The sequence below is a fragment of the Streptomyces sp. NPDC058145 genome (genome assembly GCF_042884245.1).
Taxonomy (GTDB): domain Bacteria; phylum Actinomycetota; class Actinomycetes; order Streptomycetales; family Streptomycetaceae; genus Streptomyces.
Map to the genome: position 1 here is coordinate 191745 of NZ_JBHVUH010000001.1, position 55397 is coordinate 247141.

Here is a 55397-nt window from a genome sequence, read left to right on the forward strand (position 1 = left end):
AGGAGAGGTGCCCGGAGTGGTTTATCGGGGACCGAGAGCATGTCTTGAGGTCGGGCCTTACGGGGTCCGCGCAGGTTCGAATCCTGCCCTCTCCGCCTGACGATCAATGGCATCGGCACGCGCGCGTGGACCTTTCGGGGCCGCGCGCGTGTTGTGGTGTGCGGGGTGTGTGGTGCGGGCCTGTCAGTGGGGTGTCAGGGTGCGGTCAGGGGGGCCTGGCACTGTTGTGCATGTGAACGGCGCGGGGGACCGGGTCGGGAGCGAGGAGAGGTGCCCGGAGTGGTTTATCGGGGACCGAGAGCATGTCTTGAGGTCGGGCCTTACGGGGTCCGCGCAGGTTCGAATCCTGCCCTCTCCGCTCGCAGGCAACGCCGGCGCCGCCGGGCCGCCGGCGCCGTCTCGTAGTCTTGGGCCCGTGCAGGAACTCCACGACGCCCCCCTCGCCCCGCTGACCACCTTCCGGCTGGGCGGCCCCGCGGCCCGGCTGGTCACCGCCACCACCGACGCGGAGGTGATCGACGCCGTCCGCCGGGCTGACGACACCGGGACACCGCTGCTGATCATCGGCGGCGGGTCGAACCTGGTCATCGGCGACAAGGGCTTCGACGGCACCGCCCTGCGCATCGCCACGCGCGGCGTCGAGCTGCGCGGCACCACGCTGGAGCTGGCGGCCGGCGAGGTCTGGACGGACGCCGTCGCCCGCAGCGTCGAGGCCGGGCTCGCCGGGATCGAGTGCCTGGCCGGGATCCCGGGCTCCGCGGGCGCCACCCCGATCCAGAACGTGGGCGCCTACGGCCAGGAGGTCTCCTCGACGGTCACAGAGGTGATCGCCTACGACCGCCGGGCCGGCGAGACGGTCACGCTGACGAACGAGGAGTGCGCCTTCTCCTACCGGCACAGCCGCTTCAAGGCCGACCCCGAGCGCTACGTCGTGCTGCGGGTCCGCTTCGAGCTGGAGAACGCGGGCGGCCTGTCGGCGCCCGTCAGGTACGCCGAGGCGGCCCGCGCGCTCGGTGCCGCGCCTGGCGACAGGGTGCCGCTCGCCACGGCCCGCGAGACCGTGCTGAAGCTGCGCGCCGGGAAGGGCATGGTGCTCGACCCCGAGGACCACGACACCTGGTCCGCCGGATCCTTCTTCACCAACCCGATCCTCACCGAGGAGCAGTTCGCCGCCTTCCACGCGCGCGTGCGGGAACGGCTCGGCGAGGGCGCCGAGCCGCCCGCGTACCCGGCCGGGGAGGGCCGCACCAAGACCTCGGCGGCGTGGCTGATCGACAAGGCCGGCTTCACCAAGGGCTACGGCACCGGTCCCGCCCGCATCTCCACCAAGCACACGCTCGCCCTCACCAACCGGGGCGGCGCCACCACCGAGGACCTGCTTGCCCTGGCCCGCGAGGTCGTCGCCGGAGTCCGCGAGGCCTTCGGGGTCACCCTGGTCAACGAGCCCGTGACCGTCGGTGTGAGCCTGTGACGGCGTGAGGTTGGCGCTGCGCGAGTTCCGGCCCGGACGGGCCCGTACGGGCGCCGCGGCGTCCAGCCCTGGCCGCCCTGCGGCACACCTCACTGCGCGCTCCGGAGCCGTGCGGCCTGCTCACCGGTGATCACGACGGGCTGAACCGGCTGGCCAGCCTGTTCGCCTTCGCCGCCCGAGCGCGCCACGCCATCGTCCACGTCCCGCCGCGCGACACCGCCACCGCCCACCACGGAGGCAGCGGCGAGCCGGTCGACCTGGTGCTCGTCCACCACAGTCACGAGCTGCGGCCCAGCGCCTGGCCCGAGCTGCGCCGCGGGCTCGTCCGGGGCGCCCCGCCGACCGTCCGGACCGACGAGGCGCGCGCACCGCGCGACGCGGCCGACCGGGAGCGGCGCAGGCACCGCGCCGACTGCCGCGAGGAACTGCGGCAGAGCTGCGGCACACCACCCACGCCCGGACGCTCTTCCTCACCGGCAGCCGGGGCGTCTTCGCCGACACGGCGATGTACTGCGCGTACGCGGCGGGCAGGGGCCCGCGGCAGAAGGGCGTCGTCAAAGGCGAATCCGCCCTCATGGACTGCGTCCGGGGCCTGGCGGGCGAGCCCCCGGCGACCAGCACGGCCCCGAGGCGTTGATCTGCTTCCAGGCTTGTCCGCCGTACGCGAATTTCAGGCGGCCGGGCGGGTCAGCCAGTCGTCCACGCCGGACAGCAGCCGGGCCCTGACGTCGTCCGGGGCGGCCGAACCGCGGATGGACTGGCGGGCCAGCTCGGCGAGTTCCGCGTCCGTGAAGCCGTGGTGCTCGCGGGCGATGCCGTACTGGGCCGCGAGGCGGGAACCGAAGAGCAGCGGGTCGTCGGCGCCCAGGGCCAGCGGGACGCCCGCCTCGAAGAGGGTCCGCAGGGGGACGTCCTCGGGCTTCTCGTAGACGCCGAGCGCGACGTTCGAGGCCGGGCACACCTCGCAGGTGATGCCCCGGTCCGCGAGCCGCTTCAGCAGCCGCGGGTCCTCCGCGGCGCGCACGCCGTGCCCGATCCGGGAGGCGTACAGATCGTCCAGGCAGTCGCGCACCGACGCCGGACCGGTCAGCTCGCCGCCGTGCGGGGCCGCCAGCAGGCCGCCCTCACGCGCGATGTGGAAGGCACGGTCGAAGTCCCGCGCCATCCCGCGCCGCTCGTCGTTCGACAGCCCGAAGCCGACCACGCCCCGGCCGGCGTACCGCACCGCGAGCCGGGCCAGCGTGCGGGCGTCCAAGGGGTGCTTCATGCGGTTCGCCGCCACCAGCACCCGCATACCGAGCCCGGTCTCCCGGGACGTCGTCTCGACCGCGTCCAGGATGATCTCCAGGGCCGGGATCAGACCGCCCAGCCGGGGCGCGTACGACGTGGGGTCCACCTGGATCTCCAGCCAGCCCGAACCGTCCCGCACGTCCTCCTCCGCGGCCTCCCGGACCAGCCGCCGGATGTCCTCCGGCTCTCTGAGGCAGGAGCGTGCCGCGTCGTACAGCCGCTGGAAGCGGAACCATCCCCGCTCGTCCGTCGCCCGTAGCCGCGGCGGTTCCCCGCTGGTCAGGGCGGCCGTCAGGGCCTCGGGCAGGCGTACGCCGTACTTGTCGGCCAGTTCCAGGACGGTCGTCGGCCGCATCGAACCGGTGAAGTGCAGGTGCAGGTGGGCCTTCGGCAGTTCGGAGAGATCACGTACATGCTCCATTCCCAGATCCTGCCGCACGTCACCGCCGTCCCGGTAGCCGTTTCCCCTGACGTGCTCTTGCTCGCACACAGAAGCGGGCCGTCTCCCCGGAGGGAAACGGCCCGCACGCGCGCGTGAAGCCAGGACGGGAACTAGTCCCGCGCCTCCGCCAGCAGCTTCTGGATCCGGCTCACGCCCTCGACGAGGTCCTCGTCCCCGAGCGCGTACGACAGCCGCAGATAGCCGGGCGTGCCGAAGGCCTCGCCCGGGACGACCGCGACCTCGGCCTCCTCCAGGATGAGAGCGGCCAGCTCGACGGTGTCCTGCGGGCGCTTGCCGCGGATCTCCTTGCCGAGCAGGGCCTTGACCGACGGGTAGGCGTAGAAGGCGCCCTCGGGCTCCGGGCAGAGCACGCCGTCGATCTCGTTGAGCATCCGCACGATCGTGCGGCGGCGGCGGTCGAAGGCCTCGCGCATCTTCGCCACGGCCTCCAGGCCACCGGAGACGGCGGCCAGGGCGGCCACCTGGGCCACGTTGGAGACGTTCGAGGTGGCGTGCGACTGCAGGTTCGTCGCGGCCTTGACCACGTCCTTCGGGCCGATCACCCAGCCCACCCGCCAGCCGGTCATGGCGTACGTCTTGGCGACACCGTTGACCACGACGCACTTGTCGCGCAGCTCGGGCAGCAGCGCCGGCAGGGACACGGCGGACGCGTCGCCGTAGACCAGGTGCTCGTAGATCTCGTCGGTCAGCACCCACAGGCCGTGCTCGACGGCCCAGCGGCCGATCGCCTCGGTCTCGGCCTCGGAGTACACCGCGCCGGTCGGGTTGGACGGGGAGACGAAGAGGACGACCTTGGTCTTCTCCGTGCGCGCCGCCTCGAGCTGCTCCACGGTGACGCGGTAGCCGGTGGTCTCGTCGGCGACGACGTCGACCGGGACACCGCCGGCCAGGCGGATCGACTCGGGGTACGTCGTCCAGTACGGCGCCGGGACGATGACCTCGTCGCCCGGGTCGAGGATCGCGGCGAACGCCTCGTAGATGGCCTGCTTGCCGCCGTTGGTGACCAGGATCTGTGAGACGTCGGGCTCCCAGCCGGAGTCGCGCAGCGTCTTCGCGGCGATCGCGGCCTTCAGCTCCGGCAGGCCACCGGCCGGCGTGTACCGGTGGTACTTCGGGTTCTTGCAGGCCTCGACGGCCGCCTCGACGATGTAGTCCGGAGTCGGGAAGTCGGGCTCACCGGCGCCGAAGCCGATCACCGGCCGCCCGGCGGCCTTCAGGGCCTTGGCCTTGGCGTCCACGGCGAGGGTGGCGGACTCGGAGATCGCGCCGACTCGGGCGGAGACCCGGCGCTCGGTGGGAGGGGTTGCAGCGCTCATGCGCCCATCGTTTCAGACCGGAAATGGCCCCGGCACGCGGGTTTCACGGATTGAACAGCAACGGGTCGAGGCGTGAACACGGGTCCGAATCCCGCCTCCGGCCTGGACGATCTTCGCTCCGACGGCCCCGGACCGGATCTTTCTGTTCGACGCCGGGCCCCGGACCACGTACACTCTTCCCTCGTTGGCCTTCAGCGGCCGCTGCACAGCCGGTGCACACCGAGCACCCGGCTGAATGCGGTACGTTGGGGGACACACAAAGGGTCGTAGCTCAATTGGTAGAGCACTGGTCTCCAAAACCAGCGGTTGGGGGTTCAAGTCCCTCCGGCCCTGCTACACACACCGCCAGGATGTGTGCGCATGTACGTACAGCATTGCACCGCCGTGCGGCTCAGAAACCGGGCGCGGCACGGCCACGACCCGGGATCAGGTGAGGACGAATGACGGACGCCGTGGGCTCCATCGACACGCCTGATGCTCAGGACCAGGTGCCCGAGTCCAAGAAGAACCGCAAGGGCGGCAAGCGCGCCAAGAAGGGCCCGCTGAAGCGCCTCGCCATCTTCTACCGCCAGATCATCGCGGAACTCCGCAAGGTCGTCTGGCCGACTCGCAACCAGCTGACGTCGTACACCACCGTGGTGATCTTCTTCGTCGCCATCATGATCGCCCTGGTGACCGTGATTGACTATGGGCTCAACCACGCGGCCAAGTACGTCTTCGGCTGAGCCGAAAGCGAAGGGCGCCGTGGTACCGGCGCCCGTTTTCGCATGTTCCACCCCTATGTATCCAGGAAGAAGCAGCCATCGTGTCTGACCCGAACCTGAACGACGCCATCGAGCCGGACGAGACGGTGAACGACGAGCTCGACATCGTCGAAGGCGCGGACGAGCGGGACGAGTTCGAGGCTGCCGAGGCCGAACTGGGGGAGCCGGCCGAGGAGGCCGCTCTGCACGTCGAGGACGAGGAGGGCGCGGACGTCACGGACGACGAGCCCGCCGTCCCGGTCGCGGAGGCCGAGGAGGAGCCGGCCGAGCCCGTCGACCCGGTCCAGGCCCTGCGCGAGGAGCTTCGCACCCTGCCCGGCGAGTGGTACGTCATCCACACCTACGCCGGCTACGAGAACCGCGTGAAGACCAACCTGGAGCAGCGCGCCGTCTCGCTGAACGTCGAGGACTTCATCTTCCAGGCCGAGGTGCCGCAGGAAGAGGTCGTCCAGATCAAGAACGGCGACCGCAAGACGATCAAGCAGAACAAGCTGCCGGGTTACGTCCTGGTCCGCATGGACCTGACGAACGAGTCCTGGGGCGTCGTCCGCAACACCCCGGGCGTCACCGGCTTCGTCGGCAACGCCTACGACCCCTACCCGCTGACCCTGGACGAGATCGTCAAGATGCTCGCCCCGGAGGCCGAGGAGAAGGCCGCCCGCGAGGCCGCCGAGGCCGAGGGCAAGCCCGCCCCGCAGCGCAAGGTCGAGGTCCAGGTGCTGGACTTCGAGGTGGGCGACTCGGTCACCGTCACCGACGGCCCGTTCGCCACGCTCCAGGCGACCATCAACGAGATCAACCCCGACTCGAAGAAGGTCAAGGGCCTGGTGGAGATCTTCGGCCGCGAGACGCCGGTCGAGCTCTCCTTCGACCAGATCCAGAAGAACTAGGTCAACGATCATCCGAAAGAGCCCCTGACCAGCGGTTTCCCGTTGGGCAGGGGCTCTCTCGTGTTCAGGGGGCCGTCACTGGGCCGTGGGCGGCCTCCGGGCCTTGCGGTAGACCGCATCCACGGCCTTCCGGGTCCGGGTCTCACTGGTCGGCATCAGGTGGGTGTACGTCCGCAGGGTGAACCCGGCGTCGCTGTGTCCCAGGTAGGTACTCACGGCCTTGACGCTCTCGCCCGAGTCCAGGAGGACCGAGGCGTAGAAGTGCCGAAGGGCATGCATGCCGTCTTCGCGGGATTCCTTGTACCGCTCGCCCACGCCAGGCACCGGGATGATGCCGGCGGAAGCCAGCGCAGGCTTCCAGGCGTGGGTGTTGAAGTCGTTCCGGCGGAGCGCTCCACCGTCTTGGGTGGAGAAGTACAGGAGCTTGGTCACCGGCGGTCCGTCCGAGCGCAGCCACGGCAAGGTCACCTCGACCGGCGGGAAGGCCGTCATGTGCTTCGCGAGGACGGACGCCACGGAATCGGGGAGAGGTACGTCACGGAGCTTGTTGTTCTTGGGCGGCGCGAAGATCAGATGACCGTTCACCAGCTTCACCTGTTGCGTGACATGCAACACTCCGGACAGCGGGTCCACGTCATCCACCGCTAGCCCGAAGATCTCACCCTGTCGGAGGCCGCAGCCCGCGCCCACGTCGACCATGGCCCGGAGCCGATCAGGCATCCCAGCCCGGACCGCGAAGACGCGATCAGGCGACCAGGGGGTGACTCGTCCGGGGGACGGCTTGGGCGGCCGGACCGAACCAGCCCGGCACGGGTTGCGCGCCAGGTAGCCGTCATCCACGGCGGCCGACAGCACGGCCGAGACGTTCCCGAAGATCACCCGCCGATACGAGCTTGCCGCCCCCGTGTCCTCCAGGAGCCGAGCCCACGAGCGGATGTGCGACGGCTGGAAGGACGCCAGCGGCCGACTACCCAGGTACGGGAAGGCGTGGAGCCGTAGCCGACTCTCGACCGCCACGCGGGTAGCCGGATCGGTCGTCTGTGACGCCAGCCAGTCTTCGGCGTACTTCCTGAACGTGATCTTCCCGGCGGTCGGGTCGATGTAGTGGCCGCGCGACATGTCGGCCTCGATGTTGGCCAACCAGCGCTCCGCCTCGCGCTTCTTGCGGTCAGGGAAGCTCTTGGACTTCTCGGTGCCGTCCGGAGCGACGTAGCGAGCCCGGTAGCGAAGACCCAGCCCATACCGGTCTGTCTTGATCCTGCGAGTCTTGCCGTCCGGCCCCGTCTCGGTCTTGTACCAGCGGTCTTGGACGTGTCCGGCCATCAGGCGGCCCCTTCCATCAGGGACTCGACCCAGACGCGTACGTCCTCGGGGTCGAAGCGGAGGTGACGGCCGACCCGGAAGCCACGGGGGCCGGTTCCCTTGCGGCGCCACTGGTAGACGGTGTCGACGCTGGGCAGGCGGAGCATGACGACGAGATCTTCCGGGGTCAGGTACTGCTCAGGCAGGCGCCTCACGCGCACACCTCCCAGTCGTCCGGCTCTGGCGTGTCGGTGAGCGCTTCGCGGGCTGTCTCTCGGTTGAGGCGGAGGTCTCGCGCGATGGAGGCGGCGAGCCAGGACTCTCCTGGGGTGTGGCCCTGCCCGGCGTAGGTCCAGTGGGCGAGCACCAGCGTGGAGCCCTCCGTGTCGTCGAGGTCTTCGGATAGCCCGCGTTCGCGGCGTTCCTGGCGGGCGCGGTAGTCGGCGCGGACCTGGCGGAGGGCGCCGAGGGTGGTGGAGTACTGGCGGGACTTGGTCGAGAAGTGCCCGCGGAAGCCGAGCATGTGAGCCCAGCGGGCCAGCAGCCGATCCGGGTAGGCCGCGTCGAGCGTCCAGCACGCTTCGATCAGGCGCCGGGTGTGGTCGGGTACCGGCAGCTTGTCGAGTTCGGAGAGCTCCCCGATCCGGCGGTCCACGGTGCCGGTCGTCTCGGCCGCTTTGGTGGCGTACTTGGCGACGTAGGAGGCGACGGCCTGCTCGGTCAGTTCCTCGTGTCCGAGGGCGCCGATGGGCTGCACGTCGACCTGAGATCCCCACCGCAACTCGCGTCCGGCGAAAGCGCCGGCGGAAGGCACCGGCACGGCGCCCCGACCGGCAGCGGCACGGATCGCACCGTCCAGGAGAGCGACCGTGGCCCAGGCCGGGGGCGCGGTGTCGGGACCGTCCGGGCCGTCGAGGCGCACGACGGCGTGGAAGTGCACGCTGCCGCGTTTCTGGAACTCGGCGACCTTGCCGAAGGAGACCCGGCACACCTCCCGCATGGCCGACTGCGTCAGGCCCGCGCGGGCGGCGATCTCACGGCGCAGGTAGATGGTGAAGCGCCGCCACAGGTCCCCGGCGTAGTTGTTGAACAGCACCGCGCCTGCGTAGTCGTAGCGCTCCGGGTCCAGGGCCGTGCCCAAGGCCGGGTCATCCTCTGCGTGGGAGGTCCCGCAGCGGCAGCGGCCGGAGTCGGGCCGGTTGTGGACGGGGCCGAACGACGGGGCGGTGAGGGTGGCGAAGACGCGAGGATGCTCCCGAACCGTCTCGGGCACGTCCTTGCGCTCATCCCCGGTGATCCCGGCCCGGATCAGGTGGTAGGTGTCCCCGGCGTAGGTCCAGGCACAGGCCGGGCAGCGAGAGGCGCGCCGGTTGCCGCAGGCGACCCGGAGCATGCCGCCCGGCTCCTGCTCGGTGCTGTACGAGTACAGAACATCACCGGTGGCGCGGTCGCGGGTGACGGTCTCGCCCCGCAGGCGGATCGGATGCGCGCAGCCGCCGGTACGGCGGATCTGTTCCTGCCATCGGTCGAAGCCGGGCGAGTTCGCCACCCGCAGCAGGTCGGCAAGGGTGATCGGGTCAGTGCCCAGAGAGGCCGCAGCACCGGCCACGGCCTCAGGGGCGACGGGGAAGACCGTCACGCGGCCACCCCCAGCGGCTCGACCACGGCCAGCGGAGCCGAGACGGGGGTGTAGCCGAAGACGCGGTCCTTCGGGCAGATCACGTCTCCGTCATGGGTCAGGACCCGAAGTCCGTCGATGGCCACCCAGGTCCAGCGCGGGGCGTGAGCACGGCAGCCGGGGCAGACCGCCGGCCGCTCCAGCAGGTCCAGGCAGGACGGGTACAGGCTCATGCGGGACCGCCGTCCGGGCACACCCAGCAGGGGGCGTAGCCCTCCTCGAACCAGCCGGAGGCGTCATCGATGACCCAGTTGCCCCAGAGCTTCCCGGCGCCGTCGCACTTCGGGCACGGACCATCGATCACGGCCGGGAGCTCCCGCGCGGCCGGGGCGACCGAGACCCAGAAGAGGGACGTGGACGCCATGGACTCGGCGACACTCAGGCGCCGCGGGGAGGGGAACCGCTGCTTGTGGCGGCGGTCGATCTCCGGGGTGGTCAGGTCACGCAGCCACAGCAGCCGGTGGCCCAGGAGGAAGGACGCGCGTCGACGGACTTCATCCCGGCCCAGGAGAGCGACTCCCTGTGCCATCCAGCCGATCACGGCCATGTCCGAGGGCCCCTGAAGGCGGTAGCGAGTCGGCATGTCCGAGGCGTAGAGGGCGACCGCGCGTTCCATGTTCTCCAGGCGCTCGACTAACGAAGTTGACGAAGCCTGCGAGGCAGTGAGCGTTGCGGGCATGATGGAAGCTCCCTTCGAGGGAACCAGGGGCGGCGGATCTTCCTGGCAGTTGAGCGCCGCCCCTGGATAGGCAAATGACGTGCTCGATCTCGCCCTGTCCAAGCGAGAGGCACAGCTCTATAGTGTTTTAGAGCACCCCCAGCGTCAAGAGGGTGTTCTAAAGTGCTTTAGAAGGGAGCTGTGCACATGGCCGGGGACTCGCCTGCGCTGCCGCCGTATCGGCGCATTGCGGTGCAGATCAAAGACCGGATCGAGCGTGGCGAGTTGCAGCCCGGAGATCGCATCCCGTCGGTCCGCGAGATCGTGCGCGATGAAGGTGTCTCGGTAGCTACCGCTACGCGAGTCGCGTCCGTTTTGCGGGCAGAGGGATACGCAGAGACCATCCCAGGGATTGGAACGGTGGCGCGTATGCCGAGCAAGCTCACGACCGGACCCGACCGACTCCAGTTGCAGCGAACTACCGGCAGTGGCTTCAGGCCTGGTGAGCGTGTGGAAATCATCAGCGCTGAATTGGTCCCCGCCAGCGCGGAAGTAGCCGACGCCCTTGAGGTCGAGGAGGGAACCCGTGTGGTGCGGCGACGCCGACGGTACTTGGACGAGGACGGAGCAGTAGCCCTCTCCACATCGTGGCTTCCCCAGGAGTTGGCGGAGGCGGCCCCCGAGCTGATCTCAACTGAGCCACTGCCGAAGATGACGTTCGGCCTGATCGAAGACCGGACCGGCCGCCGAGCCGTCAAGCGCCGGGACTCAGTGTCGATCGAGGAACTTCCGGAGGACGCTGCGCAGCTCTTGGAGCTTGCCCCCGGCACTCCCGTACTGAGCATGGCCAACCACTACTGGGACCAGCACGGTCAGATCACCGAGTACGCCCGCGACTACATGGGGCCGGGTCGCGTTCTAGAGGCTGAGTACGACCTTCAGTAGGCAGCCATCCCCACCCGGCTCCGCCGCCCCAGTTACAGGTTTCTCTACCTCATCAAGCCCCGGCTGCGCTCCGCTCCGCCGGGCGCGCTTCCCGGCTCCGCTGCGGGCGCCGCTCCTGCCTCCGGCCCGCTCCGCCCGCGCTGCGCCGACGCGCGCCCACAGGTGCATAGGGCCGGTGGCCATGAGCCGATCACCGCATGGCGCGGCCACGGTCAGAACAGTGCCTCCGGCGGGGGATCGGCCGGCACCGGGATGGAGGGGGCGCCGTCGCCGCCCGCGGGTCCATCGTGGCGGATGCTGGGAGCTCCCATCCCGCACACCATCGACCCAGGCAGAGCCGAGCAGACGCGGCCCATGGCGTCCAGGTCGTTCGTACAGTGGCGCGCTCCACCTGGACGCCATGAACCACGCCCGCTCCACGGTGTGTGGGTCGACGGCGTACGGGATGGGAGCTGGGAAGGTAGTGAGGGGTCTAGGTAGCGCCCCCCTTAGAGGCAGTCATCAACTGGATGCACCATGCCGAGCCCGTTCTTTTAGAATGATCTGCATGGACATGCGCAGGGTCGTCGCAGTGCTGGCCGAGGAAGCTGAACAGCAGATCCAAGACCAGGTGTGGGAACTGGAGCCGAGCGACCGCGCACTCGCCCTTGAGACCGAAGCCGGCCTGCGCGACGCTGTCGGCCCGCCGAACGCCCAGGAAGACTTGCCGCAGATCAAGCGGCTCGAACACCTGCGGGAAACCCTCGCCGTCATGGCCATCTCCCTCGCGCGTACTCACGGCCGTCTGGCCTGGTTTCTCTCCGGCGCCCTCAACGCGCTCGAGCCGGTCCTACGCTGGCGCGCCATGCCAGCCGACCGTGGCGGCAGCTTCGGCACCGTCCTCCCCAGTCCTGAGCAATACAAGGAGGCGGAGGATGCCGTCCGCCGACTCCAGGACGCCCTTGCCGTGATCACCGCCGAGACGGCGACACCCACGCCCGGGCCGTCTGGGGGCCGTGCGAGGCGAACCGACGTTGACAGATGATGACAACTAGTCCAGGCATCCGCCCAGGTCACAAAGGGGGCTACAGTGGACCGCCCCACGTGGCAAACTTGGGCCATCACTTCCAGAAGAACTAGTTCCTTCTGGACGAACTGCTTCCGTGCAGGTCAGGCAGGCGCTCGGCGTCCGCCTGACCTGCACGGTTTTTGGCCGCGCATCCATACCCGTTATCGTTGTGCGGTATGCCTGCGTCCGGGTGGTCCCCGGATGTGGGCAGGGACCCGAATTGAAAGGACCCGGAGAGCTATGCCTCCCAAGAAGAAGAAGGTCACGGGGCTCATCAAGCTCCAGATCAACGCCGGTGCGGCGAACCCGGCCCCGCCGGTCGGCCCGGCGCTGGGTCAGCACGGCGTCAACATCATGGAGTTCTGCAAGGCCTACAACGCCGCGACCGAGTCGCAGCGTGGCTGGGTGATCCCGGTGGAGATCACGGTCTACGAGGACCGCTCCTTCACCTTCGTCACCAAGACGCCGCCGGCCGCGAAGATGATCCTCAAGGCCGCGGGCGTGGAGAAGGGCTCCGGCGAGCCGCACAAGACCAAGGTCGCCAAGATCACCGAGGCGCAGGTCCGTGAGATCGCCACGACCAAGATGCCCGACCTCAACGCCAACGACCTGGACGCCGCGTCGAAGATCATCGCCGGCACCGCCCGCTCCATGGGCATCACGGTCGAGGGCTGAATCTCCCACCCCGTAGTCATGCGGCCGTGAAAGGCCGCACGTGGCAGGGCCTGCTCGGCCCGTACCACGACTCCTCACAGAACCCACAGGAGCAGTTGTGAGCAAGCGCAGCAAGGCTCTCCGCGCTGCGGACGCCAAGATCGACCGGGAGAAGCAGTACGCCCCGCTCGAGGCCGTCCGTCTCGCCAAGGAGACCTCCACGACCAAGTTCGACGGCACCGTCGAGGTCGCCTTCCGCCTGGGTGTCGACCCGCGCAAGGCCGACCAGATGGTCCGTGGCACCGTGAACCTTCCGCACGGCACCGGTAAGACCGCCCGGGTCCTGGTCTTCGCGACCGGCGACCGTGCCGAGGCCGCGCGTGCCGCGGGCGCCGACATCGTCGGCGCCGACGAGCTGATCGACGAGGTGGCGAAGGGCCGGCTGGACTTCGACGCCGTCGTCGCCACCCCGGACCTCATGGGCAAGGTCGGCCGCCTCGGCCGCGTCCTCGGCCCGCGTGGTCTGATGCCGAACCCGAAGACCGGCACCGTCACCCCCGACACGGCCAAGGCCGTGACGGAGATCAAGGGCGGCAAGATCGAGTTCCGCGTCGACAAGCACTCGAACCTGCACTTCATCGTCGGCAAGACGTCCTTCGAGGACGCCCAGCTGGTGGAGAACTACGCCGCGGCCCTGGAGGAGATCCTCCGTCTGAAGCCGTCCGCCGCCAAGGGTCGCTACATCAAGAAGGCCGTCATCAGCACCACGATGGGCCCCGGCATTCCGGTCGACTCGAACCGCACCCGCAACCTCCTCGTCGAGGAGGACCCGGCCGCCGTCTGAGCCCCGCGCTCACCCGGTAGCCGCGTCACGGACGCGTAAGCAAAGGGCGGACCCCGCAACCTCCGAGGTGCGGGGTCCGTCCTTTCCTTGTGCGGACTGTCGCACGACTGTCAGTGGCCTGGGCTACGGTGCAGGCACCGAATTCGCATGGGGGTAGGACGAATGAAGAGCACGACCGCACGCCGGGTGACCCTTTCCGTCGCGGTGATCACCGCGCTGACCGGGGTGGCCGCCTGCGGCACCGAGGGCTCCGGGAACGGCGACAAGGCGGTCGGCAGGAGCCTCACCCACGCCAACCCCCTCGCCGCCCTGCGCTCCGCCGAGAAGTCCACCGACAAGGCGGACTCGGCCAGGGTCCGTTCCACCACCAGCATCGGCGACACCATGTCGATGACCGCGAACGGCGCCCTGACGTGGGGCGACGGCATGAAGGGCAACCTCACCATCACCTACACCGGCGGCAAGCTGGCGGAGGCGATGCGCAAGGCCGGCACGTCCTCGATGGAGGCCCGCTACCTGCCGGACGCCTACTACGCCAAGATGAGCGAGCAGTTCGCCCAGCAGTCCGGCGGCAAGCACTGGATCAGGTACGCCTACGACGACCTCGCCAAGCTCGGCGGCGGCTCCGGGGCGTACATGAAGGACCAGATGCAGAACACCACGCCGAACCAGTCGGTGAAGCTGCTGCTGGCCTCCGGTGACGTGAAGAAGGTCGGCGAGGAGCAGGTCTCCGGCGTCAGCGCCACGCACTACTCCGGCACGGTCGACGTCGCCGACCTCGCCGGCAAGAACAGCGACCTCGACGCCGGCCAGCTCGCCGACCTGAAGAAGCAGCTCAGCCAGGCGGGCGTCAGCACGGAGACCGTCGACATCTGGGTCAACGGCCAGGACCTGCTGGTCAAGAAGGTCGAGAAGGCGCAGATGACCGCCGGCACCATGACCAGCACGGCCTACTACAGCGACTACGGCGTGCGGGTCACCGCCGAGGCGCCCCCGGCCGCCGACACCAAGGACTTCAAGGACCTGATGAAGGCCGGCGGCACCGCGTCGGGCAGCGGCGTCAGCGCCTCCTGACCGGCCGCCGCACCAGGACCGGGGCGGGCCCGTGCAGCCCGATTTGCTCGACGGTGCCCCGGTCCCGTACTCTCCTACCGAAGCCAAAGACCGCTGGTCGTTGCCGCACGTTCGAATGAGGGTGTGGTGGCCGAAGGATCCGCTGCAAAGTGGACGACCCGCGCAGGTGTTAGTGGAAGCACTCCCGGATGGTACGCGCCAAGCGTGTGCTGACGGTCGAGTCCGCCCCGAGCGCCTGCGCCGGGGCGTTTCGTTTTCCCCAGTCCTCCTTCGGTCCCGCGCGGTCAGAATCACCCGGAAGGAGGCCGAGGCTCTATGGCGAGGCCCGACAAGGCTGCCGCGGTTGCCGAGCTGACGGACAAGTTCCGCAGCTCCAACGCCGCCGTGCTGACCGAGTACCGCGGTCTCACCGTGGCGCAGCTCAAGACGCTGCGCCGGTCGCTCGGTGAGAACGCCCAGTACGCCGTGGTGAAGAACACGCTGACCAAGATTGCGGCCAACGAGGCCGGGATCACGCTGGACGACCAGCTCTTCGCTGGTCCGACGGCCGTCGCCTTCGTCACCGGTGACCCGGTGGAGTCGGCGAAGGGTCTCCGTGACTTCGCCAAGGACAACCCGAATCTCGTCATCAAGGGCGGTGTCCTTGACGGCAAGGCGCTGTCCGCCGACGAGATCAAGAAGCTTGCGGACCTCGAGTCCCGCGAGGTTCTGCTCGCCAAGCTGGCGGGCGCCTTCAAGGGCAAGCAGACTCAGGCTGCTCAGGTCTTCCAGGCGCTCCCGTCGAAGCTCGTCCGCACCGTGGACGCGCTTCGTGCCAAGCAGGGCGAGCAGGGCGGTGCCGAGTAATTCGGCTCGCTTTCTGATCCGGGCCGCCTGACGCGGCCAGGGTCACAGCGGGCCAACGTACGCCCGCCACTCATGTACATCCGGCACCTGCCGAATTAGTGGAAGGATCGCCCATCATGGCGAAGCTGTCTCAGGAAGACCTGCTGGCGCAGTTCGAGGAGATGACCCTCATCGAGCTCTCCGAGTTCGTGAAGGCGTTCGAGGACAAGTTCGACGTCACCGCCGCCGCCGCGGTCGCCGTTGCCGCCCCGGGTGCCCCGGGTGCCCCGGTCGAGGCCGAGGAGGAGAAGGACGAGTTCGACGTCATCCTCACCGGTGCCGGCGACAAGAAGATCCAGGTCATCAAGGTCGTGCGTGAGCTGACCTCCCTGGGTCTGAAGGAGGCCAAGGACCTCGTGGACGGCGCCCCGAAGCCCGTTCTCGAGAAGGTCGCCAAGGACGCCGCCGAGAAGGCCGCCGAGTCCCTCAAGGGCGCCGGCGCCTCCGTCGAGGTCAAGTAACACCTTCCGGGTTCCCGTAACCCGACTGCGCGCCGACTGCGGTCTCAAGAGGCTGTAACGCGAACGCACCGAAGAGCGATCATCCATCCGGGTGGTCGCTCTTCGGCGTCTGCGGAGGGTGACCCGGGTCGCCTTGAACTCGCCCCGGCGAGGGGTATGGTGATCTTCGTTCTGTCTCCGGACGGCCTCGTTTGGGCTGGGGGGCCTTGACGAACCGCACGCAGCGCGCAATTCTCAGGACGCGTCGTCACAAGGATCCGAATCCGAGGCATGGATCGACGGCGAAGAGGGCAGTATCAACGTGCGTTGAGGGCAAGCATGCCGAGGGCGTTGTAGACGAAGGCGTTGAGCACGACGAGGGTCTCGAAAAACCCGAGCTGGACATCAGTGTGCCAAGTGGCTACACTGACCCTTTGCGCTGCCTGTTAGCTTCCCCTGCCCGTCACCAGGGGTCTGCCCTCACTCGAGCACCGATGACCGAGACTCCCCTGACCTGGGGTTTCCGTTTCTGTGTCTGGGAGAGGGGCCGGTACGCGCGTAGTGAGTCCGAGCCCTCGGAAGGACCCCCTCTTGGCCGCCTCGCGCAACGCCTCGACCGCGAATACGAATAACGGCGCCAGCACCGCCCCGCTGCGCATCTCTTTTGCAAAGATCAAGGAGCCTCTCGAGGTTCCGAACCTGCTCGCGCTGCAGACCGAGAGCTTCGACTGGCTGCTCGGCAACACCGCTTGGCAGAGTCGGGTCGAGGAGGCTCTTGAGAACGGTCAGGACGTCCCCACCAAGTCCGGTCTGGAGGAGATCTTCGAGGAGATCTCCCCGATCGAGGACTTCTCCGGGTCGATGTCCCTGACGTTCCGGGACCACCGCTTCGAGCCGCCGAAGAACTCCATCGACGAGTGCAAGGACCGCGACTTCACGTACGCGGCCCCGCTCTTCGTCACCGCCGAGTTCACCAACAACGAGACCGGTGAGATCAAGTCCCAGACGGTCTTCATGGGCGACTTCCCGCTCATGACGAACAAGGGCACTTTCGTCATCAACGGCACCGAGCGTGTCGTGGTGTCGCAGCTGGTCCGTTCCCCCGGTGTCTACTTCGACTCCTCCATCGACAAGACGTCCGACAAGGACATCTTCTCCGCCAAGATCATCCCTTCCCGGGGTGCCTGGCTGGAGATGGAGATCGACAAGCGTGACATGGTCGGTGTCCGCATCGACCGCAAGCGCAAGCAGTCGGTCACCGTACTGCTGAAGGCGCTCGGCTGGACGACCGAGCAGATCCTCGAGGAGTTCGGCGAGTACGAGTCGATGCGCGCCACCCTGGAGAAGGACCACACCCAGGGCCAGGACGACGCGCTGCTGGACATCTACCGCAAGCTGCGTCCGGGCGAGCCCCCCACGCGTGAGGCCGCGCAGACGCTGCTCGAGAACCTCTACTTCAACCCCAAGCGCTACGACCTCGCCAAGGTCGGCCGCTACAAGGTCAACAAGAAGCTCGGTGCGGACGCCCCGCTGGACGCGGGTGTCCTGACCGTCGAGGACGTCATCTCGACGATCAAGTACCTGGTGAAGCTGCACGCCGGCGAGACCGAGACCTCCGGTGACAACGGTGGCACGATCGTCGTCGAGACGGACGACATCGACCACTTCGGCAACCGTCGTCTGCGCAGCGTCGGCGAGCTGATCCAGAACCAGGTCCGTACGGGTCTCGCCCGTATGGAGCGCGTCGTGCGCGAGCGCATGACGACCCAGGACGTCGAGGCGATCACGCCGCAGACCCTGATCAACATCCGGCCGGTCGTCGCCTCCATCAAGGAGTTCTTCGGCACCAGCCAGCTGTCGCAGTTCATGGACCAGAACAACCCGCTGTCGGGTCTCACCCACAAGCGCCGTCTGTCGGCTCTTGGTCCGGGTGGTCTCTCCCGTGAGCGGGCCGGCTTCGAGGTCCGTGACGTGCACCCGTCGCACTACGGCCGCATGTGCCCGATCGAGACGCCCGAAGGCCCGAACATCGGCCTGATCGGCTCGCTCGCCTCCTACGGCCGGGTCAACGCGTTCGGTTTCGTCGAGACGCCGTACCGCAAGGTCGTCGAGGGTCAGGTCACCGACGAGGTGGACTACCTGACGGCCGACGAGGAGGACCGCTTCGTCATCGCGCAGGCCAACGCCACGCTCTCGGACGACATGCGCTTCGCCGAGAACCGTGTCCTGGTCCGCCGCCGTGGCGGCGAGGTCGACTACGTCGCCGGTGACGACGTGGACTACATGGACGTCTCGCCGCGCCAGATGGTGTCGGTCGCGACCGCCATGATCCCGTTCCTCGAGCACGACGACGCCAACCGTGCCCTCATGGGCGCGAACATGATGCGTCAGGCCGTGCCGCTCATCAAGTCCGAGTCCCCGCTCGTCGGCACCGGCATGGAGTACCGCTCCGCGGTCGACGCCGGCGACGTGGTCAAGGCCGAGAAGGACGGTGTGGTCCAGGAGGTCTCCGCGGACTACATCACCACCGCCAACGACGACGGCACGTACATCACGTACCGCCTGGCCAAGTTCTCCCGGTCCAACCAGGGCACCTCGGTCAACCAGAAGGTCATCGTCAACGAGGGCGACCGGATCATCACGGGCCAGGTGCTCGCCGACGGCCCGGCCACCGAGAACGGCGAGATGGCCCTCGGCAAGAACCTGCTCGTGGCGTTCATGCCGTGGGAGGGTCACAACTACGAGGACGCGATCATCCTGTCGCAGCGCCTCGTGCAGGACGACGTCCTCTCCTCGATCCACATCGAGGAGCACGAGGTCGACGCCCGTGACACCAAGCTCGGCCCCGAGGAGATCACCCGGGACATCCCGAACGTCTCCGAAGAGGTCCTCGCCGACCTCGACGAGCGCGGCATCATCCGTATCGGTGCCGAGGTCGTCGCCGGCGACATCCTCGTCGGCAAGGTCACGCCCAAGGGTGAGACCGAGCTGACGCCGGAGGAGCGCCTGCTGCGCGCGATCTTCGGTGAGAAGGCCCGTGAGGTCCGTGACACCTCCCTGAAGGTCCCGCACGGCGAGATCGGCAAGGTCATCGGTGTCCGCGTCTTCGACCGTGAAGAGGGCGACGAGCTGCCGCCGGGCGTGAACCAGCTGGTTCGTGTCTACGTGGCGCAGAAGCGCAAGATCACGGACGGTGACAAGCTCGCCGGCCGGCACGGCAACAAGGGTGTCATCTCCAAGATCCTGCCGATCGAGGACATGCCGTTCCTGGAGGACGGCACCCCGGTCGACATCATCCTCAACCCGCTGGGTGTGCCGTCCCGAATGAACCCGGGACAGGTTCTGGAGATCCACCTCGGCTGGCTCGCCAGCCGCGGCTGGGACGTCTCCGGCCTCGCGGAGGAGTGGGCCCAGCGCCTCCAGGCGATCGGCGCCGACTCGGTCGCTCCGGGCACCAACGTCGCCACCCCGGTGTTCGACGGTGCGCGTGAGGACGAGCTGGCGGGTCTGCTGCAGCACACCATCCCGAACCGGGACGGCGAGCGCATGGTGCTCCCGACCGGCAAGGCGCGGCTGTTCGACGGCCGCAGCGGTGAGCCGTTCCCGGACCCGATCTCGGTCGGCTACATGTACATCCTGAAGCTGCACCACCTGGTCGACGACAAGCTGCACGCCCGTTCGACCGGCCCGTACTCGATGATCACCCAGCAGCCGCTGGGTGGTAAGGCGCAGTTCGGTGGCCAGCGGTTCGGCGAGATGGAGGTGTGGGCCCTCGAGGCCTACGGCGCCGCGTACGCCCTCCAGGAGCTGCTGACCATCAAGTCCGACGACGTCACCGGCCGCGTGAAGGTCTACGAGGCCATCGTCAAGGGCGAAAACATTCCCGAGCCCGGCATCCCCGAGTCCTTCAAGGTGCTCATCAAGGAGATGCAGTCGCTCTGCCTGAACGTGGAGGTGCTGTCCAGCGACGGTATGTCCATCGAGATGCGTGACACCGACGAGGATGTCTTCCGCGCTGCGGAGGAGCTCGGCATCGACCTGTCCCGGCGCGAGCCGAGCAGCGTCGAAGAGGTCTGACGGGAGTCCGGTAGGGGCCTCGCCACCGTGTGAGGCCCCCGCCGACCCCCAGGCCCCCGTTTCAGACCACAGACTTACAACCCTGAGAGGGATTGACGCATAGTGCTCGACGTCAACTTCTTCGACGAGCTCCGGATCGGTCTGGCCACCGCTGACGACATCCGTCAGTGGAGCCACGGCGAGGTCAAGAAGCCCGAGACCATCAACTACCGCACCCTCAAGCCGGAAAAGGACGGGCTCTTCTGCGAGAAGATCTTCGGTCCGACCCGGGACTGGGAGTGCTACTGCGGCAAGTACAAGCGCGTCCGCTTCAAGGGCATCATCTGCGAGCGCTGTGGCGTCGAGGTCACGCGCGCCAAGGTGCGCCGTGAGCGGATGGGCCACATCGAACTGGCCGCGCCCGTCACGCACATCTGGTACTTCAAGGGTGTCCCCTCGCGCCTCGGCTACCTGCTGGACCTGGCGCCGAAGGACCTCGAGAAGGTCATCTACTTCGCGGCGTACATGATCACGTACGTCGACGAGGAGCGCCGTACCCGCGACCTGCCCTCCCTGGAGGCGCACGTCTCGGTCGAGCGCCAGCAGATCGAGAACCGCCGCGACGCCGACCTCGAGGCCCGCGCCAAGAAGCTCGAGACCGACCTGGCCGAGCTCGAGGCCGAGGGTGCCAAGGCCGACGTGCGCCGCAAGGTGCGCGAGGGTGCCGAGCGTGAGATGAAGCAGCTGCGCGACCGTGCGCAGCGCGAGATCGACCGCCTGGACGAGGTGTGGACCCGGTTCAAGAACCTCAAGGTCCAGGACCTCGAGGGCGACGAGCTGCTCTACCGCGAGCTGCGCGACCGGTTCGGCACGTACTTCGACGGCTCGATGGGTGCCGCGGCGCTGCAGAAGCGCCTGGAGTCCTTCGACCTCGACGAGGAGGCCGAGCGCCTCCGCGAGATCATCCGCACCGGCAAGGGCCAGAAGAAGACCCGTGCGCTCAAGCGCCTGAAGGTCGTCTCCGCGTTCCTGCAGACCTCGAACAGCCCCAAGGGCATGGTCCTGGACTGCGTCCCGGTCATCCCGCCGGACCTGCGTCCGATGGTGCAGCTGGACGGTGGCCGCTTCGCGACCTCCGACCTGAACGACCTGTACCGCCGTGTGATCAACCGGAACAACCGTCTGAAGCGGCTCCTGGACCTCGGTGCCCCGGAGATCATCGTCAACAACGAGAAGCGCATGCTTCAGGAGGCTGTTGACGCCCTCTTCGACAACGGCCGTCGTGGCCGTCCGGTCACCGGCCCCGGCAACCGCCCGCTGAAGTCCCTCAGCGACATGCTGAAGGGCAAGCAGGGTCGTTTCCGTCAGAACCTGCTCGGCAAGCGAGTCGACTACTCGGCGCGTTCCGTCATCGTCGTCGGCCCGCAGCTCAAGCTGCACCAGTGCGGTCTGCCCAAGGCCATGGCGCTGGAGCTGTTCAAGCCGTTCGTGATGAAGCGTCTGGTCGACCTGAACCACGCGCAGAACATCAAGAGCGCCAAGCGCATGGTGGAGCGCGGCCGCACGGTCGTGTACGACGTCCTCGAAGAGGTCATCGCCGAGCACCCGGTTCTGCTGAACCGTGCTCCCACCCTGCACCGCCTCGGCATCCAGGCCTTCGAGCCGCAGCTGGTCGAGGGCAAGGCCATCCAGATCCACCCGCTCGTCTGCACCGCGTTCAACGCGGACTTCGACGGTGACCAGATGGCCGTCCACCTGCCGCTCTCCGCGGAGGCGCAGGCCGAGGCCCGCATCCTGATGCTGTCCTCGAACAACATCCTCAAGCCCGCCGACGGCCGTCCGGTGACGATGCCGACCCAGGACATGGTCCTCGGTCTGTTCTTCCTCACCACCGACGGCGAGCTGCGTGACACCAAGGGCGAGGGCCGCGCGTTCGGCTCCACGGCCGAGGCGATCATGGCCTTCGACGCCGGTGAGCTCGCGCTGCAGTCGCCGATCGACATCCGCTTCCCGGTGGGCACCATCCCGCCGCGTGGCTGGACGCCGCCGGCCCGCGAAGAGGGCGAGCCGGAGTGGCAGCAGGGTGACACCTTCCGCCTGCGGACGACCCTGGGCCGCGCGCTCTTCAACGAGCTGCTGCCCGAGGACTACCCGTTCGTCGACTACTCGGTGGGCAAGAAGCAGCTCGGCGAGATCGTCAACGACCTCGCGGAGCGCTACCCCAAGGTCATCGTGGCGGCGACGCTCGACAACCTGAAGGCGGCCGGCTTCTACTGGGGCACCCGTTCCGGTGTCACCGTGGCCATCTCCGACGTCGTTGTCCCCGAGGCGAAGAAGGCCATCGTCGCGGGCTACGAGGCGCAGGACGAGAAGGTCCAGAAGCAGTACGAGCGCGGTCTGATCACCAAGGAAGAGCGCACGCAGGAGCTCATCGCGATCTGGACCAAGGCGACCAACGAGGTCGCCGAGGCGATGAACGAGAACTTCCCCAAGACCAACCCCATCTTCATGATGGTTGACTCGGGTGCCCGAGGAAACATGATGCAGATGCGGCAGATCGCCGGTATGCGTGGTCTGGTGTCGAACGCCAAGAACGAGACCATCCCGCGTCCGATCAAGGCGTCCTTCCGTGAGGGTCTGTCCGTGCTGGAGTACTTCATCTCCACGCACGGTGCCCGTAAGGGTCTGGCGGACACCGCCCTGCGTACCGCCGACTCGGGTTACCTGACCCGTCGTCTGGTGGACGTCTCGCAGGACGTCATCATCCGCGAGGAGGACTGCGGCACCGAGCGCGGTCTGAAGCTGCGGATCGCCAACCGCGGTGCCGACGGTGTGCTGCGCAAGGCGGACGACGTCGAGACCAGCGTCTACGCCCGCATGCTCGCCGAGGACGTCGTCATCGACGGCAAGGTGATCGCGCCGGCCAACGTGGACCTGGGCGACGTGCTCATCGACCAGCTGGTGCACCACGGCATCGAGGAGGTCAAGACCCGCTCGATCCTGACCTGCGAGTCGCACGTCGGCACCTGCGCCATGTGCTACGGCCGTTCGCTGGCCACCGGCAAGCTGGTCGACATCGGTGAGGCGGTCGGCATCATCGCCGCCCAGTCCATCGGTGAGCCCGGCACCCAGCTGACGATGCGTACCTTCCACACCGGTGGTGTGGCCGGTGACGACATCACCCAGGGTCTGCCCCGTGTCGTCGAGCTCTTCGAGGCCCGTACCCCGAAGGGTGTCGCCCCGATCTCCGAGGCCAACGGCCGCGTGCGGATCGAGGAGACCGAGAAGACCAAGAAGATCGTCGTCACCCCGGACGACGGCAGCGACGAGACGGCGTTCCCGATCTCGAAGCGTGCCAAGGTCCTGGTCAAGGAAGGCGACCACGTCGAGGTGGGCCAGCAGCTCACCGTGGGTGCCACCAACCCGCACGACGTGCTGCGCATCCTGGGTCAGCGTGCCGTCCAGGTCCACCTGGTCGGCGAGGTCCAGAAGGTCTACAACTCGCAGGGTGTGTCGATCCACGACAAGCACATCGAGATCATCATCCGGCAGATGCTGCGCCGCGTGACGATCATCGAGTCGGGCGACGCCGAGCTGCTGCCCGGCGAGCTGGTCGAGCGCTCGAAGTTCGAGACCGAGAACCGTCGTGTGGTCCAGGAGGGCGGTCACCCGGCCTCCGGTCGTCCGCAGCTGATGGGTATCACCAAGGCCTCGCTGGCGACGGAGTCCTGGCTGTCGGCCGCCTCCTTCCAGGAGACGACCCGAGTTCTGACGGACGCGGCGATCAACGCCAAGTCCGACAGCCTCATCGGCCTCAAGGAGAACGTCATCATCGGTAAGCTCATCCCGGCCGGTACGGGTCTGTCCCGCTACCGCAACATCCGGGTGGAGCCCACCGAGGAGGCCAAGGCCGCGATGTACTCGGCCGTCGGCTACGACGACATCGACTACTCGCCGTTCGGCACCGGCTCCGGCCAGGCCGTTCCGCTGGAGGACTACGACTACGGTCCGTACAACCAGTGAGTGGTTGACATGAACCGAAGGGCGGTCACCCCGATCACGGGGTGACCGCCCTTCGGCGTTTCCGCGGACGCCCTTCGCCTACGGGATGCCCAGCTCGAAGATCACGTAGTGCGCGTACCAGCCCGACGCCACCGCCGTCGTCGTGAAGAAGACGGCCAGGCCGGGCCACTTCAGGCGGCTCAGGGCGGCCGCCGGCGCCAGGAGCAGCGGGAAGGAGGGCAGCAGATAGCGGGAGGTGTTGCCGAACATCTGCTGGGTGCCCAGGACGGTGACGATGCCGGCCAGGGTGTAGGCGACCAGCACCAGCGGCGGCTTCCGGCGCAGCATCAGCGCGATCAGGAAGGGCAGCGCGATGACGAGCTGCACCCCGAGCAGATCAGGCGTGGAGAAGGCGAAGAGGTAGTCGTTGTGCCCGACGGCGACGTTGCCGAGGACGTCCGACGTGTAGGCGCCCCAGTCGAAGTAGTGCGCCCAGCCCTCGCGCTGGAGCGTGAAGTAGGCGGTGAGGTCGCCCATGCTCCACCCGACCCACGCGACGTAGGTGAGCAGGCCGAGCGGCGCCGAGATCATCGCGAAGACCGGTTGGGCGACCCCGTGCTCACGCCGCCCGTCCCGCCGCAGGACGGTGACCAGGGCGGCCAGCCCCACCGCGCCGATGAGGGCCGCCGAGGTGGGCCGGTTCAGGCCCGCCAGGAAGGCCAGCAGGCCCGCGGCGACCCAGCGGCCCCGCATCACGCTGTAGCAGGTCCAGGCCGCGATGGCGACGAACAGGGACTCCGAGTACACGGCCCACTCGACGCCGGCCCCGGGCACGACGGCCCACAGCCCGGCGGCGATGGTGCCCGCCCGCGCCCCGGCCAGCGCCGAGACCACCGCGTAGATGCCGGCCGCCGCCACCAGGGAGGCCAGGACCGACACGAGGATCCCGGAGCCGTACAGGCCGAGACCGGTCGTCTCCGAGACGGTGCGGATCAGCCCGGGGAACAGCGGGAAGAACGCGACCGAGTTCTGCTTGACGGTGAAGAGCCCGCCGCCGGGCAGCCGCTCCAGCGGCTTCGGGTCGTACCCGTGCCCGGCGACCTGCAGATACCACCAGCCGTCCCAGGTGGACAGCACGTCCCACCAGTGGGCGCCGCCACCGAACCGCGGGTCCTTCCTCCGGTAGTCGCCCGCATGCTCCAGCAGGCAGGCGAATATGGTGAGGCCCACGAGCTTCGTGACGCAGTACAGGACGAGTGGAGCCACGTACGGCCGCGCACCCGGCGGCAGCGTGAGCCGGCGACTCGGGCGCGGAGTGCCGAACTGTTCCCCGGGCAGGACGGTGTCCGCCTCGATGTCCCCGGAAGCCGTGCTCATCCCTGCGGTCTCCCCCCTCGGCAGACCGCCGGGGCCGGAGGACGTTCCGCTGCCCGGGGGTCGTGAAGTGTCAGTCACAAGATCACACAAGGATCACTTGTGTGTGGCCAAAGCGTCGCATGTGCGGGGCCAAGGGGGGAGAAGCGGGTGACCGGAGGAGCGGACCCGGCGATCGAGCTGTCCGTCGTCGTACCCATGTTCAACGAGGCCGAGGCGCTGCCCGCCCTCGTCAGCCGGCTGCGCCCGGTCCTGGAGGGCCTGGGCGTGCCGTACGAGCTGGTCGCCGTCGACGACGGCAGCACCGACGGCACCGGCGAGCTGCTCGCGGCCTTCCGGCTCGGCTGGCCGGAACTGCGGGTGATCGGGCTGCGCCGCAACTCGGGCCATCAGGCCGCCCTGACCGCAGGCCTCGACCGGGCCGTCGGCGCGTACGTGGTCAGCCTCGACGCCGATCTGCAGGACCCGCCCGAGAAGATCCCCGACATGCTGGCCCTGGCCCGCGCCGAGGGCCTCGACATCGTCTACGGCATCCGCGCCGACCGGGCCAGCGACACCGGCTTCAAGCGGTGGACCGCCGGGCTGTACTACCGGCTGGTGCGCCGTCTCGCCGGCCCCTCCGTGCCCGCGCAGGCGGGCGACTTCCGGCTGCTCAGCCGGGCGGCCGTGGACGCGCTGAAGGCGCTGCCCGACCAGCAGCGGGTCTACCGGCTGCTGGTGCCCTGGCTGGGCTTCCCCAGCGGCCGGGTGACCTACGAGCGCGCCCCGCGCACGGCCGGCCGCAGCAAGTACCCGCTCGGCCGGATGATCCGGCTCGCCGTCGACAGCGTCACGGGTTTCTCGGCGGCCCCGCTGCGGCTGGCCACCTGGCTCGGCGGCTTCGCCTTCCTGGTCTGCCTCGGGCTGATGGTGTACACCCTCTCCGCCCACGTCCTGGACCACACGGTCCCGGGCTGGACCTCCCTGTTCACCGGAGTGCTCTTCATCGGCGCGGTGCAGCTGATCTGCGTGGGGCTGCTCGGGGAGTACGTGGCCCGCATATACACGGCCATACAGAACCGGCCGACGTACTTCGTGGGCCATGACACGGCGGAGCAGGCCGAGGAGACGACGTCGCGCCGCTGATCCCCGGAGCCCTCCGAGCCCCGGGCCTGTTGCCTTTGTTTTGACCGGAGTGAGTACGGTAGGTACGCTCAGACCTTGTGCCTGGGGTGTGCCCTGGCTTTCGTGCGTGCCTTCAACCGCACGCGGAGCCGACACCGGCCACCGTGATCCGTGCTTTTCTCGCCTCGCGGCGGAAGCGCGGCGGATTCGACACACCCGACCGCGTGGGTCGGCGACGTTCCAGGTTAGCTGTACCTATCGGCACACAGAAACCGGAGAAGTAGTGCCTACGATCCAGCAGCTGGTCCGTAAGGGCCGGCAGGACAAGGTCGAGAAGAACAAGACGCCCGCACTCGAGGGTTCCCCTCAGCGTCGTGGCGTCTGCACGCGTGTGTTCACGACCACCCCGAAGAAGCCGAACTCGGCCCTGCGTAAGGTCGCGCGTGTGCGTCTGACCAGCGGGATCGAGGTCACCGCTTACATTCCGGGTGAGGGACACAACCTGCAGGAGCACTCCATCGTGCTCGTGCGCGGCGGCCGTGTGAAGGACCTGCCCGGTGTTCGCTACAAGATCATCCGTGGTTCGCTCGACACCCAGGGTGTCAAGAACCGCAAGCAGGCCCGCAGCCGCTACGGCGCCAAGAAGGAGAAGTAAGAATGCCTCGTAAGGGCCCCGCCCCGAAGCGCCCGGTCATCATCGACCCGGTCTACGGTTCTCCTCTGGTGACCTCCCTCATCAACAAGGTGCTGCTGAACGGCAAGCGCTCCACCGCCGAGCGCATCGTGTACGGCGCCATGGAGGGCCTGCGCGAGAAGACCAGCAACGACCCGGTCATCACGCTGAAGCGCGCGCTGGAGAACATCAAGCCGACCCTCGAGGTCAAGTCCCGCCGCGTCGGTGGCGCCACGTACCAGGTGCCGATCGAGGTCAAGCCCGGTCGCGCCAACACGCTGGCCCTGCGCTGGCTGGTCGGTTACTCCCGCGCCCGTCGCGAGAAGACCATGACCGAGCGTCTGCTCAACGAGCTTCTCGACGCCTCCAACGGCCTGGGTGCCGCTGTGAAGAAGCGCGAGGACACGCACAAGATGGCCGAGTCCAACAAGGCCTTCGCGCACTACCGCTGGTAGTCGCTACCCACATCGAGACCGAGAGAAGACTGAAGCCTTATGGCTACCACTTCACTTGACCTGGCCAAGGTCCGCAACATCGGGATCATGGCCCACATCGACGCGGGCAAGACGACCACCACCGAGCGGATCCTGTTCTACACCGGCGTTTCCTACAAGATCGGTGAGGTCCACGACGGCGCCGCCACCATGGACTGGATGGAGCAGGAGCAGGAGCGTGGCATCACGATCACCTCTGCTGCCACCACCTGTCACTGGCCGATGGAAGACGTCGACCACACCATCAACATCATCGACACCCCGGGTCACGTCGACTTCACCGTCGAGGTGGAGCGCTCCCTGCGCGTGCTCGACGGTGCCGTGACGGTGTTCGACGGCGTCGCCGGTGTCGAGCCGCAGTCCGAGACGGTGTGGCGTCAGGCGGACCGCTACGGCGTTCCGCGTATCTGCTTCGTCAACAAGCTCGACCGCACCGGTGCCGAGTTCCACCGCTGTGTCGACATGATCTCTGACCGCCTTGGCGCTCAGCCGATCGTGATGCAGCTGCCGATCGGTGCCGAGGCCGACTTCAAGGGCGTCGTCGACCTCGTGACGATGAAGGCCCTCGTGTGGTCCGCCGAGGCCACCAAGGGCGAGATGTACGACACCGTCGACATCCCGGACACCCACGTCGAGGCTGCCGAGGAGTACCGCGGCAAGCTTCTCGAGGCCGTGGCCGAGAACGACGAAGAGATCATGGAGCTGTACCTGGAGGGCACCGAGCCCACCGTGGAGCAGCTGTACGCCGCGATCCGTCGTATCACCATCGCGTCCGGCAAGTCCCAGGACACCACGGTCACCCCGGTGTTCTGCGGCACCGCGTTCAAGAACAAGGGCGTCCAGCCCCTGCTCGACGCGGTCGTGCGCTACCTCCCCTCCCCCCTGGACGTCGAGGCCATCGAGGGCCACGACGTGAAGGACCCGGAGACGGTCGTCAAGCGCAGGCCGTCCGACGACGAGCCGCTGTCGGCGCTGGCGTTCAAGATCATGAGCGACCCGCACCTCGGCAAGCTCACCTTCGTCCGGGTCTACTCGGGGCGCCTGGAGTCCGGCACGGCCGTGCTGAACTCCGTCAAGGGCCGCAAGGAGCGCATCGGCAAGATCTACCGTATGCACGCGAACAAGCGTGAGGAGATCGAGTCGGTGGGCGCCGGCGACATCGTCGCCGTGATGGGTCTGAAGCAGACCACGACCGGTGAGACGCTGTGCGACGACAAGAACCCGGTGATCCTGGAGTCCATGGACTTCCCGGCGCCGGTCATCCAGGTCGCCATCGAGCCCAAGTCGAAGGGTGACCAGGAGAAGCTGGGCGTCGCGATCCAGCGCCTGGCCGAGGAGGACCCGTCCTTCCAGGTCCACTCGGACGAGGAGACCGGCCAGACCATCATCGGTGGTATGGGCGAGCTGCACCTCGAGGTGCTGGTCGACCGTATGCGCCGTGAGTTCCGGGTCGAGGCCAACGTCGGCAAGCCGCAGGTCGCGTACCGCGAGACGATCCGCAAGGCCGTCGAGCGCGTGGACTACACCCACAAGAAGCAGACCGGTGGTACCGGTCAGTTCGCCAAGGTGCAGATCGCGATCGAGCCGATCGAGGGCGGCGACGCCTCGTACGAGTTCGTGAACAAGGTGACCGGTGGCCGCATCCCGAAGGAGTACATCCCTTCGGTGGACGCCGGTGCGCAGGAGGCCATGCAGTTCGGCATCCTGGCCGGCTACGAGATGACGGGCGTCCGCGTCACGCTCCTCGACGGTGGCTACCACGAGGTCGACTCCTCCGAGCTCGCCTTCAAGATCGCCGGCTCGCAGGCCTTCAAGGAGGCCGCGCGCAAGGCCAGCCCCGTGCTGCTCGAGCCGATGATGGCCGTCGAGGTCACCACGCCCGAGGACTACATGGGTGAGGTCATCGGCGACATCAACTCCCGCCGTGGCCAGATCCAGGCCATGGAGGAGCGGGCCGGTGCCCGCGTCGTGAAGGGCCTCGTGCCCCTTTCGGAGATGTTCGGCTACGTCGGCGACCTCCGCAGCAAGACGTCGGGTCGCGCGAGCTACTCGATGCAGTTCGACTCCTACGCCGAGGTTCCGCGGAACGTCGCCGAGGAGATCATCGCGAAGGCCAAGGGCGAGTAACGCTCCGCGTTCTCACGCCTTAGGCTTGACTCCGGAGCCTCAAGGGGCATTCAGCCGCATTGCAGGATGAATGCCCCGGGTTCCGGGACTTAACAGCAAAGATCACCTGGCGCCGATGAAGTAAGGCGTACCAGAACCACTCCCAGGAGGACCCCAGTGGCGAAGGCGAAGTTCGAGCGGACTAAGCCGCACGTCAACATCGGCACCATCGGTCACATCGACCACGGTAAGACGACCCTCACGGCCGCCATTACCAAGGTGCTGCACGACGCGTACCCGGACCTGAACGAGGCCACCGCTTTCGACAACATCGACAAGGCGCCCGAGGAGCGTCAGCGCGGTATCACCATCTCCATCGCGCACGTCGAGTACCAGACCGAGGCGCGTCACTACGCCCACGTCGACTGCCCGGGTCACGCGGACTACATCAAGAACATGATCACCGGTGCCGCGCAGATGGACGGCGCGATCCTGGTGGTCGCCGCCACCGACGGCCCGATGCCGCAGACCAAGGAGCACGTGCTCCTGGCCCGCCAGGTCGGCGTTCCGTACATCGTCGTCGCCCTGAACAAGGCCGACATGGTGGACGACGAGGAGATCCTGGAGCTCGTCGAGCTCGAGGTCCGTGAGCTCCTCTCCGAGTACGAGTTCCCGGGCGACGACCTGCCGGTCGTCAAGGTCTCCGCGCTGAAGGCGCTGGAGGGCGACCCCGCGTGGACCCAGAGCGTTCTCGACCTGATGACGGCCGTCGACGAGAGCATCCCGCAGCCCGAGCGTGACGTCGACAAGCCGTTCCTGATGCCGATCGAGGACGTCTTCACGATCACCGGTCGCGGTACGGTCGTCACCGGCCGTATCGAGCGTGGTGTCCTCAAGGTCAACGAGACCGTCGACATCGTGGGCATCAAGCAGGAGAAGACCACCACCACGGTCACCGGCATCGAGATGTTCCGCAAGCTGCTCGACGAGGGCCAGGCCGGTGAGAACGTCGGTCTGCTGCTCCGCGGCATCAAGCGCGAGGACGTCGAGCGCGGCCAGGTCATCATCAAGCCGGGCTCGGTCACCCCGCACACCGAGTTCGAGGCGCAGGCCTACATCCTGTCCAAGGACGAGGGTGGCCGCCACACGCCGTTCTTCAACAACTACCGTCCGCAGTTCTACTTCCGTACGACGGACGTGACCGGCGTCGTGACCCTCCCCGAGGGCACCGAGATGGTCATGCCGGGTGACAACACCGAGATGAAGGTGGAGCTCATCCAGCCCGTCGCCATGGAAGAGGGCCTGAAGTTCGCCATCCGTGAGGGTGGCCGGACCGTGGGCGCCGGCCAGGTCACCAAGATCAACAAGTGATCTTGAACTGACCCGGCCCGGTCTCTGGCCTGGTAGCTGTCGGAGAGGCCCGTACGACTTCGGTCGTGCGGGCCTCTTCGTTGTCTCCCGCCGTATGATCATGCGACCGGGCCGCCCGGAACCGGTTGTCTGCAGAGGTGGGTGCCGTGCTCGACAAGGTGCGGGCGGTGGTCCCATGGCTGGCCGTCGCCGCCGTCGTGATCGCCATGGGCTACCAGCAGGGACTGTTCACACTGGTCGGGCGGCTCGCCCCGGGTCCGGCGAAGGCCGTGGCCCTGCCCGGGGGCGGCGTTTCCGACGGTGACCGGTGCGGGACCAAGGGATACCACCGGTTCCGGCTGCCCGCGGACGCGGTCATCCCGCCGCCCCGGAACGAGCCGCCGGCCGGCCCCCGGCTCGTCCTCGGCGCCTACGGGTACGAGCAGGGGCCCCGCACCCCCGCCCGCTTCACCATCGGCCTGCTTCTCGCCCCCGGCGGGAACCGGCCCCTCGAACTGTCCAGGACCCTCGGCACGGACGGCGTCGCGGTGGAGATCGAGGGCCCGGACGGGCTGGTCGGCGGCGCGCACGGCCTGCCGGTCACCTGGCGCGAGCCCGCCGGAACGGGCTCCGGCCACAGGATGCGCGTCGGCGCCCGCGGCGGTGGCAGCGCCGAGGTCGTGCTCCCCGTGCGGGCCTTGTGCCCCGGCCAGGAGGGGGCGGAGGTCATGAAGAAGCTGCAGGCGCCGATCGACTCGAACAACACCATCACCGGGCAGCCGCCGTACACCCTGACGGTCTCCTTCTCCGACCCCGGCGTCGGGAAGCTGCGCGCGTCGCTGGGCTCGCCGGACCGCGGTGACGTGCTCGGTGCCGGCAACCTCATCCCCCCGGACCCGGAGACCGGCCGCCCCTGAGCCGTGGCCACGGCCCGCCCGGCCGGTGTCGGTAACGAAAGTATTCGGCGCGCCCGACCCGTTGTCCCTCCGGGTCGCTGCCCCCAGCATTTGTCATACCGCTTGGCGAATTCCGTCGGAGGGGTCAGGCATGTCTGTCCGTCGCAGGGCTGTGCTTGGGGGCGGGTCTTACCGCCGTGCCGGTGCTGGCGTCCGGGGTGGCCCGGGCCGGGGAGGGCACCGCGCCGCGGGTGACGGACCCGGGTTCGTACATCTCCTTCACCGGCGGGGCGTTCTCGCTGGTGGGCGCACCGGTGGTGGTCAGTGCCGAGGATCACCCCGGAGTCGTCCGGGTGGCGGGCGACCTCCGTGACGACATCGAGCGGGTCACCGGCGTGCGCCCCGGTTCGACGATCGCCGGGTTCCCGGTTCTGCTGGGCACCATCGGCCGCAGCCCGCTCATCGACGGCCTGATCGCGAGCGGCCGCCTCGATGTGTCCGGGGTGCGGGGCAGGTGGGAGACCTCGCTGCAGACGGTGGTCGAGCACCCGATGCCCGGCGTGGAGCGGGCGTTCGTCATCGCGGGCAGCGACCCGCGGGGCTCGATCTTCGGCGCGTACGACGTCTCGTACGGCATCGGCGTCTCGCCCTGGTACTGGTGGGACGACGTGCCGCCGGTGCGCCGCGACGAGGTGTGGGTGCGCCCGGGCCGGTTCACGCAGGGCGCCCCGGCGGTGAGGTACCGGGGCATCTTCATGAACGACGAGAACCCGGCCCTCGGCACCTGGGCCCCGGAGCACTTCGGCCCGGGCAAGGCACCCGGGCAGCCCGGCGGCTTCAACGCGGACTTCTACGCGAAGGTCTTCGAGGTGCTGCTGCGCCTGAAGGGCAACTACCTCTGGCCGGCGGTGTGGGGCCGGGCCTTCGCCGAGGACGACCCGGAGAACCACCGGCGGGCCGCCGACTACGGCGTTGTCATCGGCACGTCCCATGAGGCCCCGATGATGCGCGGCATCGAGGAGTGGAACCGCCACGCGACGCCGGGTCACGACCCCTACGGCGGCACCGGCGAGTGGTCGTACCGCCGCAACGCCGAGGCGATACGGAAGTACTGGCGGGCCGGCATCCAGCGGATGGTCGACGAGGGCTTCGAGGGCGTCGTCACCCTCGGCATGCGCGGCAACGGCGACACCGGTCTCCCCGACGGCGACGGCATCGAGCTGATGCGGGAGATCATCACGGACCAGCGGCAGATCATCGAGCAGGTCACCGGCCGCCGGGCCGCCGAGACCCCGCAGGTGTGGACCCTGTACAAGGAGGTCCAGCGGTACTGGGACCGCGGCCTCCGGGCGCCGGACGACGTGACGGTGGTCCTGACGGACGACAACTGGGGCAACATCCGCAAGCACCCGGACGGCCCCCGGTCCGGCGGATTCGGCCTGTACTACCACTTCGACTACGTGGGCGCCGGACGCAACTACAAGTGGGTCGACACCGCGAACCTGCGCAACACCTGGGACCAGCTCCACCAGGCGCACGCCTACGGCAACCACGGCCTGTGGGTGGCGAACGTCGGCGACCTGAAGGGCAACGAGCTGCCGACCGAGTTCTTCCTGAACTACGCGTGGGACCCGGAGACCTGGCCGATCGAGCGGCTGGGGGAGTGGGAGGAGCGGTACGCCCGGCAGAACTTCGGCGCGGACCGCGCGGCCGAGATCGCGTCGGTGCTGGCGGCGTACGGCCGGCTCCAGGCCCGCCGCAAGCCGGAGCTGCTCAACCGCCGCATCACCGAGGCCGGCGGCCAGGTGGTCCAGGACGACGAGCGGAGCCCCTACTACTTCGGGCACCGCGAGCTGGAGCGGGTGACGGACGAGTGGCGGGAGCTGGGGCGGCGCGCGGAACGGATCGCCCGGCGGCTGCCCGCCGAGCGGCAGGACGCGTGGTTCGAACTGGCCGGCTACGAGGTGACGGCGACCGCCAACCTGTACGCGCTGCGGGAGGCGGAGTTCACCAACCTCCTGTACGCGCGGCAGGGCAGAGCGGCGACCAACGACCTGGCGACGCGTGCGGAACAGGGCCTCGCCCGCGACCTGGCCCTCGCGGACCGCTTCAACTCCTCGATCGCGGACGGCAAGTGGCAGGGCTTCCAGACCCAGCCGCACATCGACTACGGCGACGTGGACCGCTACGGCCCGAACGCCGGCTGGCAGCAGCCGGAGAAGGACAACGTGGCCCTGCCGGACGTGCTGTTCCCGGCGGTACGGCGGATCGAGGTGCCCGAGGCCGCCGAGCTGGGCGTGTCGGTGGACGGCGCCGAGGACGCGGCGGAGTGGTGGCCGGGCGGTTCCCCGCGGCATGCGGCGCTCCCCGAGTTCAGCCCGTACCAGACGCGTCCGCGGCAGTACGTGGAGATCTTCAACCGGGGCCGCACGCCCTTCGACTACCGCGTGCGGACCTCCGAGCCCTGGCTGGTGGTCGACCGCCCGCGGGGCCGGGTGGAGCGGCAGGTCCGGCTGGAGTTGCGGGTGGACTGGTCCCGGGCCCCGCACGGCCGCGCCGAGGCGTCGCTGGAGGTGAGCGGGGCGGGGGCGACGGTGACGGTGGGGTGCGTGGCGGTCGCCAAGCCGCAGCGGGGCCTGCGGGGCTTCGTCGAGGCGGGCGGATACGTGGCGATCGACGCCGAGCACCACGACCGGGCGGTCGGGCAGTGGCGCCGTCTGGACGGCATCGGCCGCACCGGCGCCGGAATGACCCCCTGGCCGGTCACCGCACCCCGCCGCACGCCCGGCGCCCCCTCGTCCCCGCGCCTGGAGTACGAGGTGACCGTGCTGTCACCGGCCGACGAGGTGACGGTCTGGGCCTGGCTCTCGCCCCGCAACCCGGCCCTGCCGACGGGCGGCCTGCGCGGGCCAGCGTGTCGCCCGCCTGGTGGACGGTGCCAGCCGACCATGTGCCGCCCGGGTCACCGGGGCCCCCGGGGTCGCTCGGCCCGCTTGTGGCCGCCTTCAGGGTGAGGCCGTGGGCCCGCAGGACCGGGGGACGGCACCTGGGCCGTGGGACACCACCTACCGGGCCGGTGACCGGGTCACCCACGCGGGCCCACGGCTACGCCTGCCTGCGGACCCACACGGCCCAGCCGGGCTGGGAGCCCCCGGCGGTCCCGGCGCTGGGGCGGGCCGGCCGAGCGGCGCCGGCACGTCGGACGACGTCAACGCGGCGCACGTGAAACCCCCCGTGACGAAGATCGACGTCCACCGGTTGAAGGAGCGGCGGTGGACGTCGATACGGCGAGGGGCGAGCGGTGGACGGTCCGGCAGGAGGCGACGGCGGTTACGGCCGCGGCCCTGGGGCGGGGAGACTGGCGTCCACCCCCGCCGAGAAGCGGGCGGCGGCCAAGGCGCTGAACGACCACATCGAGCCAGACACCCGCAGGGCCGGCGAGTGGGCGGACGACGAGACCGGGGCGGCGGTGAAGGCCTTCGGCGCCCGCGACGGACACGGCTGGCTCACCTCCACCGCGCTGCGCGAGGCCCACGCGACCTGGGGCGACCAGGTGAGGAACCTGATGGACCGGCTGGGTGCCGAGAAGGACGCGCTGCGCAGCACGAACGTGGTCCTGACCGGCTCGGATCTGGCAGCCGGCTCGGCACTGCGGCGCACGTCCGCGCTCGACCTGTACTGACGGGGGAACGGCCGGGCATGCCGACGTACCACGAGATCATGAGCACCGACCTCGCCGCACTCACCGGCGCCGCCGAGCGCTGGGAGGGCATGGCGGCGGAGTTCGCGAAGCAGGAGCGGGCGTACCGGCGGGACGTCCACCGCATCACGACGGGCCCCGCCTGGAGTGGAATGAGCGCGGAGGCGGCCCACGGCCGCTTCGGCGTCACGCTCAAGGAACTGCAGTACGCCCAGGCGGAGGCCAAGGCGATCGCCTCCCTGCTGCGGGACGCCCACGCCCAGTTCACGGAGCTGAAGGGCAGGCTCACGGCGGCGCGCGAGGAGGCCCGGGCGGCCGGGATGCGGATCTCGGACCGAGGCCGTGTCAGCGCAGACCCCACGCACACGAAGGAGCCGGACGAGTCGTCCGTACGGTCCTGGCAGGACCGTGTCGACGCGGCGGTACGGGCCGTGACGGACGCGGACACGGGTGTCGAGACCGCCTTGGCGGCCGTGGTCGTCGACTCGGACCCGTTGGTCGGCGGTCGGGGCTTCAACGGCCGGGCACTGGGAGACATCGAGAAGTACGAGGCGCTGGCCGCGGAGGAGACACTCAGCAGACTCAGCCGGGGCGGGCACCTGTCGCAACGCGAACTGACCGAACTGCAGCGGACGTTCCGCGACAACTCGGGTGACGAGGCGTTCTCCCGAACCCTGCTGGACGACCTGGGGGCGGCGGGCACGATCACCCTGACGAACGAGCTCAACGACCTGATCCACGTGCGCGGCGGACCGGGGTCGGGCACGTACTCGACGATCGAGTCGGGCCTCGCTGACACCCTGGCGACGGCGACGAGGGACACGGACTCGCGCTGGTACAAGCACTGGCGAGCCTCCATGCGGCACGCCGGCATCGAGCACTACGCCACGGACGCGCAGGGCGAACGCATGGACAAGGCGGTGGGCTACCAGTCCCTCGTCACCCTGATGCACAAGGGCCACGGCTACGCGCCGAAGATGCTCGAGAACCTGACCGACGACATGATCGCGGCGGAGCGCCGGGACCCGGGCGTCTGGCAGTTGAAACACGAGTACAGCGGCAGGCACGGCGGCTGGTTCGCGAACGACCCGGTGGACGGCGCGCTGGACATCATGAGCCACGACCCCCACACGGCCGCGGACTACCTTGGCTCGGACGCCCGCATGAAGTACCTGGTAGAGGACCGCGACTGGAACGTCGTCCTGCACGAGCACGGGGGAGACAAGACCGGCACCTACGCGGCCGGCCTCGACGCGGACGACCGCGAGGGCTTCGGCAGGGCCCTCCAGGCGGCGACCACGGGAATCGACCCGTCCGACAAACACGCCCACTACGTGCCCCACACCAAGCAGAACGACGCGGTCTTCCGGTCGGCGATCAGCCACCTGTCCGACAGCGGCGACAAATTCCCCCCGTCCCTGCGGCAGCCCATGGCATCGATTCTGGTCAACCACGGCGACACCGTGCACGCCTCGATGAGCGAAATCGACATCTCCAAGTCCCCCTTGCCCCAGGACCAGCTCTTCGAGGTCACCAAACAGGTATCAAAGGACAAGGACGCCTACGGCACGCTCAACGGCGGCTTGAACCAGGCGATGGTCTCAGGAATCCACGACGATCACTCCAAGTCCACAGAACCCCTGCTCCGCGCAGGCCGCACTGTCGGCTTCCTCGAGGAGGCCCGCATCCAGGCACAGGGCGACCCCAAAACAGCCTCCTTCGAAGCGAAGCCAGTGTTCGACAAGGCGATCAGCTACATCCCGATCGTCAGCAATGACGTGCAGCAGGGGTTCGACTACGTCACGGGTAAGTGGATGGCGGACGAGCAGAAGCGGTTGGATGACCAACAATCTCAGAAAAACATCGACGCCTTTGATGCGCGAAACGGTCAACTGATGGGGCTTGCTCAAGAATGGACCAAGATGCACCGAGAGGACGGCACTCTGGACTACGCCGCTAAAAGCGAGATCGGCGGGGCAGCCGAGGACGGTATGGCTCACGCAACAGGTGTGTCTGGAGTGCAACCCCGGTGATTTCGTATCTGCACAGGAGCTCGGCGAGCTTGGTCGTGTTGCCACTCCTAGTCGTGAGTGTCTCCTGCGGTAACTCCTCTGATCGAGCAATTCCTGGGGTGATCTGCGGAACACGCGTCGATCCTGATGTCACGCGCCCCCTCATGACGTCCACTGGCGGGTTGAGTGAGTATGACAAAGTGGATCGTTCTGAGGCAGTCACCGCCCCGTGTCTCATCTTGGTGCAGGATCTGGTGGCCATGCGCTTCCGATTCTCATGGGACGCGGATGCGGCGGATCTCATGTATCTGGCGAAAGATACCGGGAAAATCTCTGGCGTCAGCGCTCCGCACTATGTGAATGGCGCCCCGTACAAGACGCTTGTAGGGACTGACGGTGCAATCTCTCAAGCTGCCTGTAAAACCAAAGGCGGAAACTACTTCACTCTTACCCTCCAACTCCCTCAGGTGAAGCTGACTGACCAATCCCACCGCAACGACATCGAAAAGTTCATGCGTGCCTTCTTCCCAGCCACGGTCAAAACGCTCGGCTGCGCATGACGTCGGGACCTTTCCCGCACCGCCTCGCCGGGCGTGGCGGGTGTGCGGGCAGCCTGGTCCCTGCCGCAGGTGTCGCCATCTGTCCCCGGGGCGTGTGATCCGCCTACGATTCCGGGGGAGCGGGTAACTGCTCGACTGCGCGAAGGGGGCACCGTGCAGAGAGAGATCGTGGTGACACTGATCAGCACCCTGGGGACTGTCTGGGTGGCCTTTCTGACGGTCCGGGGCAGTGCGAGGAGGGACCACCGCCCCTACGTCGGACCGCTCATGGGACTGAGCGAGTTCTGCGGTTACGCGACGGGTGTCGCCCGAGCGGCGATGACGGAGTGCGACAAGGCGTTCCAGGAGTTGGCGGAGGGGGACTATCCCGTACCCGCTACGGGCGGGGATCGAGTCACCGCCTATCGCGCAGAGGCCGGACTCGACGATCCGGCGCCCGTGGCAGCCGAAGCGCACGATCTCGTGCGCAGCGAGCTGGACACGTATGCGAAGGCGACCCGGGCGTTCCAGCAGAAGCTCCGCGCCACGGGCCGGATCATCGACGACCTGGCCGGCGCCGTGCCCCTCGCGCCCGCCCAGGTCGAACGGGAGCTCAGTCGGCATCTACCCGCACTGCGGGAGTCGCTGCAGGCGCTGGACGCGGCGTTCGAGAACAGTGTCGACGGCTACTTCCAGCGGCACGACTCGTTCATGTCCATCCGAGCGCGGCGCTCGCTCCGGAAGAAGGCGGAGAACCGGTACGCCCGGTCCGTCACTGCCGGACAGAACGCCGTGCTCGAGGAATCGCAGCGCTCGACCGCAGACGGTTCCCAGGAAGATCGCGTGGATCAGACGAGAGTGGACGGTAGCCGGCCCGTCTGCGGATACTGCATCTGGCGCTGTCCGCATGCACCGGACCTGTCGTTCATCCCCACCATGGCGCGGGGAGCCGGCGACCCCGGCCCGTCCGCACAGAGCCCCGCGTCCGCCGGGCCTCATGCGGTCGGCAGTGGCGGCCGAGGGGTAGCTCTGCCCGCGGCGAGAGGGGTGACCCGGTGAACGGCTGCGTGGCTTCGGTTTGACCTGCGTCACCCCAGGGGTAATGTCTTCCGGCCGATTGGCCAGCCCCCCGCCCCATATGGCAGACTGTCCGAGTTGCTCGGTCGAGTGTTGATGCTGCGCGCCTCCCGCCGGGAGGACCGGAAGCGAGTCCCACAGTACTCGTCGCCCTAACTGCCCACGGGCAGCGCTGGGGCGGACGTACGGGAATCTTCCGGGAAGTGTGAGCGCAACCCCGGCCAGGCGCCCGGTGGGCCTGAGGTCCCCGGTCCGCGGTTCCGGAAGGGCCATCGCATTCCCCGCAGGGATGTTCGAACAAGGGACATCTGTGTCAGCGGGAGCGCGACACACCCGACCGCGTGGGTCGGAGAAACGAAGGCAGCAGAAGGAATCCGCCGGGTTCCGGAGCGTTAGAAGAGACAGGACTACTGAGTAGCCATGGCGGGACAGAAGATCCGCATCCGGCTCAAGGCCTACGACCACGAGGTCATCGACTCCTCGGCGAAGAAGATCGTCGAGACGGTGACCCGCACTGGTGCGTCGGTCGCGGGCCCGGTGCCGCTGCCCACTGAGAAGAACGTGTACTGCGTCATCAAGTCGCCGCACAAGTACAAGGACTCGCGCGAGCACTTCGAGATGCGCACGCACAAGCGCCTGATCGACATTCTCGACCCCACCCCCAAGACCGTTGACTCTCTGATGCGACTCGACCTCCCGGCCGGTGTCGACATCGAGATCAAGCTCTGAGGGTCGGTGAGCTGAGAATGGCTAAGCAGATCAAGGGCATCCTGGGCGAGAAGCTCGGCATGACGCAGGTGTGGGACGAGAACAACCGTGTTGTTCCGGTCACCGTCGTCAAGGCCGGCCCCAATGTCGTCACCCAGGTCCGTACGAACGATGTCGACGGCTACGAGTCCGTCCAGATCGCTTTCGGCGAGATCGACCCGCGCAAGGTGAACAAGCCCCTCAAGGGTCACTTCGCCAAGGCCGACGTCACCCCCCGCCGTCACCTCGTCGAGATCCGCACCGCGGACGCCTCCGAGTACACGCTGGGCCAGGAGATCTCCGCGGAGGTCTTCGAGGCCGGCGTCAGGGTGGACGTGACCGGCAAGAGCAAGGGCAAGGGCTTCGCCGGTGTCATGAAGCGTCACAACTTCAAGGGCCTCGGCGCCGGACACGGCACCCAGCGCAAGCACCGCTCGCCCGGTTCCATCGGTGGCTGCGCCACCCCGGGCCGCGTGTTCAAGGGCCTCCGCATGGCGGGTCGCATGGGCAACGAGCGGGTCACCACCCAGAACCTGACCGTCCACGCCGTTGACGCGGAGAAGGGCCTGCTGCTCATCAAGGGCGCGGTTCCCGGTCCGAACGGCGGCCTCGTCCTGGTCCGCACCGCGGCCAAGGGGGCCTGAGGTAACCGATGAGTACTGTTGACATCCTTTCGCCGGCGGGCGACAAGGCCGGTTCCGTCGAGCTCCCCTCGGAGATCTTCGACGCCAAGGTCAGCGTTCCGCTGATCCACCAGGTCGTCGTCGCACAGCTGGCCGCTGCCCGCCAGGGCACGCACAAGACGAAGACCCGTGGCGAGGTCCGTGGTGGCGGCAAGAAGCCGTACCGCCAGAAGGGCACCGGTCGCGCCCGTCAGGGTTCGACCCGCGCCCCGCAGTTCGCCGGTGGTGGCGTCGTCCACGGCCCGCAGCCGCGTGACTACTCGCAGCGCACCCCGAAGAAGATGAAGGCCGCCGCCCTGCGCGGTGCCCTCACCGACCGGGCGCGTCACAACCGCATCCACGTCGTTTCCGGCGTGGTCGAGGGCGCGAACCCCAGCACCAAGGCCGCCAAGAGCCTGTTCGGCAAGATCAGCGAGCGCAAGAACCTGCTCCTGATCGTCGACCGCTCCGACGAGGCCGCGTGGCTGTCCGCCCGCAACCTGCCCCAGGTCCACATCCTGGAGCCGGGCCAGCTGAACACGTACGACGTTCTCGTCTCGGACGACGTGGTCTTCACCCAGGCCGCGTTCGAGTCCTTCGTGTCTGGCCCCAAGGCCGCTGACACCGAAGGGAGCGAGGCCTGATGGCTACGCGTCACCCGAGCATCGCCTCGAAGGCCGCCAAGGCCGCCAAGGCCGCGCGCGTCGCCAAGGCGAAGCGCCACGCCACCGAGGGCAAGAACACTGTCGAGACCCCGCTGAGCAAGTCGTACACGGACCCCCGTGACGTCCTGCTGAAGCCGGTCGTCTCGGAGAAGAGCTACGCGCTCATCGACGAGAACAAGTACACGTTCATCGTCGACCCGAACGCCAACAAGACCCAGATCAAGCAGGCCGTCCAGGCGGTCTTCGACGTCAAGGTCACCGGGGTAAACACGATCAACCGCCAGGGCAAGCGCAAGCGCACGAAGACCGGCTTCGGTCAGCGTGCCGGCAGCAAGCGCGCGATCGTGACCCTCGCCGAGGGCGACCGTATCGACATCTTCGGCGGTCCGACCGCGTAAGCGGGTCGGATCGTCCGATATCGGACGAGGACTGAGAAATGGGAATCCGCAAGTACAAGCCGACTACGCCGGGCCGTCGTGGCGCCAGCGTCGCCGACTTCGTCGAGGTCACGCGGTCCACGCCGGAGAAGTCGCTGGTCCGCCCCCTGCACAGCAAGGGCGGCCGTAACAACGCCGGTCGTGTGACCGTTCGCCACCAGGGTGGCGGACACAAGCGCGCCTACCGCGTGATCGACTTCCGTCGTCACGACAAGGACGGCGTGCCGGCGAAGGTCGCGCACATCGAGTACGACCCCAACCGCACCGCGCGCATCGCGCTGCTGCACTACGCCGACGGCGAGAAGCGCTACATCCTCGCCCCGCGCAACCTGCAGCAGGGTGACCGCGTCGAGAACGGTCCCGGGGCCGACATCAAGCCGGGCAACAACCTGGCCCTCCGCAACATCCCGGTCGGTACCACGATCCACGCGATCGAGCTCCGTCCCGGTGGCGGTGCCAAGTTCGCCCGCTCCGCCGGTGCCTCCGTGCAGCTGCTCGCGAAGGAGGGCTCGATGGCCCACCTCCGCATGCCGTCCGGTGAGATCCGCCTGGTCGACGTCCGCTGCCGCGCCACCATCGGTGAGGTCGGCAACGCCGAGCAGAGCAACATCAACTGGGGTAAGGCCGGCCGTAAGCGGTGGCTGGGCGTTCGCCCGACCGTCCGTGGTGTCGTCATGAACCCGGTTGACCACCCGCACGGTGGTGGTGAGGGCCGGACCTCCGGTGGTCGCCACCCCGTGTCCCCGTGGGGCAAGAAGGAAGGCCGTACTCGTTCGCCCAAGAAGGCGTCGAACAAGTACATCGTCCGCCGCCGCAAGACGAACAAGAAGCGCTAAGGACGGGTTGAGATGCCTCGTAGCCTGAAGAAGGGGCCCTTCGTCGACGACCACCTGATCAAGAAGGTGGACGCCCAGAACGAAGCCGGCACCAAGAACGTCATCAAGACCTGGTCCCGCCGCTCCATGATCGTCCCGGCCATGCTTGGCCACACGCTCGCGGTGCACAACGGCAAGACCCACATCCCGGTGTTCGTCACCGAGTCGATGGTCGGCCACAAGCTCGGCGAGTTCTCGCCGACGCGCACCTTCCGGGGTCACGTCAAGGACGACCGGAAGTCGAAGCGCCGCTAACCGCGGATCGCATTCAGACACGTAAGTAACTGAGAGGGACAACCATGGAAGCCAGGGCCCAGGCGCGGTACATCCGCGTTACGCCCATGAAGGCCCGCCGCGTGGTGGACCTTATCCGTGGCATGGATGCCACGGAGGCTCAGGCGGTCCTGCGATTCGCTCCGCAGGCCGCCTCAGTGCCCGTCGGCAAGGTGCTCGACAGCGCCATCGCCAACGCCGCGCACAACTACGACCACACCGACGCCGACAGCCTCTTCATCTCTGAGGCGTACGTCGACGAGGGCCCGACCCTGAAGCGGTTCCGACCGCGTGCCCAGGGCCGTGCCTACCGGATCCGCAAGCGGACCAGCCACATCACCGTGGTCGTCAGCAGCAAGGAAGGAACCCGGTAATGGGCCAGAAGGTTAACCCGCATGGGTTCCGGCTCGGTGTCACGACCGACTTCAAGTCGCGTTGGTACGCCGACAAGCTGTACAAGGACTACGTCAAGGAAGACGTCGCCATCCGTCGGATGATGACGTCCGGCATGGAGCGCGCCGGCATCTCGAAGGTTGAGATCGAGCGCACCCGTGACCGCGTGCGTGTGGACATCCACACCGCTCGTCCGGGCATCGTCATCGGCCGCCGTGGCGCCGAGGCCGACCGCATCCGCGGCGACCTCGAGAAGCTCACGGGCAAGCAGGTCCAGCTGAACATCCTCGAGGTCAAGAGCCCCGAGACGGACGCTCAGCTGGTTGCTCAGGCCGTCGCCGAGCAGCTCTCCTCCCGCGTCTCCTTCCGTCGTGCCATGCGCAAGAGCATGCAGGGCACGATGAAGGCCGGCGCCAAGGGCATCAAGATCCAGTGCGGCGGCCGCCTCGGCGGCGCCGAGATGTCCCGCTCGGAGTTCTACCGCGAGGGCCGCGTGCCCCTGCACACGCTCCGTGCGAACGTGGACTACGGCTTCTTCGAGGCCAAGACGACCTTCGGCCGCATCGGTGTGAAGGTCTGGATCTACAAGGGCGACGTCAAGAACATCGCCGAGGTCCGCGCCGAGAACGCTGCGGCCCGTGCGGGTAACCGCCCGGCCCGTGGCGGTGCCGACCGCCCGGCCCGTGGTGGCCGCGGTGGCGAGCGGCGCGGTCGCAAGCCGCAGCAGGCTGCCGGCGCCGAGGCCCCCAAGGCCGAGGCCCCCGCCGCCGCTCCGGCTGAGAGCACCGGAACGGAGGCCTGACCGAAATGCTGATCCCCCGTAGGGTCAAGCACCGCAAGCAGCACCACCCGAAGCGCAGCGGCGCTGCCAAGGGCGGTACGCAGGTTGCGTTCGGCGAGTACGGCATCCAGGCGCTCACCCCGGCGTATGTGACGAACCGCCAGATCGAGGCCGCTCGTATCGCCATGACGCGTCACATCAAGCGTGGTGGCAAGGTCTGGATCAACATCTACCCGGACCGTCCCCTCACCAAGAAGCCTGCCGAGACCCGCATGGGTTCCGGTAAGGGTTCCCCGGAGTGGTGGATCGCCAACGTCAAGCCCGGACGCGTGATGTTCGAGCTGTCGTACCCCAACGAGAAGATCGCCCGTGAGGCGCTGCTTCGAGCGGCCCACAAGCTGCCGATGAAGTGCCGGATCGTCAAGCGCGAGGCAGGTGAAGCGTGATGTCGGCCGGTACCAAGGCGTCCGAGCTGCGCGAGCTGGGCAACGAGGAGCTTCTGGGTAAGCTCCGCGAGGCCAAGGAAGAGCTGTTCAATCTCCGCTTCCAGGCGGCGACCGGTCAGCTCGAGAACCACGGTCGGCTGAAGGCCGTCCGTAAGGACATCGCGCGGATCTACACCCTGATGCGTGAGCGCGAGCTGGGCATCGAGACGGTGGAGAGCGCCTGATGAGTGAGAGCAACGTGACTGAGCAGACTGCAGAGGCCCGCGGCTTCCGCAAGACCCGTGAGGGTCTCGTCGTCAGCGACAAGATGGACAAGACCGTCGTCGTCGCTGTCGAGGACCGCGTCAAGCACGCGCTGTACGGCAAGGTCATCCGCCGTACCAACAAGCTCAAGGCGCACGACGAGCAGAACGCCGCGGGCGTCGGCGACCGTGTCCTCCTCATGGAGACCCGGCCGCTGTCCGCGACGAAGCGTTGGCGCGTCGTCGAGATCCTCGAGAAGGCCAAGTAAATCTCCTGCGGGGCATCCCTCGCAGGACAGTTCCGCCAGGCTCCGGGAGCCGCTCCGCTGAGCGGCTCCCGGGGAACCGGCAGACAAACAGGAGATAGACGTGATCCAGCAGGAGTCGCGACTGCGCGTCGCCGACAACACTGGTGCGAAGGAAATCCTTTGCATCCGTGTGCTCGGTGGCTCCGGTCGCCGCTACGCGGGCATCGGTGACGTCATCGTCGCCACCGTCAAGGACGCGATCCCCGGTGGCAACGTGAAGAAGGGTGACGTCGTCAAGGCGGTCATCGTTCGCACCGTCAAGGAGCGCCGCCGTCCCGACGGCTCGTACATCCGCTTCGACGAGAACGCCGCCGTCATTCTGAAGAACGACGGCGACCCTCGCGGCACCCGTATCTTCGGCCCGGTCGGCCGTGAGCTGCGCGAGAAGAAGTTCATGAAGATCATCTCGCTCGCGCCGGAGGTGCTGTAAGCATGAAGATCAAGAAGGGCGACCTGGTCCAGGTCATCACCGGCAAGGACAAGGGCAAGCAGGGCAAGGTCATTGCCGCTTACCCGCGCGACGAGCGCGTCCTGGTCGAGGGTGTCAACCGGGTCAAGAAGCACACCAAGGCCGGTCCGACCGCTGGCGGTTCGCAGGCCGGCGGCATCGTCACCACCGAGGCACCGATCCACGTCTCCAACGTCCAGCTGGTCGTTGAGAAGGACGGCCAGAAGGTCGCCACGCGTGTCGGTTACCGCTTCGACGACGAGGGCAACAAGATCCGCGTTGCCAAGCGGACGGGTGAGGACATCTGATGGCTACCACCACCACTCCGCGTCTGAAGCAGAGGTACCGCGAGGAGATCGCGGGCAAGCTGCGTGACGAGTTCAAGTACGAGAACGTCATGCAGATCCCCGGCCTCGTCAAGATCGTGGTCAACATGGGTGTCGGCGACGCCGCCCGTGACTCGAAGCTGATCGAGGGCGCGATCCGCGACCTGACCACCATCACCGGTCAGAAGCCGGCCGTCACCAAGGCCCGCAAGTCCATCGCGCAGTTCAAGCTGCGCGAGGGCCAGCCGATCGGTGCCCACGTCACGCTCCGTGGCGACCGCATGTGGGAGTTTCTGGACCGCACCCTGTCGCTCGCGCTGCCGCGCATCCGCGACTTCCGCGGCCTGTCCCCCAAGCAGTTCGACGGCCGTGGCAACTACACGTTCGGTCTCACGGAGCAGGTCATGTTCCACGAGATCGACCAGGACAAGATCGACCGCACCCGGGGTATGGACATCACCGTGGTGACCACGGCGACCAACGACGCTGAGGGCCGCGCGCTCCTTCGTCACCTCGGCTTCCCGTTCAAGGAGGCGTGAGCGAGATGGCGAAGAAGGCTCTGATCGCGAAGGCTGCTCGCAAGCCCAAGTTCGGTGTGCGTGGCTACACCCGCTGCCAGCGCTGTGGCCGCCCGCACTCCGTGTACCGCAAGTTCGGCCTGTGCCGCGTGTGCCTTCGTGAGATGGCTCACCGTGGCGAGCTGCCGGGCGTGACCAAGAGCTCCTGGTAATCCCTGTAATAGGGGATTCCTGAAGCTCTCGGTAAGCATCTGGGTCGGCAGGGGCCCTTCTTCACATGCCGTAGGCTTGTGGAGTTGGGCGTCTGCCGCGCCCGTACGACTTACTACGCCGTAGGTCCACCGCGCCGCACCCGTCCCGTCTCGGATCGGGGAGAGGGATGGCGCACCAGGAAACCCCGGCGAGAGAGGCCGAAGGCCAATTCATGACCATGACTGATCCGATCGCAGACATGCTTACGCGTCTGCGAAACGCGAACTCGGCATACCACGACTCCGTGACGATGCCGGCATCGAAGATCAAGTCTCACATCGCGGAGATCCTCCAGCAGGAGGGCTTCATCACGGGCTGGAAGGTCGAGGACGCCGAGGTTGGTAAGAACCTCGTTCTCGAGCTGAAGTTCGGCCCGAACCGTGAGCGCTCCATCGCGGGCATCAAGCGGATCTCCAAGCCCGGTCTCCGGGTTTACGCGAAGTCCACCAACCTGCCGAAGGTGCTCGGCGGCCTCGGCGTGGCGATTATCTCCACGTCGCACGGGCTGCTCACCGACAAGCAGGCCGGCAAGAAGGGCGTGGGTGGGGAAGTCCTCGCCTACGTCTGGTAGCGGAAGGGAACGGAGGAAACAGCTATGTCGCGTATTGGCAAGCTCCCCATCACGGTTCCCGCCGGCGTGGACGTCACCATCGACGGCCGTACGGTCTCGGTCAAGGGCCCCAAGGGCACGCTGACCCACACCGTCGTCGCGCCGATCGACATCGTCAAGGGTGAGGACGGCGTGCTCAACGTCAGCCGTCCGAACGACGAGCGTCAGAACAAGGCCCTGCACGGCCTGTCCCGCACGCTGGTGGCGAACATGATCACCGGCGTGACCCAGGGTTACGTGAAGAAGCTCGAGATCAGCGGTGTCGGTTACCGCGTCACGGCCAAGGGCTCGAACCTCGAGTTCGCGCTCGGCTACAGCCACCCGATCGTCATCGAGGCGCCCGAGGGCATCACCTTCAAGGTGGAGACCCCGACCCGCTTCCAGGTCGAGGGCATCGACAAGCAGAAGGTCGGCGAGGTTGCGGCCAACATCCGCAAGCTGCGCAAGCCCGACCCGTACAAGGCCAAGGGCGTCAAGTACGAGGGCGAAGTCATCCGCCGCAAGGTCGGAAAGGCGGGTAAGTAAGCCATGGCATACGGGCAGAAGATCCTCAAGGGCGACGCCTACAAGCGCGCCGCGATCAAGCGCCGTCACATCCGGATCCGCAAGCGGATCGCCGGTACGGCGGAGCGCCCCCGTCTGGTCGTGACCCGCTCCAACCGCCACATCGTGGCGCAGGTGATCGACGACCTCAAGGGCCACACCCTGGCGTCCGCGTCCACCTTGGACGCGTCCGTCCGCGGCGGCGAGGGCGACAAGTCCTCGCAGGCCAAGCAGGTCGGCGCCCTGGTCGCCGAGCGTGCCAAGGCCGCCGGTGTCGAAGCTGTCGTGTTCGACCGCGGTGGCAACCAGTACGCCGGGCGCATCGCCGCTCTGGCGGACGCCGCCCGCGAAGCCGGGCTCAAGTTCTGAGCCTCCGTAGCTAGCGGAAACGAAGAGAGGTAATTCCAATGGCTGGACCCCAGCGCCGCGGTGGCGGTGCCGGTGGCGGCGAGCGGCGGGACCGGAAGGGCCGTGACGGCGGCGCTGCTGCCGCCGAGAAGACCGCGTACGTTGAGCGCGTCGTCGCGATCAACCGCGTCGCCAAGGTTGTGAAGGGTGGTCGTCGCTTCAGCTTCACCGCGCTGGTCGTGGTGGGCGACGGTGACGGCACCGTGGGTGTCGGATACGGCAAGGCCAAGGAGGTGCCGGCCGCCATCGCCAAGGGTGTTGAGGAGGCCAAGAAGCACTTCTTCAAGGTCCCCCGCATCCAGGGCACCATCCCGCACCCGATCCAGGGTGAGAAGGCTGCCGGCGTCGTGCTGCTCAAGCCCGCGTCCCCCGGTACCGGCGTTATCGCCGGTGGCCCGGTGCGTGCCGTGCTCGAGTGCGCCGGTATCCACGACATCCTGTCGAAGTCGCTCGGCTCCGACAACGCGATCAACATCGTGCACGCCACCGTGGCGGCCCTCAAGGGCCTGCAGCGTCCCGAGGAGGTCGCGGCCCGCCGTGGTCTGCCGCTCGAGGACGTCGCTCCCGCCGCCCTGCTGCGTGCGCGTGCCGGGGCGGGTGCGTAATCGTGGCACAGCTCAAGATCACGCAGGTCAAGTCCTACATCGGCAGCAAGCAGAACCACCGTGACACCCTGCGTTCCCTTGGTCTCAAGGGCATCAACACGCAGGTCGTCAAGGAGGACCGCCCCGAGTTCCGCGGAATGGTGCACACCGTCCGCCACCTCGTGACGGTCGAGGAGGTCGACTGATCATGGCGGAGCAGAACCCGCTCAAGATCCACAACCTCCGTCCCGCCCCGGGCGCCAAGACCGCCAAGACCCGTGTGGGTCGTGGTGAGGCGTCGAAGGGTAAGACGGCCGGTCGTGGTACCAAGGGCACCAAGGCCCGTTACCAGGTTCCGGAGCGCTTCGAGGGTGGCCAGATGCCGCTCCACATGCGTCTCCCGAAGCTGAAGGGCTTCAAGAACCCGTTCAAGACCGAGTTCCAGGTCGTGAACCTCGACAAGCTGGCCGCGCTCTACCCCGAGGGTGGCGAGGTCACCGTCGAGGGTCTGGTGGCCAAGGGTGCCGTTCGCAAGAACAGCCTCGTCAAGGTCCTCGGCCAGGGTGAGGTCTCCGTGGCGCTGCAGGTGACGGTCGACGCCGTCTCCGGCTCCGCCAAGGAGAAGATCACCGCCGCCGGCGGTACGGTCACCGAGCTGGTCTGAGCCATTCAGGCATCTCGATGACGTGAACGACCCGACCGGGGATACTCCACAAAAGGGGTATCCCCGGTTGGTCGTTCCAAGGGCAGTGGTCTCGCCGGTAAGGTGGCCTGCACTGTCCACTTTCATTGGGTGCCTCCCATGGGGCACCCTGAGCGGCAGTTGACCGTTATTCATTCGTCGAACCTCAAGACCGTCACCCTTGACGCAGTTGCGCGGGGGTCGCAGGAGGCACCGTGCTCACCGCGTTCGCCCGGGCGTTCAGGACGCCCGACCTGCGCAAGAAGCTGCTCTTCACGCTGGCAATCATCGTGGTCTACCGGGTCGGTACCCACATCCCGATCCCCGGCGTCAACTACAAGGCCGTCCAGACGTGTGTGAAAGAGGCGTCCGGCAATCAGGGCCTCTTCGGTCTCGTCAACATGTTCAGCGGTGGCGCGCTGCTCCAGATCACGATCTTCGCGCTCGGCATCATGCCGTACATCACGGCGAGCATCATTCTGCAGCTGCTCACCGTGGTCATCCCGCGTCTGGAGGCCCTGAAGAAGGAGGGTCAGGCGGGTACCTCGAAGATCACGCAGTACACCCGTTACCTGACCGTGGCGCTCGCCATCCTGCAGGGCACCGGTCTCGTGGCCACCGCGCGCAGCGGCGCTCTGTTCGGCAGCTGCTCGGTGGGCGCCCAGATCGTCCCCGACCAGGCCATCTTCACCACCATCACGATGGTCATCTGCATGACGGCCGGCACCGCCGTCGTCATGTGGCTCGGTGAGCTGATCACCGACCGCGGCATCGGCAACGGCATGTCGATCCTGATGTTCATCTCGATCGCGGCGACCTTCCCGTCCGCGCTGTGGGCCATCAAGAAGCAGGGCACCCTGGCCGGCGGCTGGATCGAGTTCAGCACCGTCATCCTGGTCGGCCTGGTCATGGTCGCGCTCGTGGTCTTCGTCGAGCAGGCCCAGCGCCGTATCCCGGTGCAGTACGCGAAGCGCATGATCGGGCGCCGCTCCTACGGCGGTACGTCCACGTACATCCCGCTCAAGGTGAACCAGGCGGGTGTGATTCCCGTCATCTTCGCCTCGTCACTGCTCTACATTCCGGCACTGCTCGCTCAGTTCGCCGGGGGCAAGTCGGGCTGGAAGACCTGGGTCGAGCAGAACCTGACCAAGGGCGACCACCCGATTTACATCGCTTCGTACTTCTTGCTCATCGTGTTTTTCGCCTTCTTCTACGTGGCGATCTCCTTCAACCCCGAGGAAGTCGCCGACAACATGAAGAAGTATGGTGGCTTCATCCCGGGCATCCGGGCTGGCCGACCGACCGCTGAGTACCTCAGCTACGTGCTCAACCGGATCACCTGGCCGGGTTCGCTGTATCTGGGGCTGATCGCTCTCGTACCGACAATGGCGTTGGTGGGCTTCGGGGCAAGCCAGAACTTCCCGTTCGGCGGGACCAGCATCCTCATCATCGTGGGTGTCGGTCTCGAGACGGTGAAGCAGATCGAGAGCCAGCTTCAGCAGCGCAATTACGAAGGGTTCCTCCGCTGATGCGTATCGTCCTCGTCGGGCCGCCGGGTGCTGGTAAGGGAACGCAAGCCGTCCGACTCGCCGAGAAGCTGGGCATCCCGCACATCTCGACGGGCGACCTGTTCCGCGCAAACATCAGCCAGCAGACCGAGCTGGGCAAGCTCGCGAAGTCCTACATGGACGCGGGAAACCTCGTACCCGACGAGGTCACCATCGCGATGGCCAAGGACCGCATGGAGCAGCCCGACGCGGAGAACGGCTTCCTGCTGGACGGCTTCCCGCGGAACGTCTCGCAGGCCGAGGCGCTGGACGCGCTGCTGGAGTCCGAGAACATCAAGCTGGACGCCGTCCTGGACCTGGAGGTCCCGGAGGAGGAGGTCGTCAAGCGGATCGCCGGCCGGCGCATCTGCCGCAACGACTCGTCCCACGTCTTTCACGTGACGTACAGCCCGGCCAAGCAGGAGGGCGTCTGCGACGTCTGCGGCGGTGAGCTCTACCAGCGCGACGACGACTCCGAGGAGACCGTCCGCACGCGACTGGAGGTCTACCACACGCAGACCGAGCCGATCATCGACTACTACAAGTCGCAGGGCCTGGTCCGCACGATCTCCTCGCTGGGTCCGGTGGACGAGATCACCGAGCGGGCGCTGGAGGCGCTGAAGCGCGAGAAGGCCGAGAACAAGTAGATCGCGGTCCTTTCCGGCCGCGGCGCCCTCACGGGCGTCGCGGCCGTAGTGTTGTGTACGTAACCCAGCCGACGTGAGTGACGGAGAGCGCAGGCCCCCATGGTGCAGATCAAGAGCCCCGAGCAGATCGCCAGGATGCGTGCGGCGGGGCTGGTCGTGGCCGCCATCCACGCGGCCACCCGGGATGCCGCGGTGCCGGGTGCCAGCACCAGGGATCTGGACGAGGTCGCCCGCAAGGTGCTCGCCGAGCACGGCGCGAAGTCGAACTTCCTCGGCTACGGCGGTTTCCCCGCGACCATCTGCACCTCGGTGAACGACGTGGTCGTCCACGGCATCCCGTCCGACGATGTCGTCCTCAAGGACGGCGACATCATCTCCATCGACTGCGGCGCGATCGTCGACGGCTGGCACGGTGACGCCGCCTACACGGCCTTCGTGGGTTCCGGTCACGCCCCGGAGCTGATCGAGCTCTCCCGGGTGACCGAGGAGTCGATGTGGGCCGGCATCGCGGCCATGAAGCAGGGCAACCGGCTCGTCGACGTCTCCCGCGCCATCGAGACGTACATCCGCCGCCAGCCGAAGCCCGGCGGCGGCAAGTACGGGATCATCGAGGACTACGGCGGCCACGGCATCGGCACCGAGATGCACATGGACCCGCACCTGCTGAACTACGTCGACCGCCGTCGCGGCAAGGGCCCCAAGCTGGTCCCCGGCTTCTGCCTCGCGATCGAGCCCATGGTCTCCCTCGGCACCCCCCGCACGGAGGTCCTGTCGGACGACTGGACGGTGATCACCACGGACGGCACCTGGTCCTCCCACTGGGAGCACTCGGTCGCTCTGACCGAGCAGGGCCCGCTGGTCCTGACGGCGCCCGACGGTGGCAAGGCGAAGCTGGCTGAATACGGCATCACGACCGCGCCCGACCCGCTCGCCTGAGCGGCGGCCCGGGCCACGACCGCCGGTTCCTCCGATCCGCTGGCGTAGGGATCACCGGCACGGGGCAGACTTCCTCGATTCGTGTTTCCGGGTGCGCTGACGTAGACTGACTCGTCGGCTCTCGTGCACCCGCATGTCCGCATGCGCTTGCCACTCACCCTGCGGGGTGAAGGAGAGAGTCGATCAAGGTAGTCGATTCGAAGGGCGAAGCGTGGCCAAGAAGCAAGGTGCCATCGAGATCGAGGGCACTGTCGTCGAGTCTCTGCCGAACGCCATGTTCAAGGTCGAGCTCCAGAACGGCCACCAGGTTCTGGCACACATCAGCGGCAAGATGCGTATGCACTACATCCGCATCCTCCCTGACGACCGGGTCGTGGTGGAGCTGTCTCCGTACGACCTGACGCGTGGCCGGATCGTCTACCGGTACAAGTAGATCTTGCCCGAGCCCCGGGCCTCCCGGAGCTATGGCACTGACCCGGAGAACCTCACCAATGAAGGTCAAGCCGAGCGTCAAGAAGATCTGCGACAAGTGCAGGGTGATCCGCCGTCACGGTCGGGTCATGGTCATCTGCGACAACCCGCGCCACAAGCAGCGCCAGGGCTGACGCACGACCGATCCCTCTGCATCCATCGCAGGGATTCGCGCGACGCAAGCTGAGTTTGTTCATACGCAGAACCCGAGTCCCCTGGGGCTCGACACCCCCGGTTCGGAGGCCGGGGACCCGGTGCGTACCTGGTACGGCGTGCTGGGAGCCGGTTCTGTGGAAGACCTCCGAAGATTCACCAGGAGCCATTGAATGGCACGCGTTTCCGGTGTTGACATCCCGCGCGAAAAGCGCGTGGAGGTCGCCCTCACCTACGTGTTCGGCATCGGCCGGACTCTTTCCCAGCTGACGCTGGCGGAGACGGGCATCGACCCGAACACCCGTGTTCGTGACCTGAGCGAAGAGCAGCTCGTCGCGATCCGCGAGTACGTGGACAGCAACATCAAGACCGAGGGTGACCTCCGTCGCGAGATCCAGGCCGACATCCGCCGCAAGGTGGAGATCGGCTGCTACCAGGGTCTCCGTCACCGTCGCGGTCTGCCCGTCCGCGGTCAGCGCACCAGCACGAACGCCCGCACCCGCAAGGGCCCGCGTCGCGCCATCGCCGGCAAGAAGAAGCCGGGCAAGAAGTAGTCCTCAGCGGACAACGCTTCATCAGCGGTCTTCGCTGTAGGACCGACCACCTCCCCGTAGGAGTTTGTAGATGCCCCCCAAGGGTCGTCAGGGCGCTGCCAAGAAGGTGCGCCGCAAGGAAAAGAAGAACGTCGCTCACGGCCACGCGCACATCAAGAGCACGTTCAACAACACGATCGTCTCCATCACGGACCCGTCGGGCAACGTGATCTCCTGGGCCTCCGCCGGCCACGTCGGCTTCAAGGGCTCCCGGAAGTCCACGCCGTTCGCCGCGCAGATGGCCGCCGAGTCGGCTGCCCGCCGCGCCCAGGAGCACGGCATGCGCAAGGTCGACGTGTTCGTCAAGGGCCCGGGCTCCGGTCGTGAGACCGCGATCCGCTCCCTGCAGGCCACGGGCCTCGAGGTCGGCTCCATCCAGGACGTCACCCCGACCCCGCACAACGGCTGCCGCCCGCCGAAGCGCCGCCGCGTCTGAGGTCAGGCTGCTTTCAGGGTCCGGGCGGTACTGCTCCGTAAGGGGCGTACCGCCCGTACCCTTGCAGTACCCGCGCTTCTCACGGGCGCGGTTTCCGTCGGGCGTCAAATAGCGGGCGTCCACGAATGAAGGATCTGATCCACACATGCTGATCGCTCAGCGTCCCTCGTTGACCGAAGAGGTCGTCGACGAGTTCCGCTCCCGGTTCGTGATCGAGCCGCTGGAGCCGGGCTTCGGCTACACCCTCGGCAACTCGCTCCGCCGCACCCTCCTGTCGTCGATCCCCGGTGCCGCTGTCACCAGCATCCGCATCGACGGCGTCCTGCACGAGTTCACCACCGTGCCGGGCGTCAAGGAGGACGTCACCGACCTGATCCTCAACATCAAGCAGCTGGTCGTCTCCTCGGAGCACGACGAGCCGGTCGTGATGTACCTGCGCAAGCAGGGCCCGGGTCTGGTCACCGCCGCCGACATCGCGCCCCCGGCCGGTGTCGAGGTGCACAACCCGGACCTCGTCCTCGCCACGCTCAACGGCAAGGGCAAGCTGGAGATGGAGCTGACCGTCGAGCGCGGTCGCGGCTACGTCTCGGCCGTGCAGAACAAGCAGGTGGGCCAGGAGATCGGCCGTATCCCGGTCGACTCCATCTACTCGCCGGTGCTCAAGGTCACGTACAAGGTCGAGGCCACCCGTGTCGAGCAGCGCACCGACTTCGACAAGCTGATCGTCGACGTCGAGACCAAGCAGGCGATGCGTCCCCGTGACGCCATGGCCTCCGCCGGTAAGACCCTGGTCGAGCTGTTCGGTCTCGCCCGCGAGCTGAACATCGACGCCGAGGGCATCGACATGGGCCCGTCCCCGACGGACGCCGCCCTTGCCGCCGACCTGGCCCTGCCGATCGAGGAGCTCGAGCTCACCGTTCGGTCGTACAACTGCCTCAAGCGCGAGGGCATCCACTCCGTGGGTGAGCTCGTCGCCCGCTCCGAGGCCGACCTCCTGGACATCCGCAACTTCGGTGCGAAGTCCATCGACGAGGTCAAGGCGAAGCTGGCCGGCATGGGCCTGGCCCTGAAGGACAGCCCGCCCGGATTCGACCCGACCGCCGCCGCGGACGCCTTCGGTGCGGACGACGACGCGGACGCGGGTTTCGTGGAGACCGAGCAGTACTGACCGGTCTCACTTCCGGGGGTCTCACCGGGACCCCCGGATCTTCGACAGACAACCGTCTGCTCGGATACTGACCCCGGTACCTGATACGGCCGGGGCAGACACACAGGAGAAGAACAATGCCGAAGCCCACCAAGGGTGCCC

At 67.8% G+C, this 55397-nt stretch carries 62 protein-coding genes, 1 tRNA gene and 2 pseudogenes (1 of these 65 only partly in view); 56 read left to right on the forward strand and 9 right to left on the reverse strand.

Annotated features, from left to right (window positions below; all coding sequences use genetic code 11):
* Window position 1 precedes the first annotated feature (1 nt).
* The 3 genes and pseudogenes from ACFVVO_RS00945 (at window position 2) to ACFVVO_RS00955 (ending at window position 1471) form a co-directional block, all read left to right on the forward strand.
* A pseudogene (locus tag ACFVVO_RS00945) lies at window positions 2-95 on the forward strand.
* 169 nt (window positions 96-264) lie between these two features.
* A pseudogene (locus ACFVVO_RS00950) lies at window positions 265-358 on the forward strand.
* Between the two features lie 57 nt (window positions 359-415).
* On the forward strand, window positions 416-1471 hold the full coding sequence (locus ACFVVO_RS00955) for a UDP-N-acetylmuramate dehydrogenase (RefSeq protein ID WP_390050861.1): 1056 nt from the start codon (window positions 416-418) through the stop codon (window positions 1469-1471).
* An 89-nt stretch (window positions 1472-1560) separates the two neighbouring features.
* Here ACFVVO_RS00955 and ACFVVO_RS00960 read toward each other — a convergent pair whose 3' ends face one another.
* From ACFVVO_RS00960 to ACFVVO_RS00970, 3 genes are all read right to left on the reverse strand, one after another.
* A complete protein-coding gene (locus ACFVVO_RS00960) occupies window positions 1561-1743 on the reverse strand; it encodes a hypothetical protein (protein ID WP_390050862.1) in 183 nt (60 codons plus the stop codon).
* Between the two features lie 398 nt (window positions 1744-2141).
* Window positions 2142-3182, reverse strand: coding sequence for an adenosine deaminase (locus ACFVVO_RS00965; protein WP_390050863.1), 1041 nt, complete (start codon window positions 3180-3182; stop codon window positions 2142-2144).
* Between the two features lie 131 nt (window positions 3183-3313).
* The gene (locus ACFVVO_RS00970) at window positions 3314-4540 is read right to left on the reverse strand and encodes a pyridoxal phosphate-dependent aminotransferase (RefSeq protein WP_390050864.1); all 1227 of its coding nucleotides are present in this window, start codon (window positions 4538-4540) and stop codon (window positions 3314-3316) included.
* A gap of 260 nt (window positions 4541-4800) precedes the next feature.
* Here ACFVVO_RS00970 and ACFVVO_RS00975 point away from each other — a divergent pair.
* The 3 genes from ACFVVO_RS00975 to nusG all read left to right on the forward strand — a co-directional run bounded on the left by ACFVVO_RS00975 (window position 4801) and on the right by nusG (window position 6194).
* Window positions 4801-4873, forward strand: a tRNA-Trp gene (locus ACFVVO_RS00975).
* A 107-nt stretch (window positions 4874-4980) separates the two neighbouring features.
* The gene (gene secE / locus ACFVVO_RS00980; protein ID WP_390050865.1) at window positions 4981-5265 is read left to right on the forward strand and encodes a preprotein translocase subunit SecE; all 285 of its coding nucleotides are present in this window, start codon (window positions 4981-4983) and stop codon (window positions 5263-5265) included.
* An 80-nt stretch (window positions 5266-5345) separates the two neighbouring features.
* Entirely contained in the window at window positions 5346-6194 is an 849-nt protein-coding gene (gene nusG / locus ACFVVO_RS00985; protein ID WP_390050866.1) for a transcription termination/antitermination protein NusG, read from the forward strand.
* Window positions 6195-6269: 75 nt separating this feature from the next.
* On the opposite strand, the gene ACFVVO_RS00990 is transcribed toward nusG, so the two are convergent.
* Genes ACFVVO_RS00990 through ACFVVO_RS01010 form a run of 5 tightly spaced genes read right to left on the reverse strand, consistent with a single transcriptional unit; the run spans window position 6270 to window position 9790 of the window.
* On the reverse strand, window positions 6270-7517 hold the full coding sequence (locus ACFVVO_RS00990; RefSeq protein WP_390050867.1) for a tyrosine-type recombinase/integrase: 1248 nt from the start codon (window positions 7515-7517) through the stop codon (window positions 6270-6272).
* Window positions 7517-7663: a helix-turn-helix domain-containing protein gene (locus ACFVVO_RS00995; RefSeq protein WP_359259976.1), complete on the reverse strand. Its 147-nt coding sequence runs from the start codon at window positions 7661-7663 to the stop codon at window positions 7517-7519. The genes ACFVVO_RS00990 and ACFVVO_RS00995 overlap by 1 nt, the downstream gene beginning before the upstream one ends.
* A gap of 44 nt (window positions 7664-7707) precedes the next feature.
* Window positions 7708-9105, reverse strand: a complete 1398-nt coding sequence (repSA, locus tag ACFVVO_RS01000; protein WP_390051542.1) for a replication initiator protein RepSA — start codon at window positions 9103-9105, stop codon at window positions 7708-7710.
* A 26-nt stretch (window positions 9106-9131) separates the two neighbouring features.
* Window positions 9132-9347 carry a hypothetical protein gene (locus tag ACFVVO_RS01005; protein ID WP_390050868.1) on the reverse strand — a complete coding sequence of 72 codons (216 nt, stop codon included), beginning with the start codon at window positions 9345-9347 and terminating at the stop codon, window positions 9132-9134.
* Entirely contained in the window at window positions 9344-9790 is a 447-nt protein-coding gene (locus tag ACFVVO_RS01010; RefSeq protein WP_390050869.1) for a hypothetical protein, read from the reverse strand. The genes ACFVVO_RS01005 and ACFVVO_RS01010 overlap by 4 nt, the downstream gene beginning before the upstream one ends.
* Before the next feature lie 249 nt (window positions 9791-10039).
* On the opposite strand from ACFVVO_RS01010, the gene ACFVVO_RS01015 reads away from it, so the two are divergent.
* The 9 genes from ACFVVO_RS01015 to ACFVVO_RS01055 all read left to right on the forward strand — a co-directional run bounded on the left by ACFVVO_RS01015 (window position 10040) and on the right by ACFVVO_RS01055 (window position 23801).
* Window positions 10040-10777, forward strand: coding sequence for a GntR family transcriptional regulator (locus ACFVVO_RS01015; protein ID WP_359259789.1), 738 nt, complete (start codon window positions 10040-10042; stop codon window positions 10775-10777).
* Window positions 10778-11324: 547 nt separating this feature from the next.
* Entirely contained in the window at window positions 11325-11801 is a 477-nt protein-coding gene (locus ACFVVO_RS01020; RefSeq protein ID WP_390050870.1) for a hypothetical protein, read from the forward strand.
* Window positions 11802-12065: 264 nt separating this feature from the next.
* A complete protein-coding gene (gene rplK / locus ACFVVO_RS01025) occupies window positions 12066-12500 on the forward strand; it encodes a 50S ribosomal protein L11 (protein ID WP_018543896.1) in 435 nt (144 codons plus the stop codon).
* A 97-nt stretch (window positions 12501-12597) separates the two neighbouring features.
* Entirely contained in the window at window positions 12598-13323 is a 726-nt protein-coding gene (rplA, locus tag ACFVVO_RS01030; protein ID WP_390050871.1) for a 50S ribosomal protein L1, read from the forward strand.
* Between the two features lie 162 nt (window positions 13324-13485).
* Window positions 13486-14397: a hypothetical protein gene (locus ACFVVO_RS01035; protein WP_390050872.1), complete on the forward strand. Its 912-nt coding sequence runs from the start codon at window positions 13486-13488 to the stop codon at window positions 14395-14397.
* Between the two features lie 315 nt (window positions 14398-14712).
* Window positions 14713-15243, forward strand: coding sequence for a 50S ribosomal protein L10 (gene rplJ, locus ACFVVO_RS01040; protein WP_199211597.1), 531 nt, complete (start codon window positions 14713-14715; stop codon window positions 15241-15243).
* 116 nt (window positions 15244-15359) lie between these two features.
* Entirely contained in the window at window positions 15360-15743 is a 384-nt protein-coding gene (gene rplL, locus ACFVVO_RS01045) for a 50S ribosomal protein L7/L12 (protein WP_390050873.1), read from the forward strand.
* Window positions 15744-16313: 570 nt separating this feature from the next.
* Entirely contained in the window at window positions 16314-19799 is a 3486-nt protein-coding gene (gene rpoB / locus ACFVVO_RS01050; protein ID WP_390050874.1) for a DNA-directed RNA polymerase subunit beta, read from the forward strand.
* Window positions 19800-19901: 102 nt separating this feature from the next.
* On the forward strand, window positions 19902-23801 hold the full coding sequence (locus ACFVVO_RS01055; RefSeq protein ID WP_390050875.1) for a DNA-directed RNA polymerase subunit beta': 3900 nt from the start codon (window positions 19902-19904) through the stop codon (window positions 23799-23801).
* A 78-nt stretch (window positions 23802-23879) separates the two neighbouring features.
* Here ACFVVO_RS01055 and ACFVVO_RS01060 read toward each other — a convergent pair whose 3' ends face one another.
* Complete coding sequence (locus ACFVVO_RS01060) at window positions 23880-25157, reverse strand: hypothetical protein (RefSeq protein ID WP_390050876.1); 1278 nt, start codon at window positions 25155-25157, stop codon at window positions 23880-23882.
* A 147-nt stretch (window positions 25158-25304) separates the two neighbouring features.
* Between ACFVVO_RS01060 and ACFVVO_RS01065 the strand changes: the two genes are divergently transcribed.
* The 41 genes from ACFVVO_RS01065 to rplQ form a co-directional block, all read left to right on the forward strand.
* Window positions 25305-26279 (forward strand): glycosyltransferase family 2 protein, encoded by a 975-nt coding sequence (locus ACFVVO_RS01065; protein ID WP_390050877.1) that lies wholly within the window; start codon window positions 25305-25307, stop codon window positions 26277-26279.
* 262 nt (window positions 26280-26541) lie between these two features.
* Window positions 26542-26913: a 30S ribosomal protein S12 gene (rpsL, locus tag ACFVVO_RS01070; protein WP_003948652.1), complete on the forward strand. Its 372-nt coding sequence runs from the start codon at window positions 26542-26544 to the stop codon at window positions 26911-26913.
* Between the two features lie 2 nt (window positions 26914-26915).
* Entirely contained in the window at window positions 26916-27386 is a 471-nt protein-coding gene (gene rpsG, locus ACFVVO_RS01075) for a 30S ribosomal protein S7 (RefSeq protein WP_005481264.1), read from the forward strand.
* Window positions 27387-27425: 39 nt separating this feature from the next.
* A complete protein-coding gene (gene fusA / locus ACFVVO_RS01080; RefSeq protein WP_390050878.1) occupies window positions 27426-29552 on the forward strand; it encodes an elongation factor G in 2127 nt (708 codons plus the stop codon).
* 156 nt (window positions 29553-29708) lie between these two features.
* The gene (gene tuf, locus ACFVVO_RS01085; protein ID WP_390050879.1) at window positions 29709-30902 is read left to right on the forward strand and encodes an elongation factor Tu; all 1194 of its coding nucleotides are present in this window, start codon (window positions 29709-29711) and stop codon (window positions 30900-30902) included.
* A gap of 146 nt (window positions 30903-31048) precedes the next feature.
* On the forward strand, window positions 31049-31798 hold the full coding sequence (locus tag ACFVVO_RS01090; protein WP_390050880.1) for a hypothetical protein: 750 nt from the start codon (window positions 31049-31051) through the stop codon (window positions 31796-31798).
* Window positions 31799-31974: 176 nt separating this feature from the next.
* Window positions 31975-34791, forward strand: coding sequence for a glycosyl hydrolase 115 family protein (locus ACFVVO_RS01095; RefSeq protein ID WP_390051544.1), 2817 nt, complete (start codon window positions 31975-31977; stop codon window positions 34789-34791).
* A 287-nt stretch (window positions 34792-35078) separates the two neighbouring features.
* The gene (locus ACFVVO_RS01100; RefSeq protein ID WP_390050881.1) at window positions 35079-35459 is read left to right on the forward strand and encodes a hypothetical protein; all 381 of its coding nucleotides are present in this window, start codon (window positions 35079-35081) and stop codon (window positions 35457-35459) included.
* A 17-nt stretch (window positions 35460-35476) separates the two neighbouring features.
* Window positions 35477-37510: a hypothetical protein gene (locus ACFVVO_RS01105; RefSeq protein WP_390050882.1), complete on the forward strand. Its 2034-nt coding sequence runs from the start codon at window positions 35477-35479 to the stop codon at window positions 37508-37510.
* 161 nt (window positions 37511-37671) lie between these two features.
* Complete coding sequence (locus ACFVVO_RS01110; protein WP_390050883.1) at window positions 37672-38049, forward strand: hypothetical protein; 378 nt, start codon at window positions 37672-37674, stop codon at window positions 38047-38049.
* 153 nt (window positions 38050-38202) lie between these two features.
* Window positions 38203-39087 (forward strand): hypothetical protein, encoded by an 885-nt coding sequence (locus ACFVVO_RS01115; protein WP_390050884.1) that lies wholly within the window; start codon window positions 38203-38205, stop codon window positions 39085-39087.
* Between the two features lie 438 nt (window positions 39088-39525).
* Complete coding sequence (gene rpsJ, locus ACFVVO_RS01120; RefSeq protein ID WP_003948644.1) at window positions 39526-39834, forward strand: 30S ribosomal protein S10; 309 nt, start codon at window positions 39526-39528, stop codon at window positions 39832-39834.
* Between the two features lie 17 nt (window positions 39835-39851).
* On the forward strand, window positions 39852-40496 hold the full coding sequence (gene rplC, locus ACFVVO_RS01125) for a 50S ribosomal protein L3 (RefSeq protein ID WP_390050885.1): 645 nt from the start codon (window positions 39852-39854) through the stop codon (window positions 40494-40496).
* 8 nt (window positions 40497-40504) lie between these two features.
* A complete protein-coding gene (rplD, locus tag ACFVVO_RS01130; protein WP_390050886.1) occupies window positions 40505-41158 on the forward strand; it encodes a 50S ribosomal protein L4 in 654 nt (217 codons plus the stop codon).
* A complete protein-coding gene (gene rplW, locus ACFVVO_RS01135) occupies window positions 41158-41577 on the forward strand; it encodes a 50S ribosomal protein L23 (protein ID WP_390050887.1) in 420 nt (139 codons plus the stop codon). Before rplD ends, rplW begins: the two co-directional genes overlap by 1 nt.
* 38 nt (window positions 41578-41615) lie before the next feature.
* Window positions 41616-42452 (forward strand): 50S ribosomal protein L2, encoded by an 837-nt coding sequence (gene rplB, locus ACFVVO_RS01140; protein ID WP_031167077.1) that lies wholly within the window; start codon window positions 41616-41618, stop codon window positions 42450-42452.
* 12 nt (window positions 42453-42464) lie between these two features.
* Window positions 42465-42746 carry a 30S ribosomal protein S19 gene (gene rpsS, locus ACFVVO_RS01145; protein ID WP_003992359.1) on the forward strand — a complete coding sequence of 94 codons (282 nt, stop codon included), beginning with the start codon at window positions 42465-42467 and terminating at the stop codon, window positions 42744-42746.
* Between the two features lie 44 nt (window positions 42747-42790).
* Window positions 42791-43138, forward strand: coding sequence for a 50S ribosomal protein L22 (rplV, locus tag ACFVVO_RS01150; protein ID WP_003974262.1), 348 nt, complete (start codon window positions 42791-42793; stop codon window positions 43136-43138).
* Window positions 43138-43959, forward strand: coding sequence for a 30S ribosomal protein S3 (rpsC, locus tag ACFVVO_RS01155; RefSeq protein ID WP_356189303.1), 822 nt, complete (start codon window positions 43138-43140; stop codon window positions 43957-43959). Before rplV ends, rpsC begins: the two co-directional genes overlap by 1 nt.
* A 5-nt stretch (window positions 43960-43964) precedes the next feature.
* Window positions 43965-44384: a 50S ribosomal protein L16 gene (gene rplP, locus ACFVVO_RS01160; protein WP_143627890.1), complete on the forward strand. Its 420-nt coding sequence runs from the start codon at window positions 43965-43967 to the stop codon at window positions 44382-44384.
* Complete coding sequence (gene rpmC / locus ACFVVO_RS01165; RefSeq protein ID WP_030174543.1) at window positions 44384-44608, forward strand: 50S ribosomal protein L29; 225 nt, start codon at window positions 44384-44386, stop codon at window positions 44606-44608. Before rplP ends, rpmC begins: the two co-directional genes overlap by 1 nt.
* Window positions 44608-44895, forward strand: a complete 288-nt coding sequence (gene rpsQ / locus ACFVVO_RS01170; protein ID WP_003992363.1) for a 30S ribosomal protein S17 — start codon at window positions 44608-44610, stop codon at window positions 44893-44895. Before rpmC ends, rpsQ begins: the two co-directional genes overlap by 1 nt.
* 100 nt (window positions 44896-44995) lie before the next feature.
* The gene (gene rplN, locus ACFVVO_RS01175; RefSeq protein WP_003998823.1) at window positions 44996-45364 is read left to right on the forward strand and encodes a 50S ribosomal protein L14; all 369 of its coding nucleotides are present in this window, start codon (window positions 44996-44998) and stop codon (window positions 45362-45364) included.
* 2 nt (window positions 45365-45366) lie between these two features.
* The gene (gene rplX, locus ACFVVO_RS01180; RefSeq protein WP_199211606.1) at window positions 45367-45690 is read left to right on the forward strand and encodes a 50S ribosomal protein L24; all 324 of its coding nucleotides are present in this window, start codon (window positions 45367-45369) and stop codon (window positions 45688-45690) included.
* Window positions 45690-46247, forward strand: a complete 558-nt coding sequence (gene rplE, locus ACFVVO_RS01185; RefSeq protein ID WP_390050888.1) for a 50S ribosomal protein L5 — start codon at window positions 45690-45692, stop codon at window positions 46245-46247. Before rplX ends, rplE begins: the two co-directional genes overlap by 1 nt.
* A gap of 5 nt (window positions 46248-46252) precedes the next feature.
* Window positions 46253-46438 carry a type Z 30S ribosomal protein S14 gene (locus tag ACFVVO_RS01190; protein ID WP_003948630.1) on the forward strand — a complete coding sequence of 62 codons (186 nt, stop codon included), beginning with the start codon at window positions 46253-46255 and terminating at the stop codon, window positions 46436-46438.
* 212 nt (window positions 46439-46650) lie between these two features.
* Window positions 46651-47049 carry a 30S ribosomal protein S8 gene (rpsH, locus tag ACFVVO_RS01195; RefSeq protein ID WP_007384075.1) on the forward strand — a complete coding sequence of 133 codons (399 nt, stop codon included), beginning with the start codon at window positions 46651-46653 and terminating at the stop codon, window positions 47047-47049.
* Between the two features lie 24 nt (window positions 47050-47073).
* Window positions 47074-47613 (forward strand): 50S ribosomal protein L6, encoded by a 540-nt coding sequence (gene rplF / locus ACFVVO_RS01200; protein ID WP_390050889.1) that lies wholly within the window; start codon window positions 47074-47076, stop codon window positions 47611-47613.
* 3 nt (window positions 47614-47616) lie between these two features.
* Window positions 47617-48000 (forward strand): 50S ribosomal protein L18, encoded by a 384-nt coding sequence (rplR, locus tag ACFVVO_RS01205; protein ID WP_067299854.1) that lies wholly within the window; start codon window positions 47617-47619, stop codon window positions 47998-48000.
* A 38-nt stretch (window positions 48001-48038) separates the two neighbouring features.
* Window positions 48039-48644 (forward strand): 30S ribosomal protein S5, encoded by a 606-nt coding sequence (gene rpsE, locus ACFVVO_RS01210; RefSeq protein ID WP_007494753.1) that lies wholly within the window; start codon window positions 48039-48041, stop codon window positions 48642-48644.
* Window positions 48645-48646: 2 nt separating this feature from the next.
* Window positions 48647-48829 carry a 50S ribosomal protein L30 gene (rpmD, locus tag ACFVVO_RS01215; protein WP_003974250.1) on the forward strand — a complete coding sequence of 61 codons (183 nt, stop codon included), beginning with the start codon at window positions 48647-48649 and terminating at the stop codon, window positions 48827-48829.
* A gap of 2 nt (window positions 48830-48831) precedes the next feature.
* Window positions 48832-49287, forward strand: coding sequence for a 50S ribosomal protein L15 (rplO, locus tag ACFVVO_RS01220; protein ID WP_030400229.1), 456 nt, complete (start codon window positions 48832-48834; stop codon window positions 49285-49287).
* 233 nt (window positions 49288-49520) lie between these two features.
* Complete coding sequence (gene secY, locus ACFVVO_RS01225; RefSeq protein ID WP_390050890.1) at window positions 49521-50834, forward strand: preprotein translocase subunit SecY; 1314 nt, start codon at window positions 49521-49523, stop codon at window positions 50832-50834.
* Window positions 50834-51499 carry an adenylate kinase gene (locus ACFVVO_RS01230; RefSeq protein ID WP_199211609.1) on the forward strand — a complete coding sequence of 222 codons (666 nt, stop codon included), beginning with the start codon at window positions 50834-50836 and terminating at the stop codon, window positions 51497-51499. The genes secY and ACFVVO_RS01230 overlap by 1 nt, the downstream gene beginning before the upstream one ends.
* 99 nt (window positions 51500-51598) lie before the next feature.
* On the forward strand, window positions 51599-52435 hold the full coding sequence (gene map, locus ACFVVO_RS01235; RefSeq protein WP_390050891.1) for a type I methionyl aminopeptidase: 837 nt from the start codon (window positions 51599-51601) through the stop codon (window positions 52433-52435).
* A 211-nt stretch (window positions 52436-52646) separates the two neighbouring features.
* Window positions 52647-52868, forward strand: a complete 222-nt coding sequence (gene infA, locus ACFVVO_RS01240) for a translation initiation factor IF-1 (RefSeq protein ID WP_003948620.1) — start codon at window positions 52647-52649, stop codon at window positions 52866-52868.
* A gap of 58 nt (window positions 52869-52926) precedes the next feature.
* Window positions 52927-53040, forward strand: a complete 114-nt coding sequence (gene rpmJ, locus ACFVVO_RS01245; protein WP_003974245.1) for a 50S ribosomal protein L36 — start codon at window positions 52927-52929, stop codon at window positions 53038-53040.
* A gap of 192 nt (window positions 53041-53232) precedes the next feature.
* Window positions 53233-53613, forward strand: a complete 381-nt coding sequence (gene rpsM / locus ACFVVO_RS01250; protein WP_362155169.1) for a 30S ribosomal protein S13 — start codon at window positions 53233-53235, stop codon at window positions 53611-53613.
* Window positions 53614-53683: 70 nt separating this feature from the next.
* Window positions 53684-54088 (forward strand): 30S ribosomal protein S11, encoded by a 405-nt coding sequence (gene rpsK, locus ACFVVO_RS01255; RefSeq protein WP_003956432.1) that lies wholly within the window; start codon window positions 53684-53686, stop codon window positions 54086-54088.
* 145 nt (window positions 54089-54233) lie between these two features.
* The gene (locus ACFVVO_RS01260) at window positions 54234-55256 is read left to right on the forward strand and encodes a DNA-directed RNA polymerase subunit alpha (protein ID WP_003966937.1); all 1023 of its coding nucleotides are present in this window, start codon (window positions 54234-54236) and stop codon (window positions 55254-55256) included.
* 116 nt (window positions 55257-55372) lie between these two features.
* Window positions 55373-55397: the beginning of a 50S ribosomal protein L17 gene (rplQ, locus tag ACFVVO_RS01265; RefSeq protein WP_390050892.1), read on the forward strand. It continues 455 nt past the right edge of the window; only the first 25 of its 480 coding nucleotides appear in the window; its start codon is at window positions 55373-55375; its stop codon lies beyond the right edge, outside the window.

Bases quoted from the DNA above. Each gene is read 5' to 3' on its own strand.
- ACFVVO_RS00965 (WP_390050863.1), bottom strand. From the start codon at position 3,182: ATGGAGCATGTACGTGATCTCTCCGAACTGCCGAAGGCCCACCTGCAC.
- ACFVVO_RS00970 (WP_390050864.1), bottom strand. From the start codon at position 4,540: ATGAGCGCTGCAACCCCTCCCACCGAGCGCCGGGTCTCCGCCCGAGTC.
- secE (WP_390050865.1), top strand. From the start codon at position 4,981: ATGACGGACGCCGTGGGCTCCATCGACACGCCTGATGCTCAGGACCAG.
- ACFVVO_RS00990 (WP_390050867.1), bottom strand. From the start codon at position 7,517: ATGGCCGGACACGTCCAAGACCGCTGGTACAAGACCGAGACGGGGCCG.
- ACFVVO_RS00995 (WP_359259976.1), bottom strand. From the start codon at position 7,663: ATGCTCCGCCTGCCCAGCGTCGACACCGTCTACCAGTGGCGCCGCAAG.
- ACFVVO_RS01005 (WP_390050868.1), bottom strand. From the start codon at position 9,347: ATGAGCCTGTACCCGTCCTGCCTGGACCTGCTGGAGCGGCCGGCGGTC.
- ACFVVO_RS01010 (WP_390050869.1), bottom strand. From the start codon at position 9,790: ATGGAACGCGCGGTCGCCCTCTACGCCTCGGACATGCCGACTCGCTAC.
- ACFVVO_RS01015 (WP_359259789.1), top strand. From the start codon at position 10,040: ATGGCCGGGGACTCGCCTGCGCTGCCGCCGTATCGGCGCATTGCGGTG.
- ACFVVO_RS01020 (WP_390050870.1), top strand. From the start codon at position 11,325: ATGGACATGCGCAGGGTCGTCGCAGTGCTGGCCGAGGAAGCTGAACAG.
- rplK (WP_018543896.1), top strand. From the start codon at position 12,066: ATGCCTCCCAAGAAGAAGAAGGTCACGGGGCTCATCAAGCTCCAGATC.
- ACFVVO_RS01035 (WP_390050872.1), top strand. From the start codon at position 13,486: ATGAAGAGCACGACCGCACGCCGGGTGACCCTTTCCGTCGCGGTGATC.
- rplJ (WP_199211597.1), top strand. From the start codon at position 14,713: ATGGCGAGGCCCGACAAGGCTGCCGCGGTTGCCGAGCTGACGGACAAG.
- rplL (WP_390050873.1), top strand. From the start codon at position 15,360: ATGGCGAAGCTGTCTCAGGAAGACCTGCTGGCGCAGTTCGAGGAGATG.
- ACFVVO_RS01060 (WP_390050876.1), bottom strand. From the start codon at position 25,157: ATGAGCACGGCTTCCGGGGACATCGAGGCGGACACCGTCCTGCCCGGG.
- rpsG (WP_005481264.1), top strand. From the start codon at position 26,916: ATGCCTCGTAAGGGCCCCGCCCCGAAGCGCCCGGTCATCATCGACCCG.
- fusA (WP_390050878.1), top strand. From the start codon at position 27,426: ATGGCTACCACTTCACTTGACCTGGCCAAGGTCCGCAACATCGGGATC.
- ACFVVO_RS01105 (WP_390050882.1), top strand. From the start codon at position 35,477: ATGCCGACGTACCACGAGATCATGAGCACCGACCTCGCCGCACTCACC.
- rpsJ (WP_003948644.1), top strand. From the start codon at position 39,526: ATGGCGGGACAGAAGATCCGCATCCGGCTCAAGGCCTACGACCACGAG.
- rplC (WP_390050885.1), top strand. From the start codon at position 39,852: ATGGCTAAGCAGATCAAGGGCATCCTGGGCGAGAAGCTCGGCATGACG.
- rplD (WP_390050886.1), top strand. From the start codon at position 40,505: ATGAGTACTGTTGACATCCTTTCGCCGGCGGGCGACAAGGCCGGTTCC.
- rplW (WP_390050887.1), top strand. From the start codon at position 41,158: ATGGCTACGCGTCACCCGAGCATCGCCTCGAAGGCCGCCAAGGCCGCC.
- rplB (WP_031167077.1), top strand. From the start codon at position 41,616: ATGGGAATCCGCAAGTACAAGCCGACTACGCCGGGCCGTCGTGGCGCC.
- rpsS (WP_003992359.1), top strand. From the start codon at position 42,465: ATGCCTCGTAGCCTGAAGAAGGGGCCCTTCGTCGACGACCACCTGATC.
- rplV (WP_003974262.1), top strand. From the start codon at position 42,791: ATGGAAGCCAGGGCCCAGGCGCGGTACATCCGCGTTACGCCCATGAAG.
- rpsC (WP_356189303.1), top strand. From the start codon at position 43,138: ATGGGCCAGAAGGTTAACCCGCATGGGTTCCGGCTCGGTGTCACGACC.
- rplP (WP_143627890.1), top strand. From the start codon at position 43,965: ATGCTGATCCCCCGTAGGGTCAAGCACCGCAAGCAGCACCACCCGAAG.
- rpmC (WP_030174543.1), top strand. From the start codon at position 44,384: ATGTCGGCCGGTACCAAGGCGTCCGAGCTGCGCGAGCTGGGCAACGAG.
- rpsQ (WP_003992363.1), top strand. From the start codon at position 44,608: ATGAGTGAGAGCAACGTGACTGAGCAGACTGCAGAGGCCCGCGGCTTC.
- rplX (WP_199211606.1), top strand. From the start codon at position 45,367: ATGAAGATCAAGAAGGGCGACCTGGTCCAGGTCATCACCGGCAAGGAC.
- rplE (WP_390050888.1), top strand. From the start codon at position 45,690: ATGGCTACCACCACCACTCCGCGTCTGAAGCAGAGGTACCGCGAGGAG.
- ACFVVO_RS01190 (WP_003948630.1), top strand. From the start codon at position 46,253: ATGGCGAAGAAGGCTCTGATCGCGAAGGCTGCTCGCAAGCCCAAGTTC.
- rpsH (WP_007384075.1), top strand. From the start codon at position 46,651: ATGACCATGACTGATCCGATCGCAGACATGCTTACGCGTCTGCGAAAC.
- rplF (WP_390050889.1), top strand. From the start codon at position 47,074: ATGTCGCGTATTGGCAAGCTCCCCATCACGGTTCCCGCCGGCGTGGAC.
- rplR (WP_067299854.1), top strand. From the start codon at position 47,617: ATGGCATACGGGCAGAAGATCCTCAAGGGCGACGCCTACAAGCGCGCC.
- rpsE (WP_007494753.1), top strand. From the start codon at position 48,039: ATGGCTGGACCCCAGCGCCGCGGTGGCGGTGCCGGTGGCGGCGAGCGG.
- rplO (WP_030400229.1), top strand. From the start codon at position 48,832: ATGGCGGAGCAGAACCCGCTCAAGATCCACAACCTCCGTCCCGCCCCG.
- ACFVVO_RS01230 (WP_199211609.1), top strand. From the start codon at position 50,834: ATGCGTATCGTCCTCGTCGGGCCGCCGGGTGCTGGTAAGGGAACGCAA.
- map (WP_390050891.1), top strand. From the start codon at position 51,599: ATGGTGCAGATCAAGAGCCCCGAGCAGATCGCCAGGATGCGTGCGGCG.
- rpmJ (WP_003974245.1), top strand. From the start codon at position 52,927: ATGAAGGTCAAGCCGAGCGTCAAGAAGATCTGCGACAAGTGCAGGGTG.
- rpsM (WP_362155169.1), top strand. From the start codon at position 53,233: ATGGCACGCGTTTCCGGTGTTGACATCCCGCGCGAAAAGCGCGTGGAG.
- rpsK (WP_003956432.1), top strand. From the start codon at position 53,684: ATGCCCCCCAAGGGTCGTCAGGGCGCTGCCAAGAAGGTGCGCCGCAAG.
- ACFVVO_RS01260 (WP_003966937.1), top strand. From the start codon at position 54,234: ATGCTGATCGCTCAGCGTCCCTCGTTGACCGAAGAGGTCGTCGACGAG.